The 42,436-nt window shown below is 44.1% G+C and carries 30 protein-coding genes and 1 pseudogene; 16 read left to right on the forward strand and 15 right to left on the reverse strand.

Going from position 1 to position 42,436, the window contains the following annotated elements:
• Nucleotides 1-237: pseudogene (locus ABYU67_RS07595) on the reverse strand (tyrosine--tRNA ligase); the annotation flags it as partial.
• Nucleotides 238-465: 228 nt separating this feature from the next.
• Here ABYU67_RS07595 and ABYU67_RS07600 point away from each other — a divergent pair.
• The 3 genes from ABYU67_RS07600 to ABYU67_RS07610 all read left to right on the forward strand — a co-directional run bounded on the left by ABYU67_RS07600 (nucleotide 466) and on the right by ABYU67_RS07610 (nucleotide 4,314).
• Nucleotides 466-1,827: an anhydro-N-acetylmuramic acid kinase gene (locus tag ABYU67_RS07600; RefSeq protein WP_372844400.1), complete on the forward strand. Its 1,362-nt coding sequence runs from the start codon at nucleotides 466-468 to the stop codon at nucleotides 1,825-1,827.
• Between the two features lie 96 nt (nucleotides 1,828-1,923).
• Nucleotides 1,924-3,339, forward strand: coding sequence for a beta-ketoacyl-ACP synthase II (fabF, locus tag ABYU67_RS07605; protein WP_372844401.1), 1,416 nt, complete (start codon nucleotides 1,924-1,926; stop codon nucleotides 3,337-3,339).
• A gap of 114 nt (nucleotides 3,340-3,453) precedes the next feature.
• The gene (locus ABYU67_RS07610) at nucleotides 3,454-4,314 is read left to right on the forward strand and encodes a cell envelope integrity protein TolA (protein WP_372844402.1); all 861 of its coding nucleotides are present in this window, start codon (nucleotides 3,454-3,456) and stop codon (nucleotides 4,312-4,314) included.
• Between the two features lie 76 nt (nucleotides 4,315-4,390).
• Here ABYU67_RS07610 and ABYU67_RS07615 read toward each other — a convergent pair whose 3' ends face one another.
• The 5 genes from ABYU67_RS07615 to ABYU67_RS07635 form a co-directional block, all read right to left on the reverse strand.
• Nucleotides 4,391-6,223 (reverse strand): aminopeptidase P family protein, encoded by a 1,833-nt coding sequence (locus ABYU67_RS07615; protein WP_372844403.1) that lies wholly within the window; start codon nucleotides 6,221-6,223, stop codon nucleotides 4,391-4,393.
• A gap of 355 nt (nucleotides 6,224-6,578) precedes the next feature.
• On the reverse strand, nucleotides 6,579-8,141 hold the full coding sequence (locus tag ABYU67_RS07620; protein WP_372844404.1) for a peptide MFS transporter: 1,563 nt from the start codon (nucleotides 8,139-8,141) through the stop codon (nucleotides 6,579-6,581).
• A gap of 284 nt (nucleotides 8,142-8,425) precedes the next feature.
• Nucleotides 8,426-8,854, reverse strand: coding sequence for a hypothetical protein (locus tag ABYU67_RS07625; protein ID WP_372844405.1), 429 nt, complete (start codon nucleotides 8,852-8,854; stop codon nucleotides 8,426-8,428).
• A 135-nt stretch (nucleotides 8,855-8,989) separates the two neighbouring features.
• Entirely contained in the window at nucleotides 8,990-10,564 is a 1,575-nt protein-coding gene (gene lnt, locus ABYU67_RS07630) for an apolipoprotein N-acyltransferase (protein ID WP_372844406.1), read from the reverse strand.
• Nucleotides 10,565-10,867: 303 nt separating this feature from the next.
• Nucleotides 10,868-11,767: a transporter associated domain-containing protein gene (locus ABYU67_RS07635; RefSeq protein WP_372844407.1), complete on the reverse strand. Its 900-nt coding sequence runs from the start codon at nucleotides 11,765-11,767 to the stop codon at nucleotides 10,868-10,870.
• Between the two features lie 250 nt (nucleotides 11,768-12,017).
• Between ABYU67_RS07635 and ABYU67_RS07640 the strand changes: the two genes are divergently transcribed.
• Nucleotides 12,018-13,427 carry a DUF4105 domain-containing protein gene (locus ABYU67_RS07640; protein ID WP_372844408.1) on the forward strand — a complete coding sequence of 470 codons (1,410 nt, stop codon included), beginning with the start codon at nucleotides 12,018-12,020 and terminating at the stop codon, nucleotides 13,425-13,427.
• 70 nt (nucleotides 13,428-13,497) lie between these two features.
• Here ABYU67_RS07640 and ABYU67_RS07645 read toward each other — a convergent pair whose 3' ends face one another.
• Complete coding sequence (locus tag ABYU67_RS07645; RefSeq protein WP_372844409.1) at nucleotides 13,498-14,106, reverse strand: YcgN family cysteine cluster protein; 609 nt, start codon at nucleotides 14,104-14,106, stop codon at nucleotides 13,498-13,500.
• 160 nt (nucleotides 14,107-14,266) lie between these two features.
• Here ABYU67_RS07645 and ABYU67_RS07650 point away from each other — a divergent pair, with 160 nt between their 5' ends.
• From ABYU67_RS07650 to mutY, 5 genes are all read left to right on the forward strand, one after another.
• A complete protein-coding gene (locus ABYU67_RS07650; protein WP_372844410.1) occupies nucleotides 14,267-15,004 on the forward strand; it encodes a dienelactone hydrolase family protein in 738 nt (245 codons plus the stop codon).
• 224 nt (nucleotides 15,005-15,228) lie between these two features.
• A complete protein-coding gene (locus tag ABYU67_RS07655) occupies nucleotides 15,229-18,237 on the forward strand; it encodes a DUF2339 domain-containing protein (protein ID WP_372844411.1) in 3,009 nt (1,002 codons plus the stop codon).
• 149 nt (nucleotides 18,238-18,386) lie between these two features.
• Nucleotides 18,387-19,343, forward strand: coding sequence for a ribosome biogenesis GTPase YlqF (ylqF, locus tag ABYU67_RS07660; RefSeq protein ID WP_372844412.1), 957 nt, complete (start codon nucleotides 18,387-18,389; stop codon nucleotides 19,341-19,343).
• A 36-nt stretch (nucleotides 19,344-19,379) separates the two neighbouring features.
• Nucleotides 19,380-20,801, forward strand: a complete 1,422-nt coding sequence (locus tag ABYU67_RS07665) for a P-loop NTPase fold protein (RefSeq protein ID WP_372844413.1) — start codon at nucleotides 19,380-19,382, stop codon at nucleotides 20,799-20,801.
• Nucleotides 20,802-20,906: 105 nt separating this feature from the next.
• Nucleotides 20,907-22,160 carry an A/G-specific adenine glycosylase gene (gene mutY / locus ABYU67_RS07670; protein ID WP_372844414.1) on the forward strand — a complete coding sequence of 418 codons (1,254 nt, stop codon included), beginning with the start codon at nucleotides 20,907-20,909 and terminating at the stop codon, nucleotides 22,158-22,160.
• Between the two features lie 110 nt (nucleotides 22,161-22,270).
• On the opposite strand, the gene ABYU67_RS07675 is transcribed toward mutY, so the two are convergent.
• Complete coding sequence (locus ABYU67_RS07675) at nucleotides 22,271-23,173, reverse strand: acyl-CoA thioesterase (RefSeq protein WP_372844415.1); 903 nt, start codon at nucleotides 23,171-23,173, stop codon at nucleotides 22,271-22,273.
• A 272-nt stretch (nucleotides 23,174-23,445) separates the two neighbouring features.
• On the reverse strand, nucleotides 23,446-26,334 hold the full coding sequence (gene rapA, locus ABYU67_RS07680) for an RNA polymerase-associated protein RapA (RefSeq protein WP_372844416.1): 2,889 nt from the start codon (nucleotides 26,332-26,334) through the stop codon (nucleotides 23,446-23,448).
• 654 nt (nucleotides 26,335-26,988) lie between these two features.
• Here rapA and ABYU67_RS07685 point away from each other — a divergent pair.
• The 3 genes from ABYU67_RS07685 (at nucleotide 26,989) to ABYU67_RS07695 (ending at nucleotide 31,491) form a co-directional block, all read left to right on the forward strand.
• Nucleotides 26,989-29,304: an ATP-binding protein gene (locus ABYU67_RS07685; RefSeq protein WP_372844417.1), complete on the forward strand. Its 2,316-nt coding sequence runs from the start codon at nucleotides 26,989-26,991 to the stop codon at nucleotides 29,302-29,304.
• Between the two features lie 88 nt (nucleotides 29,305-29,392).
• A complete protein-coding gene (locus tag ABYU67_RS07690; protein ID WP_372844418.1) occupies nucleotides 29,393-30,349 on the forward strand; it encodes a response regulator in 957 nt (318 codons plus the stop codon).
• A gap of 197 nt (nucleotides 30,350-30,546) precedes the next feature.
• On the forward strand, nucleotides 30,547-31,491 hold the full coding sequence (locus ABYU67_RS07695) for a D-2-hydroxyacid dehydrogenase (RefSeq protein ID WP_372844419.1): 945 nt from the start codon (nucleotides 30,547-30,549) through the stop codon (nucleotides 31,489-31,491).
• A 229-nt stretch (nucleotides 31,492-31,720) separates the two neighbouring features.
• Here the strand turns inward: ABYU67_RS07695 and ABYU67_RS07700 are convergent, their stop codons facing one another.
• On the reverse strand, nucleotides 31,721-32,434 hold the full coding sequence (locus ABYU67_RS07700; RefSeq protein WP_372844420.1) for an RluA family pseudouridine synthase: 714 nt from the start codon (nucleotides 32,432-32,434) through the stop codon (nucleotides 31,721-31,723).
• A gap of 420 nt (nucleotides 32,435-32,854) precedes the next feature.
• Between ABYU67_RS07700 and trxA the strand changes: the two genes are divergently transcribed.
• From trxA to ABYU67_RS07715, 3 genes are all read left to right on the forward strand, one after another.
• A complete protein-coding gene (trxA, locus tag ABYU67_RS07705) occupies nucleotides 32,855-33,181 on the forward strand; it encodes a thioredoxin (protein WP_372844421.1) in 327 nt (108 codons plus the stop codon).
• A gap of 528 nt (nucleotides 33,182-33,709) precedes the next feature.
• Nucleotides 33,710-34,978, forward strand: coding sequence for a transcription termination factor Rho (gene rho / locus ABYU67_RS07710; protein WP_020444407.1), 1,269 nt, complete (start codon nucleotides 33,710-33,712; stop codon nucleotides 34,976-34,978).
• Between the two features lie 341 nt (nucleotides 34,979-35,319).
• Nucleotides 35,320-35,559: a hypothetical protein gene (locus ABYU67_RS07715; protein ID WP_372844422.1), complete on the forward strand. Its 240-nt coding sequence runs from the start codon at nucleotides 35,320-35,322 to the stop codon at nucleotides 35,557-35,559.
• Between the two features lie 124 nt (nucleotides 35,560-35,683).
• On the opposite strand, the gene ABYU67_RS07720 is transcribed toward ABYU67_RS07715, so the two are convergent.
• Nucleotides 35,684-36,568 (reverse strand): neutral zinc metallopeptidase, encoded by an 885-nt coding sequence (locus ABYU67_RS07720; RefSeq protein WP_372844423.1) that lies wholly within the window; start codon nucleotides 36,566-36,568, stop codon nucleotides 35,684-35,686.
• A 546-nt stretch (nucleotides 36,569-37,114) separates the two neighbouring features.
• Between ABYU67_RS07720 and ABYU67_RS07725 the strand changes: the two genes are divergently transcribed.
• Nucleotides 37,115-37,471, forward strand: a complete 357-nt coding sequence (locus ABYU67_RS07725) for a hypothetical protein (protein WP_372844424.1) — start codon at nucleotides 37,115-37,117, stop codon at nucleotides 37,469-37,471.
• 187 nt (nucleotides 37,472-37,658) lie between these two features.
• On the opposite strand, the gene ABYU67_RS07730 is transcribed toward ABYU67_RS07725, so the two are convergent.
• From ABYU67_RS07730 to rplT, 4 genes are all read right to left on the reverse strand, one after another.
• The gene (locus tag ABYU67_RS07730; protein WP_372844425.1) at nucleotides 37,659-37,955 is read right to left on the reverse strand and encodes an integration host factor subunit alpha; all 297 of its coding nucleotides are present in this window, start codon (nucleotides 37,953-37,955) and stop codon (nucleotides 37,659-37,661) included.
• 249 nt (nucleotides 37,956-38,204) lie between these two features.
• A complete protein-coding gene (gene pheT / locus ABYU67_RS07735) occupies nucleotides 38,205-40,610 on the reverse strand; it encodes a phenylalanine--tRNA ligase subunit beta (RefSeq protein ID WP_372844426.1) in 2,406 nt (801 codons plus the stop codon).
• A 104-nt stretch (nucleotides 40,611-40,714) separates the two neighbouring features.
• Nucleotides 40,715-41,770 carry a phenylalanine--tRNA ligase subunit alpha gene (gene pheS / locus ABYU67_RS07740; RefSeq protein WP_372844427.1) on the reverse strand — a complete coding sequence of 352 codons (1,056 nt, stop codon included), beginning with the start codon at nucleotides 41,768-41,770 and terminating at the stop codon, nucleotides 40,715-40,717.
• Nucleotides 41,771-42,127: 357 nt separating this feature from the next.
• The coding region (gene rplT, locus ABYU67_RS07745; protein ID WP_372844428.1) for a 50S ribosomal protein L20 at nucleotides 42,128-42,436 on the reverse strand (309 nt) is incomplete at its 5' end.

Below are 42,436 nucleotides of genomic sequence, written 5' to 3' on the forward strand. Positions count from 1 at the left end.
ATAATCGCCGATTAAAAAGTAAATCTCATGACCCAAATCTTGAAAATGCTTCAGCTTATTAATCAGCACGGTATGACCCAAATGCAAGTCTGGTGCGGTGGGATCAAAGCCTGCCTTGATACGCAGCGGGCGATTCAGTTTCAACTTCTTAACCAAATCGTCTTCAGATAGGATCTCTTGTGTACCGCGCTGGATCAGGGCAAGTTGTTCTTCTAAGGTATAGGTCTGAGTGGTCATGATGCTCTCTTTATTGTCTTTATTAAAAGGGTGACGCGTTTAGGCTATTTATACCAAGCACAAAATACGATTAGCAGCGTCAAACTCGCTTAGTCTACTATCTAGTAAATGTAGTACTTGCACTCGTTTATCACTACTCTGATTTTTGGCAATGGGATTAAAGTTTCGTAGCCGCTAAAAGATGTTAGAATTTGACAGATATACTAGCGTTTTTTAAGGTAAATTGCCATGACCAACCCCGCATCGATTGCTGATACTCATCATAATACTGACACAAGTTTCAATTTAGACCACAGTTTAAATAATATGGATGATTTAAACTATGCCACCTTGACCGATGCGCTTGAGCAAACGGTGTTTGAAAACTTCGATGATGGCTTATATATCGGCATGATGTCAGGCACTAGCTTAGATGGTATGGACGCGGTGCTTTGTCAATTCAGTGGGGGGAAAACCACTCAACAGCCTATGCAACTATTAGCAACTCATAGCCAAGATTTCCCGCCACGTTTGCGTGAGGTATTATTGGCATTATGTCAGCCTAATGGTGTTCAAGAATTGATACCAGCAGAAGGTGAACCAAATAGCGAGCTTGACTGGTTCGGCTGGGCAAGTAAGGAATATGCTGAATTTGCCAGCGACGTGGTCAATACCTTATTGCAGCAATCAAATACCGATAGTGAGTCGGTGCTAGCGATTGGCTGTCATGGTCAAACCGTGCGCCATCGTCCGCAGATGGGCTTTAGCTTGCAATTGCTCGATGCCAATATCATCGCTGAACGTACTGGCATCAGCGTCGTCAGTGATTTTCGCCGCCGTGATATGGCGGTTGGTGGACAAGGCGCGCCGTTGGTGCCAGCTTTTCATCAAGACTTATTTGCCGTGCCTGATAGCATGCGAGTGTTATTAAACTTGGGCGGTATTGCTAATATAGCCGTTTTGCCAGCAGATGCTCATAGCAATTTAGAAAATTTAGAAAACGCAGACAATCAGCATATAAACAGTGTCATAGGTTATGATACCGGCCCTGCCAATTTACTGCTAGATGCGTGGACAACCCTGCATACCGAAAAAGATTATGATGCGGGCGGCGCATGGGCGCAGTCAGGACAAGTGGTTGAGCCGCTACTTAATCAGCTTTTGGAACATCCGTTTTTTCATAAAAGCTATCCTAAAAGTACAGGGCGCGAAGATTTTAACCTAGCTTGGCTACAAGATGAGCTGCAAAAATTCGATCAAGCATCTGCTGATGTTCGTTATTCATCAGCTGATGTACAGGCAACACTCACTGAGCTGACCGCCATCAGTGCCAGTGCTCAAATAAACTTATTTATCAATGCGAGTAGCAATAATGCCGTCTATGTCTGCGGCGGCGGCGCACTGAATGATTATCTAATGACTCGCTTGCAGGCACATCTGCCGCATTGCAAGGTAGACACCACGGCCACTTTGGGACTTGAGCCAACTTGGGTAGAAGCGGTCGCCTTTGCTTGGCTTGCAAGACAAACACTGATGGGTAAAGCTGGTAACTTACCCGCCGTGACAGGCGCAAGTAAAGGCGTGGTCTTAGGACAAGTATGTTTTGCCTGATGGGTCAAATTTTAGTTTACATACGTGCACTTATGTGTTTTATAATGGCGGTAGAAGTACTCTCCTCTTAGGATTTGTCAGTATAGGACATAGCGCATGAGCCAGCACAGCAGTTTACCGACCGACTCACTTAACAACCAAACTAAGAATAATACTGTTAATAGCACTACTGCCAATACCCCTACTACCGCCGAGACAAAAAAACGTCATAAGCCGCCACATTATGAGCGCTCTGATGAGATGCGCGTTGTGGTGACAGGTATGGGCGCGGTCACGCCATTGGGACTAGATGTCGAAAGCTCGTGGGCGCAACTACTCAAAGGTGAAAGCGGTATCACAGCTATCAGTCATTTTGATGCAACGGGTTATCGGGCACAAATCGCAGGCGTGATTAAAGACTTTGAGCCAAAGCAATATATGAATGCCAAAGACGCACGCCGCTATGACGATTTTATGCATTATGCGGTTGCGGCATCCTCGATGGCGCTACAGCAAGCCGGTTTTATCGATGAAGTGAGTGTTGCTGACGCCCCGGTACAGGGCGTTGACCAAGAGCGCTTTGGGGTAATTATAGGTTCAGGTATTGGCGGTATTCAGAATATCGAGAACAGCCGTGATACCTTACGTGAAAAAGGTGCTAGTAAAGTCTCTCCTTTTATTATTCCAGGCTCTATCGTCAATATGGCAGCAGGACTGGTAGCAATTAAACATACTTTAAAAGGTCCAAACCTTGCAACTTCCACTGCCTGTACTACAGCGACACATGCGATAGGGCTTGCAGCGCGTTTGATTGCTTATGGTGACGCTGATGTGATACTGGCAGGTGGTAGTGAAAAAGGCTCAAGCCCGCTTGGCATCTCAGGTTTTGGCGCCATGCACGCTCTCTCAACGCGCAATGACGAGCCAACTCGCGCCTCACGACCATTTGATAAAGAGCGTGATGGTTTTGTGCTTGGTGATGGTGCTGGGGTTATGGTACTAGAAAGCCTTGCTCACGCAAAGGCGCGCGGAGCGACCATACTGGCTGAATTGGTTGGTTTTGGTATGAGCGATGATGCCAGTCATATTACTGCGCCGCCAGAAGACGGTAGTGGTGCAGCGCGTGCGATGCGCAATGCGTTAAGCGATGCCGGTATTGAGCCGTCAGTTGTGGGTTATGTCAATGCCCATGGTACCAGTACGCCTGCCGGTGATGTCGCTGAGTCTATCGCCATTGAAACCGTATTTGCACCTGTAAAAGACAGTATCTTAGTCAGCTCAACTAAGTCGATGACCGGTCACTTGCTTGGTGCTGCAGGCGGTGTTGAAGCTATCTTTACGGTGCTTGCTTTGCAAAACCAGCACGTACCGCCAACGATTAATTTGGAGAATGTTGAAGACAACTGCAATCTGGATTATGTCGCCAATCAGTCGCGTCAAGTAGAGGATTTGCAGTACGCAGTGTCCAATAGCTTTGGCTTTGGCGGCACCAATGGCTCATTGATATTTGCCCGCTGGCCTGTTAATCACTAAGTCATCAAGCTTATGCCTGATACCTTGTAACCTTGTTGTCAGATTTACTACGTTTGTCTACTTGCAGCCCCTTATCATCCTTGCGTATGATAAGGGGTAATTTTTGCAACATTTATGGACGATACCATGTCAAGCTACTCATTTTCCCATCAGTTTTATCAGCGCTGGACGTGTGCACCAGAGCCTATCCGTGCCTCAATCATCCAAGAACTTACCGATATCACAACCTTGCTTAAAGCCGAAACGCCTTTTGAAACCTTTGTATTTAGTACCCATGACCTAGACGCCCATCTTGATGATCTTTATGAGAATCACGAAGCTGAGCAAGCTATCGCTAAGGCAATCTCTGATAAACAGGCTCACGAGCAGGCAACGGCTGAACAGCAGCGCTTAGAAGAAGAACAAAAAATCAAAGCAGTAGAAGAGGCTAAGCGCAAAGAAGAGTCTCAATTGAAAGAGGCAAGCAAGTTAAAAGCAGCAGCTTTGATAGAAGAGAATAAGCACAAAGAAACTGAAAACGCTCGAAAAGAAGTAGAAAAAGAGACACCTTTGGCTGCTATAGAGCCGGATACAACCGATACTGATAAGGCAAACACTGACAGTAGTGTTAATGCCATTATCAATGATAAGTCTGATACTGAAAAAAATACTATTGCCAGCAAAACCATTAGCGAGCATGCCAATGCGATTGATGCTGAAAACATTAAAAATGACAGCACCATTAAAAATGATAGCAGTATCAATGCTATTAACAATAAAGCCAGTGCAGCGATCAGCTTGGCTGTCAAAGACGCCAAATTAAGCGTTACTCATAAAGAGCTGATTCATGAGCTTGAAATGCAGATTGACGATTATCTGAGCGATCAGATGATGCTAATGTCTGAAAACCTAAAATCTTGGCTACGTGCTGAGATGACTCAACATTTAGGTGAGCAAGATAAAACGCTTACTAAAAATGAGGTACGAAAAGATTAAAAACATCTGTCAACATAGTAAAAGCCCCGTCACTCATTGACGGGGCTTCTTTATGCTTGGTCATAAGCAAGTCATTCTATATCGCTTGTGTACGCTCAGTTAGCCACTCAAGCGCAGCGCCATCGACGCGCTCTTTTAGTTCTGCATAAACTTGGCTGTGATAATCATTTAGCCAATCGATCTCTATTTGAGTTAATAATGATGGCTCAATCAAACGCGTTTCAATTGGGCAATAAGTAATGGTCTCAAAGTTTAAGAAAGACCCAAACTCGGTCTCCGCAGGATTGCCAACTGGCGTATTTACCACCAAGTTTTCGATACGGATGCCCCATTTACCTTCGCGGTATAGACCCGGCTCATTACTGGATATCATACCTTCCTTCATCGCGCGCTCTTTTGGCGTGCTGGCGCTATAAGCAATCACTTGCGGACCTTCATGCACATTTAGGAAATAACCAACGCCGTGACCAGTACCATGACCGTAATCCATCTGCGCTTGCCATAATGGCGCACGGCAAATCGCGTCGATAAGTGGTGAGGCAATACCATCGGGGAAATGTGCTTTTGCTAAGGCAATATGGGCTTTTAGCACGGTGGTAAAGTCGCGTTTGTGCTCACTGCTGACTTGTCCGATACCGACCACACGCGTGATATCCGTAGTGCCGTTTTGATACTGCGCACCTGAGTCAATCAGTAACAGTCCGCCCTCACCTTCAGCAACATCAAGGTAGCTAAACTTCTCAGGTGTCGCTCGGTAATGTGGTAAGGCACCATTTTCATTAAAGCCTGCAATCGTTGGGAAGCTTGGTGATACATAATGTGGCTGCTGGCTACGCACATCGATGAGCATACTATCGACGTCCAGCTCACTCAAACGCTCACCATTATCAAGGCGCTGCTCAAAGGTGGCAAAAAACTCACATAACGCCGCGCCATCTTGACGCATCGCTTCACGTACATGGTCAATATCAGCCTCAGACTTCACTGATTTAAGTAAGGTGCTAGGTGCCATTTGTTCAATAAAGCCAATACCGTCGCCCATTTGAGATAAAGTGCCAACTGCCACTTTGCTTGGGTCTAATAACAACAAGTCGTCAGCGGTTAATGTCGCCAAAGCTGCTTGCACAGCATCATAATCAGCAAGGGTAATACCGTTATCTTGTAAATATTGTGCGATCTCGCTACTGACTTTATTATTATCAATAAACAATGTCGCACTGTTTAGAGCTTCTGAGTCAGCATCGATAAGCATATGCGCTAAAAATACTGGGTTATAATCCACATCAGCGCCGCGTAAGTTGGTCAACCACGCAATATCGTCTAGGCTTGAAAGCAAGTGATGGGTTGCGCCTGCCTCCATCATACCAGCTCGTACAGCAGCAAGCTTTTCACTAGCAGACTGGGCGACAAACTGTGCATCGTGTTGATATAAACTGGCAGTTGGCAGTGCTGGACGATCGCTCCATATGTCTGTCAACAGATCACGATCGGTGATTAAAGTAATATCGTGAGCGTCAAAAGCATCAAGCAAGCGATCTTGTTCCGTGATAGACAAGACATTGCCATCAACCGCCACGCTATCGCCCTCCGCTAGATGAGCAGCCAACCAATCAATATGATTTGGCTGACCCGGTGCTAGCTTCTGCAAACTAATACCTGTCCCATCTAACTGGGCTGCTGCATGCACCCAGTAGCGGCTATCCGTCCATAGCCCTGCAAAATCAGCGGTAACGACCAGCGTACCGACCGAACCCGTAAATCCTGATAGCCAAAGCCTTGCCTGCCAATATTCTGGTAGATATTCAGACAGATGCGGATCAGCAGACGGTACAATAATCGCACTAAGGTCTTGTGCTGCTAGGGTCTGACGTAAGCTTGCGATACGTTCATGAATGACTTGTTTGTTCATTAGGTAATTCCTTATGAGTGTTTAAAAAATCAGTTTAAAAAATAGCATGCAGCGACTATCAATAGCCGTCTTATTTGAAAATTGATGCTGTCATTAAAATAAATAATAAAGATTCAGGGCGAAGCAAAGGGGCTCTTAACAGAGCCTTTTAATATAGCCACGAAAGAAGATTTATTGAGCATAAGAAGAAAAATGACATCTTTAGATGTTTGGGCGGATAGTAAGCTTTCAATAGCGTAAGGCAACTATTTTAAGCAAATAAAACGATAAAACGTGCTACCAATAATGATAACACGTCTTATCGTCTGTCACTGACTTACACAGCGTATCTAATCACTTACTGCCTGTTTATTGTTTAGCCAGCTAGATCCGCCTGCTCGCTTTGCTTAAGCATATTATTAATAGGTTTTGCCAATAGTAGCAAGATCACGGCCGTCACCACCAAAAACACGGTCATCGTTGTAAATAAACCCGGTAAACCTTCAATTTTATCGGCGGTTACGTGCCCACCAAAGAAGGCAGCTACCAAGTTACCTAATGCAACAGAGGCGAAGAACAACCCCATCATCTGACCTTGCATCCCTTTTGGCGCAAGCTTGGTCATCGCAGATAAGCCAACAGGGCTTAATGCTAGTTCACCAAGGGTCAATAGTAATAGACTACCCACCAACCATAAAGGTGACGCCAAGCCGCCCTCACTGGTCAAGATACTTTTTGAGGCAAATATCATCAGCGCAAAACCTGCCGCTGTCAGCAGCATACCAAGTGCAAACTTCACCATACTACTTGGCTCAAGACCTCGATTGGCAAGTTTGACCCAGACTATACTGGCAATAGGTGCTAATAATAGGATAAATAGAGGATTCAATGACTGAAACCAGATACTGGGTATCTCAAAACCCAAGACATTCAGATCGGTATAACGATCAGCAAATAGGTTAAAAGACGTCGGCTGCTGCTCAAAGCTTGACCAAAACAGCGTCGAGCCAATGATTAAAATAAAGCAAATCAACAAACGCAGCTTATCTGTCTTATCCAAACGCGGTGAAATAAACATGACCACAAAGTACAGTATAACAACCGCTGCAATGATATAGGTCATATACTGAGCGACTATTTCAGGATTAAATCCCAATATCCCAGAGGCTACTAACACCACAACAGCAGTAAGTAGCGCAAGAAATCCTATAACCCAACGACCGACGTTTTTGAATAGTCCCGTCGTTTGCTCCCATTCAGGTTCAATGTTTTTAGCACTGGCATAACGATTTAATGTCTTTTTGGCAGAAAAGCGATAAATCAGTAGCGAAGCCAACATACCAAGTCCGCCGACACCAAAGCCCACATGCCACATGCCTTTTTCTTTGAAAACCCCAACGATCAATGCGGCTAATAGCGCACCAATATTGATACCCATATAAAATAAGGTAAAACCACCATCACGGCGCGCATCGCCTTTAGGGTACAAAGCACCAACCATCACTGAGATACAGGTCTTAAATAAGCCTGAACCTAACACAATGCATATCAGACCGATAAAGAATAACGTCATGCCGAACATGGCAGAAAGTGCAATGCACAGATGACCTAGGGCAATGATAATACTGCCCCACCATAGCGCACGCTCTTGCCCGAGCCAATTGTCCGCCAACCAGCCGCCCGGCACCGCTGCTAAATACAACGAGCCGGCAAAAATACCATAAATGGCAGAGGCAGTGGCTTCATCAAAGCCAAAGCCACCACTACCAACGGTCGCGACCATAAATAAAACCAATAGCGGACGGATACTATAATAAGAGAAACGTTCCCACATTTCGGTAAAAAACAATGGGCGTAGCGGCTTAGGGTGCCCCATAAAGCCATTCTCTAGTGATGCCAATTCGGCAGCACTGATCTCTGATTTTGATTCTATACTCATAATCTTATTCCCTTAAATACCACTTAGATAATGTACCAATTCCTAAATTTTTTTCGTCAGTGATTTTATAGGCGCAACATTGTTTCACCTGCTCGGGAGCAAGTAAAGAGAGAAATGCTCATTAATTACACAAACGCCCATAAAAAAACCCGTTTTCATCGATTGAAAACGGGTTTTTGATTGTATGTGCTAGGTAGTGATAGCAACGACGGTAATAACTATGCGTCCACTCAAGTAGACGTCATTTTAAGATATCTAAGCTAGCAAAGACTACACTGACAAACTTACTGCGCAGCAGCTGCTTCAGTGGTGCCAGCGTCTAGGTCGCCATCGGCTTGCTCAGCGGTTAGATCTGCATCGGCAACAGCTGCTTGACTGACTGTCCCTTCAGCAGTAGCGGTACCTGCTTCTGCACTAACTACAGCGCTATCAGTATTAGCATCAGCTGCTGGCGTCACGGTCGCATCTGCTGGCGTAGCAGTCGCCGCTGCGGCATCTGCTGCTGGTGTAGTAGTGGTTGCCGTTTCTTCAGTTGCAGGCGCTTCTGCTTCAGCTGCCGCCTCTTGCGTAGGTTCGGCAGTGATATGCTCTCCCGCTGGACGCAAGAAACCAGAAATACCAATCAATAAGACGATACCTAAAAATAAGGTAACACCGCCTAAAGTCAATAAGAGCTCTTTTTTAGGGTTGTTTTCGACAATATGTTCTGACATACCTTATCCACCTTGCACAAAATATTTAAAATATTGGCTATTATATCGCAATTTATGTCGATGTGTTAAAACCCTTAACTATTTAAAGGTTATATTATCGAAAAATACGCCAGCCATACTGTATTTTTCAGCTTATTAGCTACTTACACGCACACGGGGCGTCGCTCGTTTGCCAAGATAGCTCAATAGCAATAGCAGCGCAATTACCATCAAAATAGGATAATTACCAAAGCGTGTAAAAGGTGTACTGCCAACACGCGCCTGCACATCACCTCGTAATACGGTACGTTCAAATTGCGGGGCACGTTTTACGATACGTCCTTTATGATCGATAATAGCCGTCACGCCTGTATTGGTCGCGCGCATAAACCAGCGTCCGTTCTCCAATGCGCGCATCTGCACCATTTGTAAATGTTGCAGCGGACCAGCTGAGCTGCCAAACCATGCATCGTTTGAGATGGTCAATAAAAAGTCGGTATTAACAGCATTTTTACGGGTGGTATCAGGATATGCCACCTCATAACATACTGCGGCGCCCAAATTGTGCCCACGTACCTGTAGTGGCGATTGGTTATCACTACCGCGGCTATAACTCATAATATCTTGACTACCGGCAAGGTTTGGCAAAATATCTAGCATGCCTTCAAAGGGAATATATTCACCAAATGGCACCAAACGCTGTTTTTTATACATCCCTTCAGCATCGCTACCAAGGGCAACCACACTATTATAAAACGGCGGATATTTATCCATTTTGGGATCAAAGTCTGCTTGATCTCGATAAGGAATACCTGTAATCCATGTGGTATCCGTCTCTTTTGCCATTTTTACCATTTCATTGATAAAGCCTATCGCCTCATCTTGAAACATCGGAATAGAAGACTCGGGCCATAGAATAAGATCACGATCCCACTCGGTACTGGTCAAGGTTGCATAGATTTTTAGGGTTTCTATTTGGTACTCGGTCAGCCATTTTAAATCTTGCGGGATATTACCTTGGATTAACGACACGGATAAATCAGGTGTGCCCTTTGGTTTGGTCCATTGCGGATTGATTAACCACAATGCACAGCTTACCACTAGCAGCGCTAAAGTTGGAATCATGTAGCCGACGCGGCGGCGCAACAGCTCAACCACACTGGCTGCCAATAGCACCGCCACAAAAGAGACGGCAAAGACACCAGCAACTGGTGCTAATGACGATAGCCAATACTGCTCAGTAAAGGCATAACCGACAAACAACCACGGGAAGCCGGTAAATAGCCAAGTCTTCATCCACTCTTGCAATACCCAAAGCGCGGCAAATGATAACGGCTGCTTACCAACCAGTCGATTAAATGTCAGCGCCAAAAAGCCATGGAACAACCCCATGCCAAGCCCCATCAGCGCAATCATAATCAGCGCAAGCCATACTGGCGTATCACCATAGACATGAATGGAGGTATACAGCCAAAACGCTCCCACACACCAAAGCCCCGTCCCATAAGCTTGACCAATAAAAAATGCTCGCTTACCACTCATCTTTGGCAATAACAAAGCATATAAAATCGCTGGTGACACCAAAGCAATTGGCCAAATCTCATAAGGCGCAAGGGCAAAGATAAACATTGCGCCTGCCAGCCACGCAATCAATAGCGTCAGTACCAGAGGTAAGCCCTTTGGCTTCTCAGGGTTGAGACGTTTTTGCAAATCAACAGTAGACAGACGCATAGCAATTATCCAAAACTTTATTATTTAATAACTTTAAATCTTGATGATTCAATCGACGTTTAATATACAATTTGATATAAAAACAGGCATAGCATGATAAATACAGCCGTCAAAAATCAAACTTGCTCATGATACCAGCCTGTCCAAAATAATGGGTAAATTTGCGTATTTTATCGACCAAAGCACGATGAGCCATACTAAAAAGCAAAAAACACGATCGCAATCGTGTTTTTATGATCATTATGTCTATTAAGGACGCTTCTGATGATGGCAATCATCGACCGAATTTATCCAATAAAGCGTCTAATGGCTGCCTATCAAGATTTGTTGTGACGGATTTATTTTTCTCATCTCAAGATTCTGAATAAAACGCCCCTCAACCTCAGTGATGGTGATTTGCCAATCATCTATGACCACGCTCTCCCCTTCTAGATCGCCAACATGACCAAGCGTCTGCATAACCAGACCGCCCATAGTATCGACATCGGTATCATCAAAATCAGAGCCGAGCTCATCGTTACAGTCTTCAATGACAGTAGAGGCTTGGACCCGCCAAGTATTCGGCTTTTCAGGGTCAGCGACGATATTATTAATGTCACTGTCTTCATCAAAGTCATCGTGCTCATCGACGATATCACCGACGATTTCCTCAAGCAAATCTTCCATCGTCACCACGCCACCAAAATTACCAAATTCATCAACGACAATCGCCATATGCACTTGGGTACGCTGCAATGAGCGCAGCAGGGTATCAGAACGCGCGGTTTCACTGATATAGAGTGGCTGACGCACAAGGTCTCTGAGGCGCTTGCTATCGATTTTATCTTCTTGGTCACGCACCATGTGCACGAGGATAGGAATCAAATCTTTTGCCAGTAGAATACCGATAACCGCATCATCATCTTGGCTATCAAAGACCGGATAGCGCGAATGAGTGGTCTCAAGAATGATATCCATTACTTCAGATAAGCTGGTGCTTTCATGCAAGCCAACCACTTGCGGGCGCGGAGTCATGATTTCGCGAACTTGTGTCGCTGGCAGATCGAGCACGCCTTCTAACATGTCGACCGTATCTGGCTCTAAGAATTGGCGTGACTGCTGTACCAAGCCAATCAGTTCATCACGGGTTTCAGGGGCGGTCGATAGCCAGCGTTTTAAGCCGCGCATCGACCAACTACTCGGGCTGGGAGTGTCGTCAGACATGATGGTGTGAGTTAACCTCTTTAGTTAATAGTGATTAAAATAATACATAAAAAAAATACGCAAAGAGCTATATGGAGATTAAATAAATAAATAAAACAGCCTACTTATTAATAAAAAAATAGCGCCGGCTGATGAGTTTCACTTTATCGCAAGGCTTGCTGACATTCAACGTTAAATTCACTCAAATTGTATTGTCAGTGTGTGGCAAACTTTGCTATGGTCAAAGCCTTCCTTTTTCAAAATCATCCCTATGTCGCTACGTGCCTTTATTTCTCGCTTGCTGTCATCTCAGTCAAATAGCCACCGCTCAGATAATGGCTTGGATACGCTTGAGTCAAATAATCATGGTTCGGATAGACACGGCTTAAAAAATAATACTGCGAATGGTCGCCAACTGTCACCTGCATGGCGATATTATCTGGTACAGTTTTTTATTATTACGACATTGCTACTGTCAGCCATTTGGTTATTAATGGCGATTTGCTATCAATTTGGGGCGCGCTCGGCCATCACTTGGTTAATGGCTACTCTTATTGCTAGCGTACTGATAGCCTTGCTGAGCAGCCGTTATTGGCCAAAAACTGCTAAGCTACTTAATAAGCAACTACTGGATAAACAGCTATTTAATAAAAAACCACTGGATAAACAGCAAGCAACCTGTCAATCAATGACTGACGCAAAAACAAGCAGAAACACAAATCAAAGATCAGCAAGCAAATGGCTAATGGGTTTATATGGCGCTATTTGGTTGATGGGCGCTGGCTGGTTTTTCTCTATCGAACCTCAGCAAGAGCGCGACTGGATGGCTGAGGTCAGCGAAAGGGTCACATACGAGCGCGACGACACCAACCCTGATTTGATCACCCTAACCAATGTACGCAACTTTGATTGGCATACTGATACAGAGGCGACCGAACGCTGGGACACCCGCACCATTGATATGTCCAAGCTATCGGGCGTCGATGTCACCAACTCTTATTGGATGGGACCTCTGATTGCCCATACTTTAGTCAGCTTTCGTTTTGAAGACGATAGGCCGCTTGCCTTCTCGTTTGAGATTCGTAAAGAAAAAGGCGAGTCATTTTCGGCATTGGCGGGGTTTTTTCGACGCTATGAGCTGAGCCTGATTGCCGCAGAAGAGCGCGATATTATTTATACCCGTACCAATGCGCGTGGTGAGCAGGTGTATCTATTTCCCATTAGCAACTTACAGCAGCATGAGGTCAAGTCATTATTTGAATCTTACTTAACCGCCGCCGACGAATTGAATGCCAAGCCTGCTTGGTACAATACGTTAACCAGTAACTGTACCAATATCATTTTTTATATGGCGCGTATCGTCAGTGGTGAGCGTCTGCCATGGGATTATCGGATTTGGGTCTCCGGCTGGCTGCCAAACTATCTATATGATGTCGGGATGCTGGATGCCAATCCTGAAAAGACGGGGCAGCCTTGGTCTATGGATACTTGGTACGAGCGCACCCATATCAACTCAAAAGTTAAAGGATTCAATAATCAAATCAATCTAGCGCCTGGCGTTAATAGTCAAGAGAGCCACCATGAGTTTTCTGAGCAAATTCGTCAAGGTATCCCTATCCCGCCACTGGCTGACACACAAGAAGAGGCTGAAGCAAAAGCCAAATCTACGGCTTCTTATTAATATCAATCAGCATGATAATTTTACGCTGCAATACTACCGGCGTCACTGATTTCAGTAATTCTTAGTATTATTAAGGCTTGACCCAAGTGACCACGCGCATCTCCATCTCTTCATCAGACATGCCAGTCTCAGAAACACAGCGCCCTGCTACCCCAACGTTGGCAGCGCGCATTTGTTGCTGCGTTACCACTGCATTTCCAGTCAGTAACAGATGCCAACTTGGCAAATTTTGTCCTTTATACAGACGCTTATAAGCGCAGTGCGACGGTAGCCACATCATCTGCGGCAGATTCTCTATGGTCAGCTGAATACAATCGGGCACATGCTCTTGGCGCGTGGCGTAATGCTGACAATACCCTGTCGCACAGTCCATGAGCTGGCACGTCACATCGGTATACTCGACCAATTCTTCCGCCACATCGCCATGCTCATCTTCATCAATATACTTAATCAAGCAGCAGCTACCACAGCCATCACACAAGGCTTCCCATTCGCTATGATTGAGTTCTGACAGTGCATAGCGCGACCAAAACTTCGGACGCAATGTGTCATTACCATGACGCTTACTATCATGGTCGCTGTCAGGAAATAAGCTCACGGCAGGCTTTGCTGCTATCTCCAGCAAGGTTGCGTCAGAGCCTAGATTGGCTGCATCGTTGTTTAATAAATTTTGTGTCATAAAGGTGCCGTAGCATTTTGATAAAGAGCGTTACAGTATTATAGCTGTTTTTGATTAACGTGGGCGTTAAGGTAGTAAAAGTTAGGAAAACGATATAGCAAAAAAAGCAGATAAATCACTGCTATAACGCAACACTCATCACATAAAAAAGGATAATAGTATGTCAATTAAGACCTTTGAATTAATCAGTACTACTGAAAATAACGTCCAGCTTATCAGCTATATGGCGCTACCAGAGAATGCCTCAGATGATAATCCTGTAGCTGGGATTTTGGTCGCACCAGAATGGTGGGGCGTGGTCGATCACCCAAAATCTGTGGTTGAGCGCTTAGCAGAAGCAGGCTATGCCGCTGTGGCGATGGACGTCTACGGCGAAGGCAAACTGACCAGCGATGCTGCCATGGCAAATATGTGGATGGAGCAAGTATTAGCCGACCAAGAGATGCTGATGGCGCGCTGCCGTCTGATTCTGAATGACTTTAGTGATCAACTGGCTGTCGATGGCGACAAACTAGCCGCAATCGGCTATTGCTTCGGTGGCAAAATCGTCCTCGATATGGCGCGCGAAGGTATGCCATTAAAAGCAGTGGCTACTTTCCACGGTAATCCATCGCCTAAGCAACCAGCCGATGAGCAATTCACTGCTAAAGTATTGGTTGCTCATGGTCGTGATGATTCGATGGTATCTATGGATGCTATTGAAGGTCTCAAATCAGAGCTAGACGCTGCGAACGTTGATTACACCATTGATGTTTATGACGGTGCTAAGCATGGTTTCACCAATCCAAATGCAGATGAGCGTGCTGCTAAAAACGATGTGGATCTTGGCTATAACGAAATCGCTGCCAAGCAAAGCTGGGATAATATGCTGGAATTTATGAAAGACAATTTGGCTTAATAGCTTTTATAGTAGCTTTTATAACAGCTAAAGCACTAGATCATGTTTAAAGCATATTAAATGCTTTAACGCCTGTCAGCTCAGCCCATTTTTGGCGTGTTAAACGCGTCACTTATGTGCTCATGGCTTGTGCTTACAATCAAATAGCGTCATTATCACTCAATGGACAGACAGATTGAGTGGGAATGATGCTATATTTTTTTATGGGTTCTTTAGGTTGGCTGGTGATAATTACGTTACTAGTGATTATGATTGTTCTCTATGTCAGATTACATCAGCAACTGTCAGCGCTGCGTCAAGATCTCGCCCAGCTAAAGAGCGAACTTGAGCAGGAAAAAAATACTGCTACTGCGATAAAAGACGCTGCTATAAAAAGTACGTTTGACACTGAATCAGCGGATAAAGACGCATTGTCAGTAATACCACCACCGTTACCCACTCATGCTTCTACGTTTAGCTTTGTATCATCTTTACCTCAAACACCCATTCCTCCCAATCAACCTTTGGTCAATAAAGCAATTAGTGCGCCGATAGAGTCGGATGAGCGCTCCTTGCCTATCGTTACCTCCCTGCTTCACTCTATCAAAAACTGGTTTTTTGGCGGCAACTTGGTCGTACGTGTTGGGGTGCTTGTTTTACTTGTCGGCGTGGTGCTCCTGCTACGCTTATTAAGCGATTATATTGAGATCTCGATTACCGCCAAGCTCATTAGTATTGGTATTATGGGCTTAGGGCTTGCGGCGCTGGGATTAAAGCTAGCAAAAAATCGCTTTACTTATGGTATTACCTTACAAGGGGCAGGCTTAGCGATTGCGTATTTAACCACCTTTTTTGCCTATAGCGTTTACCAAGTTTTGCCTAGCCTACCAAGCTTTATCGGACTTGGGCTATTATCTGCTATAACCGTTGCACTTGCCGTGCGTCAAAACGCCCTTCCTTTGGCATTGTTGGCATTATCAGGTGGGTTTTTTGCGCCCATTTTGACCAGTCAAGATACAGGCAGTTTAGCGGCACTTTTTAGCTACTATTTATTATTAAATGTCACTATTGCAGTTATCGCCCATTACCGTCCATGGAAGATACTAAACCTATTGGGGGTCACTGTAACCTTTGGGCTGGCTTACTACTGGGGCATCAGTGAAAATGTGAGCACGGTCATTGAGGCGCAGCGCTGGTCTTTAGTCCTATTGGTCATCCTGCACTTATTGCTATATCTGTTTGTCGTCATTCGCTACGCCCAACAAATCATCGCTTACAATACCCTTTATGAAACAGACATCATTCAGACAGATAGCGCAGACAACGTGCAGCCTTTAGATAATGCTTATGTAAGAAATAATAGCTATGTATTCCCTATTGATACCAGTTTGCTGTTTTCAGTGCCGATACTGGCTTTTGGGTTATTGGCGGCATTATTAGATGACATTCCTCATGCCCTAACCATAACTAGTGCCATTTTGGCCACTGTTTATTTAGGACTTGGCTGGTTATTTGTGCAGCGTAGCCAGCGTTATGCCTTAATCACCGAGGGCATGCTGGCTTTAGGATTTGGATTTTTGGCACTGGTGATCCCATTGGCATTGGATGCTGAATGGATTGCCTTTGGCTGGTCGGTACAAGGGCTGGCGCTGGTATGGTTCGGACGACGCTCACTACGCGCATGGTCAGTATTGTTTGGGTTGTTATTGCAGCTACTCAGTATCGCCATGCTGATGATAAATGTGTTCTTTACGATCAAAGATTATCCAACGTTGGCATTGACGATTTCAGCGCTCAGCTATCTAGCAACGATGTTTATCTTACGTGCTAGCAATTCGCCTGCCGCTTTAGACGATACTGAAAACCTTCCTGCACAGCAAAATGCGACTACAGATTCAATGTCTGTAATGTCTGACGCAACAGTCACCGTCGCTCAATCGCTGGGTATCAGTAACCAAGCCGCTCAGCAATGGCTTACCAGTATCAATAGCCAAAGTATGGCGTTTAACCTGATATGGCGCAGTCCGGTTTTGAGTCGCTGTTTGGCCTTTACCGCAATGGTTTGGCTGCTGTATGTATTGGTCATCGATTTTGACCAATGGCTTGCCAGCTGGCAATTAGCAACGACGGCACTGCTAGGGTTGGCAATGTTAACGAGCTTAATTATTTATCAGGCAATTAATCACTATCATTCGTGGCGTGAGATTAGGCAGTTTAGCCATGGCTTGCTGCTGCTATTTTATGCCATGTTACTGTTTCAACTGCCGCAAAAATATGAATTTGATTATCAATGGACAACCTTTTATTGGCCGATATTTATTACCTTACTCATAGGCTGGTTGGTCGTTGGGCAATTGTGGTTAAAAACATGGCATAAAGAAGCGGAATTAAAAAGTTTTGATAGCGCGAGCTGGCTTGGTGCTGGAATTATCCTGTTGGCAGAAGCCATGCATTATGGCTTGCCCGATTCAAAAGGCGTCATGACTATTTTAGTTCCGGTTGCCTTTATGCTGGCTGGATTATGGTGGACACAGCGTCATGCTATGGTTCAGTACAATGATAAGCAATCAAAAGCAGCTAATTCAGCGCTTGTACCTTATTGGTTTGATTGGCATCAGGGACTGTTAGACAGTGCCAAAATATTTGTACCTATGACTTTAGGCTGGGCCATTTTTACCAACTTCACTTACGATGGCGTCATTTGGCAGCTACCCTATTTCCCCCTATTTAACTTATATGATGTGACGTTATGGCTGGTGGTTTTTTACAGCTTGGGCGTTTATTTGCTCCGTCAGCCATATGGTAGGCAATCAAGAAACCTATTAAGCGCCATTCCTAAAAACGATATGCTATTAATTATCTTAGCGCTGATTGGCCTTTGGATAGGCTCTAGTATGTTGGTTAGAACGCTGCATGCATTTATCGGTACGCCTTTATGGACTGGCGGTTTATACGACGTTACAGGTGGCGCTTGGAGTAGCGAGCAAGTACAGACGGGACTGACAATTTTATGGACGCTTATTGCTTTGGTGGCCACTATTATTGCTAGCCGCTATGGGCAGCGTACGCTATGGTTTATGGGTATTGGGCTGTTGGGCGTTGTGGTTTTAAAATTGGTCTTGGTTGATTTATCACAGACCGAGGCAATTTGGCGAGTAATTTCCTTCCTTGGCGCGGGTAGCTTAATCTTAGTCATTGGTTATTTGGCACCTCTACCACCAGCGCGCGAAGCTTTAGCAGATGAGGCTAAATGATAGTTGCATATGAGCGTTACATGAAATTGTAACGTGATAACTTGATAACGTTGGGTGATAGCGCTGGTTGTGTAGTAAACTGAACACCATAAAAAGTAAATGACGATCGTCTTACTTTGCGCATTTTTTATAAAAGGTTATAAAAGCAGATGGATAAGAGAGTAAGTATTCAGTGGTTCCCAGGGCACATGAACAAAGCCCGTAACGAAATCAAAGAAATCATGCCCCAGATGGATGTGGTTATCGAGGTCATCGATGCGCGTATTCCTTATAGCAGCGAGAACCCAATGGTCGCCGCATTACGCGGTGAAAAGCCTGTCATCAAAATACTTAATAAAGCTGATCTTGCTGATCCCGAATTGACCCAAGCATGGATGGACTATCTTGAGCAGCAAAGCGGTGTCAAAGCCATTGCTTGTGATACCGATAAAGCCAATGACGTCAAACGTATCATCGCCATCTGTAAGCAACTTGTGCCCAATAAAGTGGGTACGGGTCGTCAAATCAAAGCTATGATTATGGGGATTCCAAACGTTGGTAAATCAACATTGATTAATACCTTGGCGGGTCGCGCTGTCGCCAGAACCGGCGATGAGCCAGCGGTCACCAAGTCGCAGCAGCTGATCAAGCTTGACGACGACATCATGCTCTATGATACCCCTGGTATGCTATGGCCAAAGGTTGAAAACGAAAACTCTGGCTACCGCTTGGCAGCGACCGGCGGTATTCGAGATACGGCGTTTGACTTCGCTGACGTGGCCAGTTATACCGCTGAGTACCTAATGCAAGCCTATCCTGAGCTGCTAAAAAGCCGCTATAAAATTGATGAGCTACCCAAGACCGATTGGGAGTTTTTTGAAGTGGCGGGACGTAATCGCGGTTGCGTGCGCGCGGGCAACCAAGTCGACACTTACCGCATGTCTGAGATTCTGATTAACGAGCTGCGTAGTGGCAAGCTTGGTGATATTACGCTCGAAACACCAGCCATGACAGAAGCTGAAGAGCTAGTCGTTGCTGAACAACGAATCGCTGCCGAAGAGAAAAGAATCGCTAAAGAAGAAGAGAAGCGTTTGCGTCGTCTAAAAACGCGGAAGAATCGGAAGTAGGCTTGAGGCTATTTCTAAATATATTTGAGGGTTAAGATGACAGATTATAATGAAATGAAAGCCTTAACCTTTGATGCTAGAGACGAGTTCACACGTAAGCCTATCGCTGAAAAAATCATTAAGCTCTTGGATTCAGATATTGATGTCTCACCACTTATTATCGACGGTAAATGGGGTACAGGTAAAACTGAATTTTGCTTCAAACTCAAAAATCTAATTCAAGCAGATAATCCCAATAATTACAAAGTTGGGTACGTGAACGCCTTTCAAGCTGATCATGCTAATGAGCCCCTATTAGCACTTATCGCAGAAGTCGCGAGCTTTTACAATGAAGGTGACAGTAAGCGTCAAAGCTTCATAGCCAGTGCAATTCCTTATTTAAGACTTATTTCTGGTATAGGTCTTAAAGCAGGATTAGGATTTGCATTCGGTAGATATGCGACAGATATTCCTGACGCACTAGCAGATGGAATGGAAGAAATAAAGGATAGGTCAAAATCTCTCATCGATCAATCACTTGAGTCTATGATTAAAGACCAAGTAGAAGCGGAAAAGAATTTATCGACATTGCGTGATGCTCTATCTGATATTGCTTCCACAAACCCTATCATTTTACTTATTGATGAGCTCGATCGTTGTCGTCCAGATTTTGCAGTAATGATGTTAGAAACTATCAAACATGTTTTTGACGTTAAAAATGTGCAGATTATTTTGATTACTAATGCTGAACAGCTAAAAGCCACTATCAAACATAGCTATGGTAGCGAAACTAATTCTCACGACTATCTATATAAATTTTTTAAATATCAAATTAATCTACCTACGACCAGTAATGGTCCAGAAAATCAATCGATTGAAAATAACGCTACCTATTTTCGAGCTACGGTACAAGCGAGTAATGTCATTCCACAAGAATTTAAAGACAACCAGTTTATCTATGAGATTCCAACTTTCTTGGATCTCAGTAAATTATCACTTCGTAATATTGAGCAGGTTGTTCGTTGTATAGAAACCTTAATTGTGTTTGAAGATGGAGAGCAAAGTAAGTCACAGATTGTTGAGCAAATTTTGATGGTTTTTCTATCCTTTGTTTATATGATGGATAAGAGACTATTTCAGCAAATAATAATTAAAGAAATAAATGAAGATAAGTTTATTAAATTTATCAACAGTGCTCAGATAAACTTTCATGATAGGATTACTAGAACTCAAAACTTGCAAACCGAAAGTCTTATATTGATAGTTTTTAGTAAGTACTTACCTGAAAACTGTTTTTACTTACCTGAAGATTATTTTCAACTTGAAAGAACGCTAAAGATAATAAGTGAATTTTTATTAAATTATCAATTCCATAATGAAACAAGTAATCTAGTCAATTGGAAGAGCAACAACTCTTACATTTATAACTACATCGACCACACAACCAACAACCTCTCACTTTTAAATATCGTTAAGTAGTTATTTTTATTATGTTATTTAATAGCATCACTTCAAAGTTAGGTCGTAGCAGATACTTATATAAGGTATAATTACTTATCTTCAAAATACCAAATATAACAGCCTATGACTCAGCTTACTACCAATTCAGATCCCACATTATCAGACAACACAGCTAACCACTCTCCTACATCCCTAAACTCCTTCGCACCACGCCTTCTTGACTGGTTTGCCGAAAACGGTCGCCATGATTTACCTTGGCAGCAGCATCAAACGGATGCGCCAAACCCTTATATCGTCTGGCTATCAGAGGTCATGCTGCAGCAAACGCAAGTGACCACTGTGTTGCCCTACTTTGCCCGTTTTATGGCATCGTTTCCGACAGTGCAGGATTTGGCAGCCGCAGAATGGGATACGGTTGCCGAGCATTGGGCGGGACTTGGCTACTATGCACGCGCGCGTAATTTGCATAAAGGCGCAAAGCAATTGGTCGAAGTCATTGACGAGACGGGCGACTTTCCGCAGACACTAGCAAGTTGGGAGTCAATATCTGGTGTTGGACCCTCGACCGCTGGTGCGATTATGGCGATGGGGCTGCATCGCTATGGCGTCATCTGCGATGGCAATGTCAAACGTGTATTGACGCGCTGGGCCGCCATCGATGGTGATATCACCAAGTCTGCCACCACTAAAGAGCTATGGGCATTGGCAGAGCGATTAACACCTAAGGAAAACTCAGGATTGTTTGCGCAAGCGATGATGGATATGGGCGCAACCTTATGTACGCGTAGCAAACCTGCTTGTCTGCTATGTCCGCTTCAAGAAGACTGCTTGGCTCATGCTGAGGGTCGCGAAACGGATTATCCAGTCAAGGCAAAAAAGCAGCCCAAACCGAGCAAGTTTAGCAATGCGTTATTGATTAAGGATATTGATGGCAACATACTGTGGCTACAACGTCCTGACAATGGCATTTGGGGCGGACTCTGGAGTTTGCCGCTGCAATTTATCAAAAAAACCGACGGTAAAATAAGTGGTAAAACGACTGTTAAAAATGATACTAAATTAAACGTAGCTAGTCATGAAAAAATCTATGAAGCAGAATTTACCACTGCCGAGCAAATTATCAATGAGTGGTTAGATAAGCATAAGTTGGAAGCAAAAGCAGTCAGTAAAACCTTATTAGACGATGCCCCCATTAAGCATTCATTGACCCATTTTCATTGGTATTTAACGCCGCAATCATTAACTTTAAATGTTAAACAAACGACAAAGATAACCGAAGCCTTACAAGCAGCAGAGATTAATATTAATTGGTTAAATGCGGATGCTGCGCAGGTGACACTAGGATTGCCTCGCGCAATGGTTAAAATTTTAGAATAATAAGTTGGTTAATTTGTCTAAATTAACTGCTTAAAAAAGCACTTCATATGTCATAAAAAAAGCGACTCACTATTGATGTGAGTCGCTTTTTTATTACAAAACTGAAAAGATTAAGACTTTGGCACCCGCAGACGCATTAAGCCTTCTTGTTGTACCGTAGCAACCAGCTTACCGTCTTGCCAAAACTGCCCATGGTTTAAGCCTTTAGCATTGGACGTGGTATCACTCCACATGTCATATAGCATCCAACCATTTAGATCAAAATCACGGTGAAAATGCATCGAGTGATCGATACTGGCCGCTTGCAAGCCGCTGGTCATAAAGCTGACACCATGCGACATCAGCCCTGTGCCCACCAGATAAAAATCGGACGAAAATGCCAACAGCGCTTGTTGAATCGCAACCGGCTGATTGCCCAATTCACGGATACGCAGCCAGTTCGCCTGCTTCGGTTTCATTGGCTCTGGATGAATCGGGTCACGCGGTTTAACGGGTTTAATCTCGACATGGCGACGGCGCATAAAGCGGGCTTTGAGCGCGTCTGGAACTTTTCCAACATACTCTTCTTTTAAATCCTGCTCAGCCAGCAAATCCTCTGGTGGCGGATAGGCGGGCATATCTTCTTGATACTCTAAACCCTCTTCCATCGGCGAAAACGAAGCTATCATTGAAAATATTACTTGCTCAATAGGTGCTTTACCGCGCACCTCTTTATACTGAATCGCTGTTACTTCACGCGCAGACAGACTACGACCGTCACGCAAGCGCCGTACCTGATAAATCACCGGCTGCGTGATATCACCACCGCGCAAAAAATAGCCATGCAGTGAATGACAAGGCTTGTCTTTATCGAGCGTATGCGCCGCTGCCATAATAGCTTGGGCAAGTACTTGTCCACCAAAAATACGACTGCCAACATAGTCATGGCTCTTACCCTCAAAGACATCGGGGGTAACCTCAATAAGCGCTACAGTAGACAGCAGCTCATCAATCAATTGCGAATAATCGGACATGACGATCATTTTCCTTATTTTTATCAATAACGCGGTGCGCCAAAAAATATCAAGAGGATATGGCTTAAGCCGAGGTGACGTTTTACTATAAGTAATACGAAATCAATAACAGTAATATACAAGATAAATCTATAGATGAACAACCACCTATAATCAGTCACGACTATTATTATGATGACAAGCAATCAAACGACTTTTGAAAAACACTGCTAAAGGCGGTAAATAAAAACGAGATGCTTTATGACATCTCGTTTTCCAATCCCTGCTTGCATTTATGGCTTCACGGCCACGAGTACACGGATAGAATCTGGGACTAATGACAGGCTACCTAGTGCTTGCTCACCTTGGGCTTTTAGCTGCTCCAAGCGCTCAATCTCGGCAGGGCGTACATTAGGATTGATCGTTTGTAGATGCTTTAAGCGTTTGATTTCACGTGACCACTGCTGGCTAAAACGGCTACTTGCTTGTTCACCAATCTCTGCTAGCTGCTGACGGGCGATCTCCTCCGCTTCATAATAACGCTGCTCGATCACATCACCGCGTACCTTAATCACTTGGCGAGCACGGTTTTTATCCAGACGCTCAATGTGCGGCATAATCATCTCAGCACTGATACGTGCGGATAAATCACTGCCTTGCTCACTGATAAATACACGGATATTTTGGGTGGTCAGTGTCGCTGGTAAATTGAGCAACCTTGGCGCAATGGCTTCCACGCGGAAATTCACTTCAAGCAACACCATACCTTGCGGTACAGCAGAACTTTTTAGCATCGCAACCGTGGTATTACCAAAGGTGCTGGTACTCGCCAGCTCATAAATTGCGCGCATCAATGGATGCTCGTGAGTGATAAAGTCGATATCTTCACGCTGCAGGGCCTGCTTACGCTCGAATGTCAACGTCATGCCATCTTCGTCACCAAGTGGTAGACCGTCGATATAATCGCTAATCTCAGTACTATCGATTGGGGCAATCACCCAAGAGCCATCACGCTGGATGCTATGCTCGATATTGGCTGAGGCAAAAAAGCGCTCAATAAACTGCGGCAATAGATTATGACCATCAAAATCACGCATGGCATCAGCGATACGCCCAGCAACGCGCGGACGGCATGAGTTGTACTCTAATAGGCGATCACGACCCGCTTGCAACTGTGCCTCTAAGCCCAATCGCGTCTGTTTCGCTTCTTCTATAATATCTTGTAATATCGCACGGTTCTCGTCAGTATCCGCCCCTTCAAGCATCGGCTTTAGCTCTTGGATATACTGCTCTTGCACGCTCTGCGCCGTTGGAGAGATTTGATTAAACATATTTAGCGCATCGTGATACCACTGATATAGTCGCTCTTGCGCGGTACCCTGTACATAAGGCACATGCAGCATAATTTGCTGCGTTTGCCCGATACGATCTAGACGACCGATACGCTGCTCCAAAGTATCTGGATTGGCAGGTAAGTCCCACAATATCAGCTGGCTTGCAAACTGGAAGTTACGCCCCTCTGAGCCAATCTCTGAGCAGAGTAATATCTGCGCGCCCTCTAAATCAGCAAAGAACGCTGCTGCTTGGTCACGCTCAAGCAAAGTCATTTGCTCGGTAAAGATGGCAGTCTTGATACCGGCATGTAAGCGTAATACCGCTTCTAAGCTTTCAACCGTCGCCCCACTACGAGCAATTAACAATACCTTTTTATGCTTAAGCTCACCCTTTAAGATATCAACCAACCATGGCACACGCGGGTCGTCTTCTAACCAGCCGCCATCTGGCTGATTTTCTTCGCCCCATAGCTGCTCGCGCAATTTACCCTTGGTTTGATAGCTATCGACCCACGCTTCAGGCAATGGCAATGGATACGGCTGGCTGCTACGACCGTAGAAACCTTTGACACTTTCACGGGTATTACGGAATAAAATACGCCCCGTACCATGACGATCAAGCAGTTCATTAAGCGCATAGGTGCGCAGTTTTTCGTCTTCATTAATGTTTGCTAACTCATCGATACTAACAGTCAGTAAACTGCTTAAGGCGGCGATTTGACCGTCGCTCAATGGCTTATCTTCTATCAATACACCAGCAACAGCAGCCGTTTCGGCAAAGGCGTCTTGACCATCGATAAATTCATCCAAATCATCAAAACGGTCAGGATCTAACAGACGCAAACGAGCAAAGTGACTTTGCGCCCCAAGCTGCTCAGGTGTTGCTGTTAATAGCATCACACCCGGCGTTTCTTCAGCGAAATCAGCAATCAAGTCATATTTATCATTGCCGCCTTGCGCCTCATCCCAATGCAAGTGATGCGCCTCATCGACAACCAACAAATCAAAGCCAGCTTCCATCGCTTGGTCGTATAAATCAGGATGGTCAAGGAGTAAGTCCATGCCAGCAATGATACATTGCTCAGTAGCAAAGACGTTTTGCTCAGGGTCATGTTCTTTGATCGCTGCCGTACGCACCAAATCAAATAAGGCAAAGTTTAGATTAAAGCGGCGGCGCAGCTCAATCATCCACTGATATTGCAAGCTGTCTGGCACAAGGATTAATACTCGCTCAGCTTTGCCAGTCAATAGCTGCTGATGAATAATCAATCCCGCTTCAATGGTTTTACCCAAACCGACTTCATCAGCAAGCAACACACGCGGCGCGATACGCTTGCCAACTTCATGGGCAATATAAAGCTGGTGCTCAATGATGTCGACGCGCGCGCCCATCAAGCCTTTAAGCGGGTGACCCGCTAGCGCCGACTGCATACGCAAGATATCTTGGCGCAGCTCATACCAATCGCCGCGCTCGATACGACCAGCAAGCAGACGCTCAAGCGGCTTAGCAAGCGTGATATTGGCCGCCAAACGGGTTTCCATAATGCCTTTTTCATGCTCATCGACACTGTATTTGAGCACGCCCATCACTTCTTCGACCGCCGTTACGGTATAGCTCTTACCGGCTTGATCCGAAATACTATCACCGACTTTGAATACCACGCGTGATAATGGCGCCGAGTTTTTTGCATACACGCGGGTCTCTTCACTTTGTGGAAATAGAATGTGCACACATCGGTCGTCTACATCGATGACCACACCCAAGCCAAGCTCGGATTCCGTATCAGATAAATAACGTTGACCAACGGCAAATTCAGTATTGTGCAATGAAGCGATAGAGATAGTCATAGGGCGATGTCTTTTGTACTCAGATAATAGGAAAAAATAGATAGCTCATAGTGAGGTTTGCTGGCGTAAATCATAGCGCGAGTCATTACTTAATAGTCTGAGAGGTTACCGGACATACCGGCAGCGTCAACTCATTAGCTAGGTCGCAAGATAAAGCCGACCATTATATAACGTTAGCAGCTAGATGAGTGCGCTAAGTTGACTTTTCAAGAGCAGATTCTGGCAAGATTATCTTAAGCCCAAGCATAAGTTGGGCTTATAAACCAATAAGATAACGACTCGCAAGTAAAGAAAATATATTGTCATTATAAAATTGATTCTATATTGTTAATAAATGCAATAAAACATCTCTATTTTCTTACCAGAATTTTTCAACTATACGCCTACCTATACCCTTTTATCGCCTATTATTTATGATGAATTATCTTTTAAGATTTATGAGCATATCATGCCTATTTATAGTCCTTTAAGTTATAAAAACGTTAATAATCAAGTCGGTTAAGTTATATAGGTAAGGTTAATACTGTTGATTTTTTTATTCTTATTCACAAACTATTTTCATTAGAACGACGCATGAGCATTTAGTTGATTGCCGACAATATACAGCATTGGCACCCTTCTACGTGGTCACTACTCTTCAAGGACTATCCCACCATGAGTGCCTCCAAAAAAGTTGGCTTTTTTAACCAAGTCAGTACCCAAGTTACCACTATTTTGTTCATTGCCTTTGCAGTCGTACTAGCGGTCGTTGTTTACGTCGTTGATAAAGAAGGTCATGATAAAATTCGCCTTGAGTCAGCAAAGCTGGTCGCTGAACGTGGTAACACGGCGGTTAATAGCATTTCAGCCGATATCAACCGCGTTATGCGTAGCGCCCTACTACTGCAACAAAGCGCGCAAACGCTGCCACCACAAGAAGCGATTTTGCAAGCCAGTACCGCCAATGCCTTTGATAAGCGTGATTATAACTTATTAGGTAGTGGCGGCATTTGGCCAGAAAAAGGCGCACTTGGTGCCAATACCGCCACCCATCCGTTTTTGATGGTGCGTCAAAACGGTAATTATCAAGCAGTCCTTAGTGACCCAAACCCTGCCAATCCTTACTATCAAGAAGACTGGTTTAGCGTTTTAAAGCTGCTCAAACCTGATAGCTGTATTTGGAACCATGTTCGCGCAAGCCAGACCAAAGGTGAGCTTGCCATGAGCTGCGGTGTTGCTATCGAGCGTGACAATCAGTTCTGGGGTGCCAGTACCGTTAACTTCACCTTAAACCAGCTACAAGAAAACATCGTTAAGCTAAGTGACAGCTCAGGTTCAGGTTATATTTTATTGCTCGATAATAGTGACAAGGTTATCGCCTCCTCTAACCCTGAACGTTTACGCTATATTGATGAAAAAACCGGTACACCGCTTGATATCAAGCAAGTCATCAACGCTGACCCTGCTTGGAATCCGGTATTAAACTTCTTAGAGACTCAGCGTAATGAGACTATTGAGCAAGTTGCAGCCAGCGTATCTCCGCAAGTTCAGCAAGTACTGACCACGCTTGATAAAGCCGAAACTGGGACGGCAAAGGGTTATTATTTGGTGAACTACGCCGCTTACTTAAATAACGGTGAAAACAAGCAAAATGCCATGGACAGCCGCTTATTACAAAGCTTTGAGCTGACTAAGGACAGCTACTATAACGGCAGTCAAGCGTATGTGTTTGAGATTCCTGAGACCTACTGGAAGCTGATTGTCGTCCAGCCTGATGCTGAAATTAACGCCATCGCCGACAATCTCAGTGAAAACTTGATTAACTGGATTGCATTAGCGCTACTTATCACCGCTGGTATTATTTACTTTATGCTGACTTTCTTGGCCTTTAAACCGCTAAAAGAAACCACTGATAAAATTTCTCTGGCAGAAAACATCATTAATAATAAGCAATATAACAAGCTCAGCTCAGTGAAATTTAAGACAGGTCGTAACGAGATTGGTCTGGTAAACGGCTCTATTAATGACCTATTAGATCGAATCCAATCTAACGAAGGTAAACTTGCCAATATCAATCAGCAGCTAGAGATTAAAGTCGAAGAACGTACCGCTGAGCTGCAAGATACGCTAAAAGAGCTGAAAAACTCACAGCTACAATTGATTCGTTCAGAAAAAATGGCGACGTTAGGTCAAATGGTGGCGGGTGTTGCCCATGAAGTAAATACGCCATTATCTTATGTACAAAACAACCTTGAGATTATCGGACAATTGACTGAGCAATACGAAGAGCTGATTGAGCTGGTACAGGGCTTAAAAGGTATCAAGTCTGACTCTACGGCGACTGACGGCAAAATTGACAAGCTATTGGCAGATATCGTCCGTGCGTCGGATGAAATCCAAGAAGATGATTTGTCCGCTGAGCTTAAAGAGCTGATTAAAGACTCGCTTTTTGGTGTCGAGCAAATTACCGAGATGGTACTAAATCTGCGTAACTTCGCCCGTCTTGATGAATCAAAAGTGAAAACCATCGATGTGCGCGAATGTATCGAAGCCTCGCTTAAAATCGCTGGTAACTCTATCAGACATCAAGAGATTGTCACAGACTTTGCCCCGACCCCTGAGATTAAATGCTCACCGTCACAGATTAACCAAGTCCTCGTGAACTTGCTTAATAACGCTGCGCAAGCCATGGGCGAAAAACCGGATGGCAAAATCGAAGTACGCACGCGCTCGGATGACCGCAATGTCTATATCGATGTCAGTGACAACGGTAAAGGGATGAGCACAGAGATTCTTAATCAAATCTTTGAGCCGTTCTTTACCACTAAGGGCGCAGGCGAAGGGACTGGGCTTGGTATGGCCATCAGTCAACAGATTATGGAGCAGCATAATGGCGACATTAAAGCGGTCTCAACCGAAGGCGTTGGCACAACCTTTACCTTGACGCTACCAATTGATAATGATTTAACCGAACAAAGCCTAGCGGCGTAAGCGCTAGGTTCTGTTGTTAGTTTTGTTGTTAGCTCAATTGCTATTTTAATGATTATATAAAGCGATTATTCATCATAAGGATACCATCATGAATGAATTGGAAATGCAAACCCCTAGTACCGATTTTGGCTCTGAAGCCAAACCAAAATTGGCGTTTATTGACGATGAGCAACGCATTTTACGCTCGATGAAACTGCTGTTTCGTAAAACGCATGACGTTTTTATCACCACTGACCCAACGGAGTATATTGACTATATCAAAAACAACCACGTACATGTGGCGGTCAGTGACCAGCGTATGCCTGAGCGCGTTGGTGTCGACATCTTGCGCGAAGTCAAAGAAGTATCGCCGTCTACCATGCGGATTTTATTGACCGGCTATGCTGATTTAAACGCGATTATTGGTTCTATCAACGATGGGGAAATTTATCGTTATTTGACCAAACCTTGTAAATCTGAGGAGCTACTCGCCGTCGTCGGTCGCGCTACCGAAATCGCTTTGACCTATAACCCAGACGAAGACGCTGAGCAATTTGACAGCTCGGGCAACAAGCAAACGCTATTGGTCATTGATGAAACCAATGAGTTGATTGAGCAAATACGTAAGCAATTCTCTAACAACTATAAAGTGCTGCATGCTAAAGCCTTAGAAGAAGCTTACGATTATTTGGCGAACGAAGATATCGGTGTCTGTATTACCGACATCAACGTTAGTGGCGAGAATATCGCACCGATCATCTTTACCTTAAAACAAGATGCGCCGCATTTAGTGGTTTTGGTACAAACTGAGTTTCAAGATGCAGGCTTATTAATTGACTTGATTAATAAAGGTCAGGTTTATCGCTGCTTACCAAAACCAATGCGCGCAAGCCTACTTGAGATTAGCGTCAACCGTGCATTCCAGCATCATACAAAACTCAAAGCCAGCCCTGAATTGGTTAAACGTTATGAAGTTGAGCATGACCCTGAAAACGATGTACGTATTGATTTAAGCAGCCGCGTACGCAGTCTGATTGGCAAATTGCGTAAACGTTTTTCTTTATAAGCACATATAGCTAGATAAACGCTAAAGTTACTATTACTACTGCAAAAAACCTCTATTTCAATTGAAGTAGGGGTTTTTTGCAGTACGCTTTTTTAGTGGATTTTTTGACGTACTTTTTGACTAAAGTCAGCAACATGCTACATTAAGCCAGTAGCAGCTACAGACTATTTACGATAACAATGAGATAAGGAATCATCATGCGCGCGGTTTTTTTAGATAAAGGTACCTTTTCTGAGGGCGTCGACTTGCCAGCCCCAAACGGCATCAGTGACTACCTCACTTATAATGACACCCCAAAGGATGATGCTGTCATTATTGAGCGCTGTAAAGACGCCGATATTATTATCACCAATAAAGTGCAGATCAGCGCTAACGTGATCAGTAAGTTGCCCAAGCTCAAGCTGATACAATTGACCGCCACTGGTATGAATAACGTCGACCAAGATGCCTGTATCAAGCACGATGTTGCACTTTATAATGTCGCAGGTTACGCGGTCAAAAGCGTGCCCGAACATACCTTTATGCTCATGCTGAACGCCATGCGTGCCGGTATTTATTATCATCAAAAAGTCGCTGATGGCACATGGCAAGCAAACGGTAATTTTTGCTTGCTTGATATTCCGCTGATAGATTTGGAAGATAAAACCCTAGGTGTTATTGGTGTTGGTACCATCGGCAAACGCGTGAGCGACATTGCGCGCGCTTTTGGGATGACGGTATTGTGGGCAGAGCAGCAAGGGCGTGCGCCGCGTAATGACGACTATACGGCGTTTGATGAGGTACTGGCACAGTCTGATGTATTAAGCCTACATTGCCCATTAAACGAGAAAACCAAGCATCTGATTAATGCAGATACTTTAGCAAAAATGAGCAAAAAACCGCTACTGGTCAACGTCGCTCGCGGCGGTGTTGTTGATAGTCACGCGCTGACCGATGCCATTAATAATGAGCAAATTATCGGTTATGCCAGTGATGTGTTTGAGCAAGAGCCCATTGTCACAGACGATCCTTTATTAACCCTTGCTAATCATCCGCGCGTTATATTTAGCCCGCATAATGCTTGGGGCAGCAAAAGTGCGCAAGAAACTTTGTGGCAGATGCTCAGCAAACAGGTCAGCGATTTTATCAGTCAAGCTAAGTAACTTTCAAGCTAAGTAACTTTAGCGGCTAGACGGCAACCATGCATTTTTAATTTTACGATGCTTGCGCATAATGCGAGTGACATAGTTATCATTCACCCGCCAAGGATAGCAGTTACCTTGTTTTGGCAGTTTGTCCTTGGCGCAGCTAGCATTATCTGCCAATAACCTTTAAGCATAATATATTTTATTTTTTACTCATGTAAAACCAGCTACCAGACTCTAAACACGCTTAAAAGGGCGTTGGGCTTTCCCAGTCCATCCAAGCACCCAGCGTCGGATGCTTGAGACGCAGTTGCTGGGCATGCAGATTTAGCCTTGGCGCAATATCTAATGCTGCACCTTCGGCATAAATAGGATCGCCAATCATCACATGACCAACATGCACCATATGCACACGCAGCTGATGACTACGACCCGTGACAGGCTTTAGCATTACGCGCGTGACAGTCTGACCGTTACATTGCTCATGACTGATGACTTCATACAACGTTAAGGCATGTTTTGCCCAATTAGGATCGACGATATGGCGTGGTTTCGTCTCTGGCTCATAGCGCACTGGTACGGATATCTCACCCGTTGCGCCAACACGCTCCCACTTGCCAAAGACGCGAGCCTGATACTTTTTCTGTGGCAAACGTTCAATGAATTGCTTACTAATATGGGTTTGCGCAGCGGCATTCTTGGCAAAAATAAGCAGTCCTGAGGTATCCATATCCAGACGATGAATAAGCTTGACCGCCGGATTGACACGCTCAAGTCGTGCCAACAAACTTACCTTGAGTGTTTTGCCATCGACGCTCAAGAGACCTACAGGCTTATCAACCACCCAAATATCATCGTCTTCATAGACGGTAATCTGTTGCGCAAATGCTTGGAAAAACTCAAGCGGATGGGCGTTTTCTTGAGCGTTGAGGGCATTGACTTCTTCAGCAGTAAAAGGCATAAAAATGGGCACTTATATAAATGGGCTTGAATGGTTGATGAGCTGTTATATGAAAGCTCTATAAAGGGGTAGATAATAGAATGTAGATATAAAGTAATAAATGGTTTATTTTGGTCAGAAATTCAGCATATGTCATATATCGATAGCTCAAAACCTCTATTTTTTGAACAAAAACATAGACATTATTATCAAGTGACAGATAAAAATCTACCTGTGACGTTATGTGTCGATTTATTGTGTTAATCGTAATTGTTAAACAATTTAACCAGCTGGCATCTGTTAACCCTGAGCAAACATGTTAATATAATGGCACATTTTAACCACTTCTAGACGCTTCTTTGGTCATTCATCATTCTATTATGCAAAAAAGATATCAGTTGATGGATGTCGATAGAACAATAAAACAAGAGAGATAACATTATGTCAGACCTTATCGTTAATACTACCGACGCAAACTTTGACCAAGACGTATTACAATCAGATATGCCAGTATTGGTAGATTTTTGGGCAACTTGGTGTGGTCCTTGTAAAGCCATTGCGCCTATTTTAGAAGATCTAGCCACTGAGTACCAAGGTAAAGTTAAAATCGTCAAAGTTGATGTGGATAACAACCCACAAGCTGCCAGCCGTTTTGGTATCCGTAACATTCCTACGCTATTTGTATTTAAAGGTGGTGAAAAAGTGGATTCAGTCATGGGTCTACAGCCAAAAGCTGAATTGGCAAAAGTACTAGATAAGCATTTGTAAATTAGTGCTTATTGGCGTTGTTGATGTTTAGCAGCCCCATCAAAATATCGTAAATGCTAAAGCCATTGTCTGATACAGATAATGGCTTTTTTGTTGATTTTATGAGCAAAAAGCTGGATTACCTGACTTTTTTGGCAAAAATTATTGACAATACTATCTTTAAGCCCGTATAGTCTGCTGATAAGAGAACATGAATGGTTTTCCTAAATATCTCGTCGCTATTCTCCTCGTGTTTATCAACAAAAACACCATCGTCATTATTAAATACCACTACTGACCGAATGACTAAACACAATGACTGATATTGAGTGTTTGACGCAGACTCTTATGTAGACGTCTTTATCTTCACTTTTTATAACTTGTCTGCCTCTCGTGCGACAAGCTCATAAATCGACACATAAAACCAAAACTACATAAATCTTAATACAGCGTATACACCCCCTAGCACCCTAATACCATTATTTGAATCACTGTCGTGATCTGTGAATAATGGCATCTCTCATCTTATCAACTGCTAACGACCTATCTATGAATCTTACTGAATTAAAGAAAAAATCAATCGCTGAGCTACTGGCCATCGCCAAAGAGATGGGTCTTGATAATATGGCACGTAGCCGTAAACAAGACATTATCTTTGCTATTTTAAAAACCCATGCCCGTAACGGCGAAGCCATCTATGGTGATGGGGTACTTGAAGTGCTCCCTGATGGTTTTGGCTTTTTACGCTCATCAGAAGGCTCATATTTAGCCGGTCCTGATGATATCTATGTCAGCCCAAGTCAGATTCGCCGCTTTAGCCTAAAGACTGGTGACAGTATTGCTGGTACTATTCGCCCACCAAAAGATTCTGAGCGTTATTTTGCGCTATTAAAAGTCGGTGAAATCAACTTTGATACGCCAGATCGCTCACGTCACAAGCTGATTTTTGAAAACTTAACGCCCCTATTCCCAACTGAGCAATTGAAGCTTGAGCTTGGCAATGGTACGACTGAAGACTTAACCGGTCGTATTATTGACCTGATTGCACCAATTGGTAAAGGACAGCGTTCTATCATTGTGGCACCGCCAAAAGCGGGTAAAACAATGCTACTACAATCAATAGCCCAATCGATTACCCGTAATAATCCTGAATGCTATCTTATCGTCCTATTGATTGATGAGCGCCCAGAAGAAGTTACCGAGATGGAACGTACGGTACGCGGTGAAGTGGTTGCCTCAACCTTTGATGAGCCGCCTCAGCGCCACGTACAGGTTGCAGAGATGGTTATTGAAAAAGCCAAACGCTTGGTTGAGCATAAACAAGATGTGGTCATTTTGCTTGACTCTATTACCCGCCTTGCCCGCGCCTATAACACCGTGATTCCGTCATCAGGTAAAGTGTTAACCGGTGGTTTGGATGCCAATGCATTAGAGCGTCCAAAACGCTTCTTTGGTGCTGCTCGTAATATCGAAGAAGGCGGCAGCCTGACCATTATCGCCAGTGCTTTGATTGATACGGGTAGTAAAATGGACAGCGTTATCTTTGAAGAATTCAAAGGAACAGGTAACCAAGAGATTACCCTTGAGCGCGACTTGGCTGAAAAACGTGTCTTCCCAGCCATTAATATCAAAAAATCGGGCACACGCCGCGAAGAGCGTCTGCTTGATGAAGATAAACTGCGTAAAGTTTGGATTTTACGTAAACTGCTTCAGCCGATGGATGGAGTCCAAGCAACTGAGTTCTTGCTAGATCGTCTAAAAGAAGCCAAAACCAATGATGAATTCTTTGAGCAAATGAAGCGTAAATCACAAAATTGATCTTAAATCTTTTACGACAATAAAATTATATAAATACTTGACGTTTTACTCATAAAGACTGCCTAAAGGGCAGTCTTTTTGTTTTTAGTGCTGATTGCTCTGTGATTACAAATAATTGTCGTGAAAAACAGTTAGCTTACTATCGCTACAAATACAATAATTCTAAGCAAAGACACTACCAATGACACAGTGAGGCAACATAGTTTACAGCCCGCTTGCAAAGATTAGCGTTTCTACTACGACGAGATCTATATATTAGGGCTACTATAAGGGCTAAGAATATACTGATATATAGATTGTATACTTGGTATTTTAAACTTGACGATTTAATAGGTGATATTATGAAACTTGCTAAAACTATTGCAATGACGGCTCTTACTAGTTCTGCGCTGATCATGGGCGGCTGTGCGACCAATGGCTACAATACTGGCTTAAGCAATACCGCTAAAGGTGCTGCTGCTGGCGCTGCTGCTGGTGCACTTATCAAAAGTCGCGGTGACAGCAAAGATATCGCTCGTGGCGCAATTGGTGGTGCTGCAATTGGTGGCGCTGGTGCATATATCTTGAACAACAGCAGATAATAATTTTCAATTAGCTATTCTGACAGATAACATTTAAATAAAGATATTGTCTAATCAAATATAGTGTAAAAAAGCCTGCAATTGATTGCAGGCTTTTTTGTCTCTAACGATATGATAGGCCATGTTATAAAGCACCGCTAAACGTATCGCACGTTTGCACATTGCCACTCTCTAGACCACGTGTAAACCATTGCACACGTTGTTGACTGGTACCATGAGTAAAGTTATCAGGTACCACTGCCCCGCCGCCTGCCCGTGCCAAGCGGTCATCACCGATTTGACTGGCAGCATTGATAGCTTCATCAATATCACCGGCTTCTAAAAACTGTACGCGTTCTTGGTTGCGCTGTGCCCAAACACCCGCAAAGCAGTCCGCTTGCAGCTCTTGTAGTACAGACAATTTATTTGCTTGTGCACGCGTCACTTGACGGCTGGCCTCACTGACTTGCTGTGTAATACCAAGCAATGTCTGCACATGGTGACCTACTTCATGGGAGATAACATAAGCTTGGGCAAAATCGCCCGCTTTGTCTTGATTCTCGCTGCCGCCTGAGTCTTGGATATCACCAGAGATACCAAGGTTTTGACGCATTTCTACAAAAAACGACGTATCTAAATAAACCGTTTGATCGCCTGGACAATAAAATGGCCCAGTTGCTGAGCTGGCACTACCACAGGCAGAACTGACTTGCCCGTTAAACAAAATCAATGACGGCTCTTTATAGGTACTGCCAGCCTCATTAAATATCTGATGCCAAACCTCTTCTGTATCTGCCAAGACCACTTTGACAAACTGTGTATCACGATCGTCGCTGGTAGCTGGCTCAGTTGTCGTATTACCGCCGCCTGCGACTTCTTGACCTGTCTGCAATGCAGTCATCGGGTTTACCCCAAACACTAGCCATAGAATACCAGCGATAATGATACCACCGATTCCACCGCCCATCAGTTTACCGCCGCCACTACTGGTACGTACATTAGTACTGCCGCGTCTGCCTTGCCATTTCATAACCTTCCTCCCAAAAAATACGCTCTCTGACGCCACTCATATTAATCATTATTGATGTTAGTTATATAGTTGTTAGCTCAATCCTTTGATGTCATATGTTGTTAGGCTCTATTAATGTTAGCTGCCATAGCCTACAAATTACTTTAAAATAATGAGTGCTTTTTTGCCTTGACAGCCTGTTATCATGGCCATCATTCGGCATTACTTATTCATCCGCTATCTGCTTTATTTTTTTGTCAAAAATAGCGCAAACAGACACAAAATATCTGGGCATTAGCAATTTGGCTGCAATCGCCAGATGTCATTGATTATACGTTGATTAATTTGGCTTTTTGTAGGCATAATTATGTAAAATAAGTAAAATAAAACCTCGTTTACAATTTTATTGTAACTTAATTGTACAACCTCTTTCTATGCAGAAAGAAATCATATAGAATGCGTGAAAGCTGAGTAGCTGTAACTAAGACTAGTTGGATATCTGAGACATCTCGGATGTTCAACCTTTTTTGCTGCTACTGCTCATTTAATTATCCCGGAGAAAACCTTATGAACTTAAAATTACTTGCTCTAGCTGGTATCATGACTGCAACTATGGGCTTAACTGCCTGTGATAGCAACAAAGAAAACGCTGCTGAAGATTTATCTGACGCACAAGAAGAAGTGCAAGATGCTTCTGAAGAGCTAAACGAAGCTGCTGCTGAAGGCGAAGCTGTTCCTGCTGAAGCAGAAGCTGCTGTTGCCGGTGCTGAAGCTGATATCGCTGATGCACAAGTTGCTACTGCTACTGACGAAGTTGATGCTGAAGTACCTGTAGATGGTACTACTACTAGCGTTGACGTAGCTAGCGAAACTCCAGCTGTAGACGCAGCTGACGAAGTTGTGGTTGAAGAGCCAGCTCAGTAATTTTTATTTTTATAAATAAAAGTACTGTTCCAAAAAAAAGAGAGCCTATGCTCTCTTTTTTTATGCCTGCAATTTAGGTTTTAGGCTTTTAAAACAATGGCGCATAAAAAATGATGGTTATCACAGTCGCTTTAAAACCCAACTGTGATAACCATCATATTAAACGACTGCCTATTACTGCTATCTATTAATCAAACAGACGCTCATCAACTTGTTGACGGAATTTTTGTCCCGTTTTGAATGTGACCACGCGGCGTGCCGAAACCGCAACAGGCTCACCTGTTTTAGGGTTACGACCTGGACGGCTATTTTTATCTTTAAGCTCAAAGTTGCCAAAGCCTGAAAGCTTGACCTCTTTGCCCTCGATTAAACTCTCTGACAGCTCATCAAAGAAGTTCTCCACCAAACAGCGACCTTCTTGGCGTGTTAGGTTAAGGTGACTCATCAAATGCTCAATCATGTCAGATTTGGTTAAGGTGCTCACAGTACGACTCCTATGCTATGTCGTGATGTCGAATATCATGGTTTAGCGTTATGAGAATTAATGTTAGCTATTATAAAGGTTTTTGAGCCTTTTTTTAATAAAGTCTGCAATAAAATCCTTTACTAATAACCACTTAACTATTTTTATAAATAAAAATTTTCTACAAAATCATAATTCTTACAAATAGCAATGCCCTATAGCCTCGTTAAAAGCGAGGCTATAGAATACGTCTATGATAAAGATTATAGGTTAGCTATCACGCAGCTTTGCAGCATGTTGCTTGGCTAGCGCTTGTACTACCTTATCAGTTGCGGTTTTAATCGCTTCATCAGATAAGGTTTGTGCCTTATCTTGCCATATCAGCGCAAAAGCCAATGAGCGTTGATCAGCTGGCACTTTGTCGCCTTGATACACATCAAACAGCCACAGATCAGACAATAGCTCACCTGCTGCTGCGCGTATCGTCGACTCTAATATCTGTAAGCTGATCTCACTGTCTACTAAGATGGCAATATCACGGCGTACCTGAGGAAATTTGCTTGGGGTGGTGATGGTATGCTGCGCGCGGGCAAGTGTCAATAATGGGGCCAGTGACAATTGAGCAACCCACGTAGCGGGCAAGTCTAACTGCTTGGCAGTGTTAGGGTGCAACTGACCCAACCAACCAACATACTGATCATCGATATATAGCTTAGCACTTTGACCCGGATGCAAGAAAGCAAGCTCACTGCGCTCATAGCGGATACGGGCGCTGTCTACTTGCGCGGGTAGTAGCTGCTCTACATCATGCTTAAGATCGTAAAAGTCTAGCGCACGATTTTGATACGCTTGCTCATCCCAAACATCACCGACTGCGACCAACGCGATGCTTGGCGTTTGTACCAATTCGCTAATACTTTGACCGACAAAGCTAAGACCGGTTTCAAAGAAACGCACACGTGGCTGCTGACGATTGAGGTTATATTGCACGCAAGGCAATAAGCTTGACAATAATGTCCGGCGCATCACCGCCAAATCACTAGAGATAGGATTGGCCAATGCCAATACTTCTCCTAGCGCTTTATCATCGAGCAAGGCTTCTAATTTGGCATCACAAAAGCTAAAGCTAATCGCTTCCATATAACCATTATCGACCAGCGCCAGCTTCATCTCATGCGTTAAGTCTGCGGTATCGTCATAATCCATGCTGACTTGCAAATGCGGCAAAACGCTTGGGATATTATCATAGCCGTAGATACGCGCAACTTCTTCGATAAGATCTTCTTTAATACTCATGTCAAAGCGATACGATGGTGGCGTACAAATCAGGCTATCCGCTTGCTGCTCTACCTCAAAGCCTAACTGAGTCAAGATACGTACCATTACCGCTGGCGCAATTTCAATACCGATAACATCACGAACTTTAGTGATTGGCAACATAATAGGCGCACGTGCCGGTAGATGCTCGCTATTTTCCACTTTTACGATTTGTCCTGCTTTACTACCTGTAATGCTCGTAATCAAATCAACAGCACGCGCTAACGCAAGCGCTGGCAATTCAAAATCAACACCACGCTCAAAGCGCTGTGAGGCATCAGTATGCAGACCAAAACGGCGTGCGCGCGCGGCAATAGCTAATTGGCTAAAGAAGGCACTCTCTAAAACGATATTGGTTGTGCTATCAGTCACACTACTACGCTGACCGCCCATAATACCCGCTAGTGCAAGGGCGCCTTTGTCATCAGCAATCACCAATTCATCACCGGTTAAGGTAATGGTTTGCTCATTTAATAAGGTAATGGTTTCTTCAGGCTGTGCCAAACGCACAACGATATCACCAACAATGGTATCAGCATCAAACGCATGTAATGGCTGACCGAGTTCCATCAACACGTAGTTGGTCACATCAACCAAAAAGTTATGTGAGTGTAGTCCCGACTGCACTAGTCCATCTTGCATCCATTTTGGGGTGTCGATGCTACGATCAATATTGCTGATTGACTGTAAGAGATAGCGTGGGCAAGCCTCAACTGCACTTACTGTTACCGCTGGCGTTGCGCTGTTATCAGTAGCTGCTACATTGGCAGGAATCTCTGGCTGCTGCATCGGTAAATCGTTTATAACTGAAATCTCACGCGCAATACCACGTACGCTGAAGCAATCACCACGGTTTGGGGTGATAGAGATATCTAATATCTGATTGTCTAAACCTAAATATTCACGGATATCCATGCCAATCGGTGCATCAGCTGGCAATTCAAGCAGACCATCGATATTATCGGTCAAATCAATCTCTGACGCGCCGCAAAGCATACCGTTAGAGTCGATACCACGTAGGTTGCCGTTTTTAATCTCAAAACCTGCACCATTATCAGAAGGTAAAACGGCACCAACGGTAGCAACCGGCGCTTTCATACCAACCGTCACATTAGGCGCACCGCAAACGATTTGTAGCGGCTCAGCTGCTCCAATATTGACTTGCGTAACGCGCAGTTTATCAGCATCTGGATGCTGCTCGACGCTAATCACTTCACCCACAACCACACCACTAAAGTCACGAGCGACCGCAAAGCGATCATCAATCTCAAGCCCTGCCATGGTAAGCTGTTCAGCCAATTGCTCACTGCTATTATTGGGGTTTACCCATTGACGTAGCCACTGTTCGCTAATTTTCATAAGTATCTCGGATCAGAATTTTATAATAAATATTTTGAAGTAAAGGTTGGCGCATTAACCTGTCATATTAACAAGGAGCACTTTTTATATAAATAAAGAGCGCTCTAGCCAAACTGCTTTAAGAAGCGTACGTCGTTTTGGAAAAACAGGCGCAGATCATCGATACCGTAGTACAGCATTGCAAAACGCTCAATACCCATACCAAAAGCAAAGCCGGTATATTTATCGCTATCAATGCCGCAGTTGGTCAGCACTTGTGGATGTACCATACCGCAGCCCATGACCTCAAGCCATTTACCATTGTCATCTAAGATATCAACTTCAGCTGATGGCTCAGTGAATGGGAAAAATGATGGACGGAAACGAACGGTCAATTCTTTGGCAAAGAACGCTTCTAAAAACTCACTAATCAAGCCTTTTAGCTCAGCAAAGGTGCTCGACTCAGTAACCATCAAACCTTCTAACTGATGAAACATCGGCGAGTGGGTTTGGTCTGAGTCATTACGATAGACGCGGCCTGGGCAAATGATACGAATCGGTGGTTCGTTCTTTTCCATCGTGCGAATTTGCACTGGGCTGGTATGGGTACGCAATAAATAGTGCGCATCAAAATAGAAGGTATCATGCATCGCGCGCGCAGGATGGTGTGACGGGATATTGAGCGCTTCAAAGTTATAGTAATCGCTCTCAACTTCAGGACCGGTTGCGACATTAAAACCCGCTTGGATAAAATACTGCTGCATACGCTGGGTAATCATGGTCACAGGATGCAGATGACCTTTTTGACCACCGCGAGCAGGCAAGGTGATATCAATACTCTCACTTGCAAGCTTAGCGTTTAATGCCGCCACTTCTAGCTGCTGCTGCTGTGCGGTCAACGTATCCTGAATACGGCTACGCACCTGATGTAACCAGCCGCCGTAGTTTTTTTTATCGTCGCTGCTCAGCTTGCCCATCTGCTTTGACCAGCCAGTTAAGGGACTCTTTTTACCCGTCAATTGCACACGCAAATCTTGCAATAAGCGCACATCATTGACTTGGAGGATTAAGGCTTCAGCGGCACTGGCAAACTCATTAAGCTTGGCTTCATTAAGCTCGCTTAGCTCTGTGGACAAGGTCGGTAGCGCCGACAAATCGGTGGTAGCAGCAGGGGTAGTCATAAGACGCATTCTTCCTGATTTAAACGGACTATTGATGATAGTAATTCGTAATTGTAGAGTTTTGACCAAATATTGCAAACCATTTACCCATTCATTTTAAACTAAAGGCGTGTGATATGAATGGCTTGAATATTTAGACAATGAGCAGCGCAACAGCGACAAAAACTGGTTGCATTTTAACGGTGATAACACGGTTCATAAAATAAGGTAATATAAAAAAAGCCACCGACCAGCGGTAGCTTTTATTAATATTGTACTATTAATTAATATTATCCCAATCCATTGAGATAACCGCTTAGAAATAATTACTTAGAAATAAGCACTTAACAAGCAGTAACCGCAAAGGACGGTTAATATTTATGCTAGTGCTGCTTTCGCTTTTTCAACCAATGCTGTGAAAGTCGCTGCATCATGCATAGCGATGTCAGCAAGTACGCGACGATCGATTGCAATGTTAGCTTTTTTCATGCCATTGATAAAGCGGCTATAGCTTAAGCCGTTTAAGCGTGCACCAGCATTGATACGTGCAATCCAAAGACGACGGAAAGTACGTTTTTTGTTGCGACGGTCACGATAAGCATATTGACCAGCTTTGGTCACTGCTTGTACCGCTACGCGGTAAACACGTGAACGGGCACCGTAGTAGCCTTTTGCGCGTTTTAGGAT

Origin of the sequence: Psychrobacter sp., from assembly GCF_041554015.1 — a bacterium.
GTDB lineage: Bacteria > Pseudomonadota > Gammaproteobacteria > Pseudomonadales > Moraxellaceae > Psychrobacter.

Bases quoted from the DNA above. Each gene is read 5' to 3' on its own strand.
- ABYU67_RS07600 (WP_372844400.1), top strand. From the start codon at position 466: ATGACCAACCCCGCATCGATTGCTGATACTCATCATAATACTGACACA.
- fabF (WP_372844401.1), top strand. From the start codon at position 1,924: ATGAGCCAGCACAGCAGTTTACCGACCGACTCACTTAACAACCAAACT.
- ABYU67_RS07610 (WP_372844402.1), top strand. From the start codon at position 3,454: ATGGACGATACCATGTCAAGCTACTCATTTTCCCATCAGTTTTATCAG.
- ABYU67_RS07615 (WP_372844403.1), bottom strand. From the start codon at position 6,223: ATGAACAAACAAGTCATTCATGAACGTATCGCAAGCTTACGTCAGACC.
- ABYU67_RS07620 (WP_372844404.1), bottom strand. From the start codon at position 8,141: ATGAGTATAGAATCAAAATCAGAGATCAGTGCTGCCGAATTGGCATCA.
- ABYU67_RS07625 (WP_372844405.1), bottom strand. From the start codon at position 8,854: ATGTCAGAACATATTGTCGAAAACAACCCTAAAAAAGAGCTCTTATTG.
- lnt (WP_372844406.1), bottom strand. From the start codon at position 10,564: ATGCGTCTGTCTACTGTTGATTTGCAAAAACGTCTCAACCCTGAGAAG.
- ABYU67_RS07635 (WP_372844407.1), bottom strand. From the start codon at position 11,767: ATGTCTGACGACACTCCCAGCCCGAGTAGTTGGTCGATGCGCGGCTTA.
- ABYU67_RS07640 (WP_372844408.1), top strand. From the start codon at position 12,018: ATGTCGCTACGTGCCTTTATTTCTCGCTTGCTGTCATCTCAGTCAAAT.
- ABYU67_RS07645 (WP_372844409.1), bottom strand. From the start codon at position 14,106: ATGACACAAAATTTATTAAACAACGATGCAGCCAATCTAGGCTCTGAC.
- ABYU67_RS07650 (WP_372844410.1), top strand. From the start codon at position 14,267: ATGTCAATTAAGACCTTTGAATTAATCAGTACTACTGAAAATAACGTC.
- ylqF (WP_372844412.1), top strand. From the start codon at position 18,387: ATGGATAAGAGAGTAAGTATTCAGTGGTTCCCAGGGCACATGAACAAA.
- ABYU67_RS07665 (WP_372844413.1), top strand. From the start codon at position 19,380: ATGACAGATTATAATGAAATGAAAGCCTTAACCTTTGATGCTAGAGAC.
- mutY (WP_372844414.1), top strand. From the start codon at position 20,907: ATGACTCAGCTTACTACCAATTCAGATCCCACATTATCAGACAACACA.
- ABYU67_RS07675 (WP_372844415.1), bottom strand. From the start codon at position 23,173: ATGTCCGATTATTCGCAATTGATTGATGAGCTGCTGTCTACTGTAGCG.
- rapA (WP_372844416.1), bottom strand. From the start codon at position 26,334: ATGACTATCTCTATCGCTTCATTGCACAATACTGAATTTGCCGTTGGT.
- ABYU67_RS07685 (WP_372844417.1), top strand. From the start codon at position 26,989: ATGAGTGCCTCCAAAAAAGTTGGCTTTTTTAACCAAGTCAGTACCCAA.
- ABYU67_RS07690 (WP_372844418.1), top strand. From the start codon at position 29,393: ATGAATGAATTGGAAATGCAAACCCCTAGTACCGATTTTGGCTCTGAA.
- ABYU67_RS07695 (WP_372844419.1), top strand. From the start codon at position 30,547: ATGCGCGCGGTTTTTTTAGATAAAGGTACCTTTTCTGAGGGCGTCGAC.
- ABYU67_RS07700 (WP_372844420.1), bottom strand. From the start codon at position 32,434: ATGCCTTTTACTGCTGAAGAAGTCAATGCCCTCAACGCTCAAGAAAAC.
- trxA (WP_372844421.1), top strand. From the start codon at position 32,855: ATGTCAGACCTTATCGTTAATACTACCGACGCAAACTTTGACCAAGAC.
- rho (WP_020444407.1), top strand. From the start codon at position 33,710: ATGAATCTTACTGAATTAAAGAAAAAATCAATCGCTGAGCTACTGGCC.
- ABYU67_RS07715 (WP_372844422.1), top strand. From the start codon at position 35,320: ATGAAACTTGCTAAAACTATTGCAATGACGGCTCTTACTAGTTCTGCG.
- ABYU67_RS07720 (WP_372844423.1), bottom strand. From the start codon at position 36,568: ATGAAATGGCAAGGCAGACGCGGCAGTACTAATGTACGTACCAGTAGT.
- ABYU67_RS07725 (WP_372844424.1), top strand. From the start codon at position 37,115: ATGAACTTAAAATTACTTGCTCTAGCTGGTATCATGACTGCAACTATG.
- pheT (WP_372844426.1), bottom strand. From the start codon at position 40,610: ATGAAAATTAGCGAACAGTGGCTACGTCAATGGGTAAACCCCAATAAT.
- pheS (WP_372844427.1), bottom strand. From the start codon at position 41,770: ATGACTACCCCTGCTGCTACCACCGATTTGTCGGCGCTACCGACCTTG.